Genomic DNA, 55,723 nt, shown 5'->3' with positions numbered 1-55,723 from the left:
GCGAGGCTTTGCTGACCGTCCTGGCCCTGGCCCGGCATGCCCTCGCCCTGCCCCTGCTGGCCCTCGCCCTGCTGGCCCTGCTGGCCGCCGGGGTTGAACTGGTCCTGCAGGTCGCGGAAGGCATCGTCGGACAGGCCCTGCTGATCGCGTAGGGTTTCGGCCAGCCCCTCCATCGCCTGCTGTCCCGGAGACGACCCGCCCGGCCCTTGCGTGACCTGCATGTTCTCCATCATCTGCTGAAGCATCTGCAAAAGCTGCTGGGCCTCGTCCATCCGGCCCTCTTCCATCAGCTGCTGCAACCGGTCCAGCATCTGCTGCAGCTGATCGCCGGTGATTTCCTGCGTCTCGCCGTTCTGGGCCTGCTCCTGGCCGTCCTGCTGCTGTTGCTGGGCCAGCTGGCGCATGTAGTCCTGCATCGCCTCGCGCAACTCGTCCATCAGCTGGGCGATTTCGGCATCGCTGGCACCGTTCTTCATCGCCTCGGCCAGCCGCTCCTGCGCCCGGCGCAGCCGTTCGGCGGCATCCGAAAGGTCGCCGTCCTCGATCAGCACGGCGATGTCCCAAAGCGCCTTGGCCAGTTCGGTCTGGGTCTCGGCGGTCAGCGCGGCGGCCGAAGCCTCAAGCCGCCGGATCGCCACGCGAAGCTGCAGATAGGCGCTTTCGTTGCGGAAGATCTCGTCGGGCCGGTAGCTGACCGCGCGCAGGATCTGCGCGACCTCGGGGGCGTTCGCCCGCGCCCAGAGCAGCGCCTGGCGTTGTTCGATCACCGCGCGCGCCAGCGGGTCGAAGAAGCGCCGCCCGGGCAGCACCATCGCGGCGGGGGCCGACACGCCCCGCTGGCCCAACGCATCTTCCGCGGCCAGCTCGATCCGGACCGGGAGCCCGGCCCAGGGGTGTTCGGACAGGTTCTCGACCAGGGTTTCGGTGAATTGCTGCCGGTCGCCGGAAATCGGCATCGGCAGGTCCAGCACCAGCGGCTCGCGCGGGTCGGGATCGACGGCCAGCCCGTAGCGGCGGTCGACCGCCGCAAGATCGAGCGTGATCGTCGCCTCGCCCCGGGTCACGCCGTAATCGTCGCTGGCCGAGAAGGGTTGCTTCATCTCGCCATCGGCCGAAACATCGAGCGCACCGGTCAGCCGGATTTCCGGACGAATGTCGGGGCTCAGCACGATCTGCCAGGCGCGGCCGCCGGGGCCCTCGATCTCGACGCGGCCGTCCTTCACCACCTCGAAGCTTTGCGCCATGGCGTCGGTGCCCTCGGGCGGCGGCGCCTCGGCCCCCTCCTCGCGGCCCGAGACGGTCTCGGTCACGCCAAGCGCGCCCACCGCGCCGTAAAGCCTTAGGGTGACGCGGCTGCCCTGGGGCACGGCCAGCGCGTCTTCGGCGATGTCGTTGAGATAAAGGCTGGGCTTGCCGGTATAGGCCGGGGGCTCGATCCAGCCCTCCCAGGTGGGTCCGGCGGCCAGCGCCGGGCCGCCCTGCCCCAGATCGGTGACGCTGGCAACGCGCAGGAAGGACCCGAAGACCAGCGCCACGGTAAAGGCGATCAACGCCACATGGCGCAGCCCGTAGGGGTCGCGCGAGGATAGCCTCAGATCGGGCGGCACCGCGCGCGCGTTCTGCACCCGAGCCGCCATGCGCGCGATATGGGCGCGCCAGACCGCCTCGGAGGCCGGATCGCCCGCGCCGATGGCCTGACTGTCGGAAAGCGCCGCGATGGGCCGACCCGGAAGCGTCCGGTCGAGCCGGTCGAGCGCCTCGGCCCGGCTTGGCCGCTGAAAGCCGCGGACCCCGTAGACGAGCGTCGCCAGAAGCGCGGCCAGAAGTGCTGCCCCCAGCCCCAGCGCGGCCCCGCGGGTCAGCAGGTCGTGAAGCCCGAAGGCAAGGGCCGCGGCGATCAGCAGAAGAAGGCTCGCCAGCGGCCAGAAGGCCCGGCACAGGCGCTCGGCCAAAAGGCCCGCCCAGGTCAGGCGCAGCGGCCAGCGCAGGTGGGTGAGGGCGTCGTCGGGGATCGGCGTGCTCTCGGTCATGCTCCCATCCGGCGGCGGACCCGGGCGGGGTGCCGGGTCACAACCATTCCGGGATGGTATCGCGGTTTATGATCTCGTCAAAGGACGGCCTCTGGCGAATGACGGCGAAGTGATCCCCGCTGACCAGAACCTCGGGCACCAGCGGGCGGGTGTTGTATTCCGACGCCATCACCGCGCCGTAGGCCCCGGCCGAGCGGAACGCGACCAGATCGCCCTCGGCCAGCGGCGGCAGATCGCGCGCCTTGGCGAAGGTGTCGCCGGTTTCGCAGACCGGACCCACGACGTCATGGGGAGCATAGCCGGTTCCGGCGGCGGGCTCGGTCAGCGGCACGATGTCGTGATAGGCGCCATACATCGAGGGCCGGACAAGATCGTTCATCGCCGCATCGAGAATGAGGAAGGTCCGCCCCTCGCCCTCTTTCACATAGATCACCCGGCTGACCAGCACGCCCGCATTCCCGGCAATGAGCCGCCCGGGCTCGATCTCGATCTCGACCTCCAGATCGCCCAGCACGCGCTTGACCATGGCGCCATATTCGACCGGCAGCGGCGGCGCGGCGTTCGAGCGTTCGTAGGGAATGCCAAGCCCCCCGCCCAGATCGAGACGGCGGATGTCGTGGCCCTCGGCGCGCAGGACCTTTGTCAGCTCGGCCACCTTGCCATAGGCCTGCTCGAAGGGCTCGAGCTGGGTCAACTGGCTGCCGATATGCACGTCGATCCCCATCACCTGAAGCCCCGGCATCGCGGCGGCGCGGGCATAGACGTCCTTCGCGCGGGCGATCGGGATGCCGAACTTGTTCTCGGACTTGCCGGTCGCGATCTTCTCATGGGTTTTCGCATCGACATCGGGGTTCACCCGGACGGCGATGGGCGCGACCCGCCCCATGGACCGCGCGACCTCGTCAAGCGCCGCCATCTCGGGTTCCGATTCGACGTTGAACTGGCGGATGCCGCCTTCCAGCGCCAGCCGCATTTCCTCGCGGGTCTTGCCAACGCCGGAAAAGACGATCCTGTCGCCCGGCACGCCGGCCGCGCGCGCCTTGCGGTATTCGCCGCCCGACACGACGTCGATCCCCGCGCCGAGATCGCCCATCAGCTTGAGCACGGCGAGGTTCGAATTGGCCTTCATCGCGTAGCAGACCAGATGGTCGGTGCCCGCCAGCGCCTCGTCGAACAGCCGGAAATGCCGGGTCAGCGTGGCCACGGAATAGCAGTAGAAGGGCGTGCCGACCGTTGCCGCGATGTCGGCCAGCGACACGTCCTCGGCATGGAGCACACCGCTCCGATACAGGAAATGGTCCATTCGGGTCTCCGGGAGGGCTCAGGCGGCTTTCGAGGGACGCGAGCGCAGGAAGATGTAAAGCGGCAGCCCGCAGGACAGGCCGATGCCGAAGGTCAGCGGGATGCAAACGAGCCCCAGCGCATCGCGGCGCCGGGCGCTGTCGATCAGGATCCACAGCGTCAGCGCAATGGCGCTGATCGTCAGGTCCCAGGTCAGGCCGGTGGCGCTGTCATTGACATACCAGGCGTCGATCATGCCGCCCCAGTCCCAGTCATTGGCGAGGATCCAGCGCATGAAATAGAACATCGGGTGGATCGAGCCCCAGATCGCAAGGGCGAGAAAGAGATAGCGCAGGTATTTCATGGCCGGTTGCCTCCGACGACGCCCATTTCCGCGGTGCCGCTGACCGAAAAGCCGGTCCCGGCTGCGGATTTGGGCGGCTCGGGCGGGCCGTCGAGCCCGCAGCCTGCAAGCGTCAGGGCCAGCACCGCCGCCAGGGCCGCACTGCGCCCCGGCCGAAACATCCGATCAGAAGCCAATTCCCACTCCTCCCGTCCCAAGGATCAGCCGCACCGGGGCGCCGCGCGGGCGCAGCCCGACCGAGGCGCCATCGGTGCCCACCGTAACAGCCGCGCTGCCGGTGTCCACGACCCGGGCCGAGGCACGGGCCCCATTCGGCCCCGCGCCGACCGCGACCCGGCCCGCCGACACCCCGCCGCTGACATCGCCCGCATTCGAGACCGCGACCCCGCCATGCGGCCGGGCGCAGCCCGCCAGCGCCACAAGCGCAAGGCCCGCCGCGAGGGTCGCGCCGCGTCTCATCCCAGCCGTTCCGTCCAGCGGGCGATCTGGGCGCGGACCTGTTCGGGTGCTGTGCCGCCATAACTCATCCGGCTCGCCACCGAATTATGCACGCCCAGCACCCCGGACACGTCCTCGCGGATGCCCTCATGCACCGACTGCATCTCGGCAAGGCTCAGATCCGGCAGATCGCAGCCCTTCTTCTCGGCCATCGCGACAAGCGTGCCGGTGACGTGATGGGCCTCGCGGAAGGGCAGGCCCAGCTCGCGCACCAGCCAGTCGGCCAGATCGGTCGCGGTCGAGAAGCCGCTGGCGGCAGCCGCTTCCAGCGCGGGCCGGTTCGCGGTCATGTCGCGCACCATGCCCTCCATCGCGGCCAGGGCCAGCATCAGGTTGTCGGCCGCATCGAAGACCTGTTCCTTGTCCTCCTGCATGTCCTTGGAATAGGCCAAGGGCAGGCCCTTCATCACCGTCATCAACGCGACATTGGCGCCGAAGATCCGGCCGATCTTGGCCCGGATCAGCTCGGCCGCGTCGGGGTTCTTCTTCTGCGGCATGATCGAGGAGCCGGTCGAGAACCGGTCCGACAATGCAACGAAACGGAACTGCGCCGAGGACCAGATCACCAGTTCTTCGGCGAAGCGCGACAGGTGCATTGCGCAGATCGAGGCCGCGCCCAGGAATTCCAGCGCGAAGTCGCGGTCGCTGACCGCATCGAGCGAATTGGCCATCGGCCGGTCGAAGCCCAGCGCCTGTGCGGTCATGTGCCGGTCGATCGGGAAAGAGGTGCCCGCCAGCGCCGCGGCCCCCAGCGGGCTTTCGTTCATCCGCGCGCGCGCATCGCCGAATCGCGACAGGTCGCGGGCGAACATCTCGACATAGGCCATCATGTGATGGCCCCAGGTCACCGGCTGGGCCGTCTGCAGATGGGTGAAGCCCGGCATCACCCAGTCCGCGCCCGCCTCGGCCTGCGCCAGCAGCGCCCGGATCAGCGCCCGAAGCCCGTCCATGGCGGCGTCGATCTGGTCGCGCACCCACAGCCGGAAATCGGTCGCCACCTGGTCGTTCCGGGACCGCGCGGTGTGCAGCCGCCCCGCCGGCTCGCCGATGATCTCTTTCAGCCGGGCCTCGACATTCATGTGAATGTCCTCGAGCGCGGTCGAGAACGCAAAGGACCCGGCCTCGATCTCTGACAAGACCGTGAGCAGGCCTTCCCGGATCGCCTCGGCATCCTTAACCGTGAGGATACCGGTTTCCGCCAGCATGGCGGCATGGGCGCGCGAGCCTGCGATATCCTGCGGGGCAAGGCGCTTGTCGAACGAGATCGAGGCGTTTATCGCCTCCATGATCGCGTCCGGCCCGGCGGCGAAACGCCCGCCCCACATGGCGTTGGAACGGGTCTGGGTCTGGTCTTTGGTCATCGGCTGGCCCCCTTCGGAGGGAAACATGGTCTTAAGGTCGCTCGTCCTCTACATCGCCCTCGGGCTCTGTGCAAACGCGGCTCCTGCCGCCGACATCGCCACGCTCGAGGCGATGCGCGAGGGCACCATGAAGAAGCTGGTGTTCCACGCCGAACCGCAAGCGGTGCCCGATGCGGTGCTGCTGGACGAGACCGATGCCGAACGCAGCCTCGGCGAGTATCGCGGCCGCTGGGTGGTGCTGAACTTCTGGGGCACCTGGTGCCCGCCCTGCCTGGCCGAGATGCCGACGCTCGAGGCGCTGGCCACGACGGCGGACAGCGACCGGCTTGCCGTGGTCACCGTGGCCACCGGGCGCAACCCGCCCAAGGCCATCGACCGGTGGTTTTCCGAGAAGCAGATCGCGCATCTGCCGAAATGGCGCGACCAGTCCTCCTGGCTGGCGCGCTCGATGGGCATCCTGGCCTTGCCGGTGACGGTGATCCTCGACCCCGAGGGCCACGAGATCGGCCGCCTGATGGGCGAGGCCGACTGGAACAGCCCCGAGGCCAGGGCGCTTCTGGACAGCCTGACCGAAGGGTCCTGATCGCTCACCCCAGCGCCGCCACCTCGGCATGGCGCGGGCAGGTCAGGACATGGTCGTTGACCATGCCCACCGCCTGCATGAACGCATAGGTGATGGTCGGCCCGCAGAACTTGAAGCCGTCCGCCTTCAGCGCCTTTGACATCGCCTGCGACCGCGGCGTCTGGGCCGGGACGTCGGCCATGCTGGCAAAGTCGTTCTGCAGCGGCGCACCGTCGACGAAGCGCCACAGATAGTCCGAAAACCCCTCGCGCGCCTCGATCTCGCACCAGGCGCGGGCATTGCCGATGGTGGCCTCGATCTTGCCGCGATGCCGCACGATCCCCGGATCGGCCAGCAGCCGGGCGACCTCGGCCTCGCCCCAGCCCGCGATGACCTCGGGATCGAAGCCCGCAAAGGCAGCCCGGAACCCCTCGCGCTTGCGCAGAATCGTCAGCCAGGACAGCCCGGCCTGGAACCCGTCGAGGATCAGCTTTTCGAACAGTGCGCGCGAGTCGCGCTCGGGCACGCCCCACTCCGTGTCATGATACGTCACGTAAATTGGCTCACTTCCACACCAACCGCACCTTTCCGCCATAGAATTTTCCTTTTCATGCCGAGAGTTGCCCAAAACTTCCCGGATTTCCTAAATTTGGAACCAAAAGCGAACCTTCACCTGACCTTAACCGTTCTCGCGCCATGAGAACAGGGAGCGAAGCGGAGGTCAGAATGCCGGACGGCAGCTATGAAAAAGGCGGCGCCGCGCCCCGAGGATCGGACAGTCCGCTGTCCGCGGCCGTCGCGGAACGGGACCGGAACGTCATCGCGATGGTGCAGGACGCGCTGGACCGGCGCGATGTGGTGCTGGCCTTTCAGCCCGTCGTCCAAAGCATGGAAAACGGCAGGATCGCCTTCTACGAAGGTCTGATCCGCGTCATCGACCGCAGCGGCCGGACCATTCCGGCGGGCGACTTCATCGAGACGGTGGAAACCACCGAACTCGGCCGGATGCTGGATTGCACCGCACTTGAACTGGGGCTGGCCGCGCTGGCCGATTGCCCCGACCTGCGGCTTGCGATCAACATGTCCGCCCGCTCGATCGGCTATCCGCGCTGGACGCGCACCCTCAACCGCGCGATCGAGGACGACGCCACCCTGGCCGAACGGCTGATCCTGGAAATCACCGAAAGCTCGGCCATGGTGATGCCCGACCTCGTCACCGTCTTCATGCGCGACCTGCAGGCCAAGGGCATCGCCTTCGCGCTGGACGATTTCGGCGCGGGCTATACCGCGATCCGCTATCTGCGCGATTTCTACTTCGACATCCTCAAGATCGACGGCCAGTTCATTCGCGGCATCGCCGACGACCCGGACAATCAGGTGCTGACCTCGGCGTTGATCGCCATCGCCCAGCATTTCGACATGTTCACCGTGGCCGAGAATGTCGAAACCGCGCGCGATGCCGCCTGGCTTGCCTCGGCGGGAATCGACTGCATGCAGGGCTATGCCTTCGGCGCCCCGACCATCGTTCCGCCCTGGCGCAGCGGCACCGGCGACCCCGGCGAACGCCGCAGCGCCTGACCGCCCGGGCAGATCCCTCGCCCGCCGCTCCGCGACCGGGGAACGCCGCCAACGATCAGGCCGACCGGCCCGCCCCTCGGGGGACGCACGCGGCGCACGGCCCGACAGCGCCGACCTTGTCCGGGCCAGCCGCTGCCGCCTCTGGCCAATCCACCCTCCTCGCTGACCCCCTGCCCTGCGCGGCACCCCGGAACCGATTCCAACGCCGGTTTTCCGCGATCCGCCCCCTTGACGCCTGCTGCCCCTCCGGCAGGGCCGATGCTGCGGCGCGGCGCCGCGCGGGTTCCCGCGTGAACGCGTGAGGCGAGCCGCTGGCGGGGGGTGCAATTCTGCGCGTGCATCCCCTATAGTCGCCCCGTCAGGCACCCAGGGGAGAAGGACCTACCCATGACCAATGTCGTCATCGTTTCTGCCGCCCGTACCGCGGTCGGCAGCTTCAACGGCGCGTTCGCTACCGTTCCGGCCCACGAGCTCGGCAAGACGATGCTCGAAGCGCTCGTCGCGCGGGCCGGCATCGACAAATCGGAGGTTTCCGAGACGATTCTCGGCCAGGTGCTGACCGCGGGTCAGGGCCAGAACCCCGCCCGTCAGGCCCATGTCAATGCGGGCTTCCCGGTCGAGGCGGCGGCCTGGTCGATCAACCAGGTCTGCGGCTCGGGCCTGCGCTCGGTGGCGCTGGCCGCGCAGCACATCCTGCTGGGCGATGCCGCCATCGTCGCCGCCGGCGGGCAGGAGAACATGACGCTCAGCCCCCACGTCGCGCATCTGCGCGCGGGCCACAAGATGGGCGACGTCAAGTTCATCGATTCGATGATCAAGGACGGGCTGTGGGACGCCTTCAACGGCTATCACATGGGCCAGACCGCCGAGAACGTGGCCGAACAATGGCAGATCAGCCGCGACATGCAGGACGAATTCGCCCTGGCCAGCCAGAACAAGGCCGAGGCCGCGCAGAAGGACGGCAAGTTCGCGGACGAGATCGTGCCGGTCACGGTCAAGGGCCGCAAGGGTGACACCATCGTCGAGGCCGACGAATACATCCGCTACGGCGCCACGCTCGAGTCGATGCAGAAGCTGCGCCCGGCCTTCGCCAAGGACGGCTCGGTCACCGCGGGCAATGCCAGCGGCATCAACGACGGCGCCGCGGGCGTGCTGTTGATGTCGGCCGACGAGGCCGAGAAGCGCGGGCTGGAACCGTTGGCACGGATCGCCTCGTATGCGACCGCCGGTCTCGATCCCTCGATCATGGGCACCGGCCCGATCCCGGCCTCGCGCAAGGCGCTGGAGAAAGCCGGCTGGAAGGTCGAGGATCTCGACCTGGTCGAGGCCAACGAGGCCTTCGCCGCCCAGGCCTGCGCTGTCAACAAGGACATGGGCTGGGACCCGGCCATCGTCAACGTGAACGGCGGTGCCATCGCCATCGGCCACCCGATCGGCGCCTCGGGCGCGCGGATCCTCAACACCCTGCTCTTCGAAATGAAGCGCCGGGACGCCAAGAAGGGCCTTGCGACCCTCTGCATCGGCGGCGGCATGGGCGTCGCAATGTGCCTGGAACGCGCCTGATCGCGGCGAAATGACAAGGGGCGCGCAACATTCTTGCGCGCCCTTCATTCATTTCGTAACAGGATTACAAGAACAAAACCCCATCTGGAGGAATCATGGCACGAGTTGCATTGGTCACGGGCGGCACGCGCGGGATCGGCGAGGCGATCAGCAAGGCTCTCAAGGCCGCGGGCTATACCGTGGCGGCCACCTATGGCGGCAATGACGAGGCGGCGAAGAAATTCACCGACGAGACCGGCATCGCCACCTACAAATGGTCGGTGGCCGATTACGCGGCCTCGAAGGACGGGCTGGCAAAGGTCGAGGCCGATCTTGGGCCGATCGACGTGCTGGTCGCCAATGCCGGCATCACCCGCGATGCGCCCTTCCACAAGATGACACCCGAACAATGGCAGGAGGTGATCGACACCAACCTGACCGGCGTCTTCAACACCGTGCATCCGGTCTGGCCCGGCATGCGCGAACGCAAGTTCGGCCGGGTGATCGTGATCAGCTCGATCAACGGGCAGAAGGGGCAGTTCGGTCAGGTGAACTATGCCGCGACCAAGGCGGGCGATCTCGGCATCGTCAAGTCGCTGGCCCAGGAAGGCGCGCGGTTCGGCATCACCGCCAACGCGATCTGCCCGGGCTACATCGCCACCGAAATGGTGATGGCGGTGCCGGAAAAGGTGCGCGAGGCGATCATCTCGCAGATCCCCACCGGCCGCTTGGGCGAGCCCGAGGAAATCGCGCGCTGCGTGGTCTTCCTTGCCTCCGACGATGCGACCTTCGTCAACGGCTCGACGATCTCGGCCAACGGCGCGCAGTTCTTCGTCTGATCCAGTCCGCCCGCGGGCGATCCGGGGCGGCCCTGATGGGCCGCCCCTTTCCGTTTCCGGGTCCGCTGTCGCGGACGCGCTACGCGCCGGGTATTTTTGCCAAGAAGAAACGGACGGCGTCTTCTTCTTGGCAGAAATACCCATGACGCAACGTCGGCCCCCGGCGCAATGCTCTGGCCGGAGCGCGCCGGCGCGGATAAGCCTTCGGTCATGACCCGCACCCGTGCCACTGCTACCGGATTCGTCGCCGTCCTGCTCTGGGCGTTGCTTGCGCTTTTCACCGTCGGCTCGGCCCCGGTGCCGCCGCTTCAACTGAACGCGCTCTGCTTTGCCATCGGGGGAACGCTCGGCCTGATCTGGGTGATCGCGCGGGGCGAGGCGGGCACCCTGCTGCGGATTTCCTGGAAGGTCTATGCCTTCGGCACGGCGGGGCTTTTCGGCTATCACGCGCTTTACTTCTCGGCGCTGCGGCTGGCCCCCGCGGCCGAGGCCGGGCTGATCGCCTATCTCTGGCCGCTCCTGATCGTGCTGATGTCGGGCCTGCTGCCCGGCGAGCGGCTGCGCGCGACCCATGTGCTGGGCGCGCTGGCCGCCTTCGCGGGCGCGGCGCTGATCGTGGCCAAGGGTGCGATCGGCGGGTTCGACGCCGCAGCCCTGCCCGGCTACGGGCTTGCGCTGCTTTGTGCGCTGACCTGGTCAAGCTATTCGGTGCTGTCGCGGCGGCTGGGCACCGTCCCGACCGCCAGCGTCGCCGTGTTCTGCCTGGCCACCGCCGCCCTGTCGCTGCCGCTGCATCTGGCGCTGGAACCGACCGTCTGGCCCGAGAGCGCACTCGGCTGGAGCAGCGTGCTGGCGCTGGGGCTGGGCCCGGTGGGGCTGGCCTTCTATGTCTGGGATATCGGGGTGAAGAAGGGAGACATCCAGCTTCTGGGAGTGGCGAGCTATGCCGCGCCCCTGCTGTCTACCCTGGTCCTGGTCGGCGCCGGGGTTGCGGTCCCGACGCCCACCCTGTTCGCGGCGGCCATCCTCATCACCGGCGGCGCGGCCCTGGCCGCGCGCGCCAGCCGCCGGGCGACCGATCAGGCCTGAGACAGGCGTTCGATCTGTTCCTTGAGCTTCAGCTTCTGTTTCTTGAGTTCCGCGACCTGAAGAGTGTCCGAGGCCGGGGTCTGCTGGGCCCGTTCGACCTGGTCAGAGAGAGCCTTGTGTTTCTTGCGCAGTTCTTGCAGATGCGAACTCAGATTCATGGCCGGTGCTCCTCTCTAGCTGTCATGAAACGCTTACAGTGCAGCACGAAATCCGAGTCGTGTCACCTCCTTGAAATAAAAGAGTTCGTGCATAACTGGCGGCGTCAACCGGGCCAGGACAATGCCGCGCCATCCCGCAGAATGGCCGCGACTTCCGGGGTATAACTGTCGCCGTCTTTCGGATGCGCCACGCCCTCATGCAGGGTCCGCGGAGCATGCAACCGGAACGGTCCCTGCCGCCCCTTCCGCGCCCGCAGAAGGATAAGCTTGGCGGCGCGCCCATCCCTAGGGGAAAGCGGCAGAACCTCTACAGATCCTAGCAGCGGCGAAAGCGTCGCCAGCATCTCGGGCAGGCGCTCGGCGCGCTGGATGGCGGTCAGCCGCCCGCCGGGCCGCAGCCGCCGCGCAGCCGCCGCGAGCCAGTCCGCCAGCGGCGTGGCCTCGCCCATCGCCCTCTCGCGCCCGGGATCGGGGGCGGCGCTGCCGCGGTCGCGCCGGAAATACGGGGGATTCAAGATCGCGTGATCGTAGCTTTGCGCCTTCACCTCGGCCGGAAGGGCAGTCAGATCGGCCTCGACCACCTCCAGCGGCAGGCCGGTCTCGGCGGCGTTTCGCCGGGCCAGCGCGGCATAGGCGGGCTGCAGTTCCACCCCGGTCAGCGCAAGCCCCGGCACCCGCGCCGCAAGGCACAGGCTGGCCACACCCGCGCCACAGCCGAGTTCTAGAACGCTTTGGCCCGCCTCTGCGGGCGTCGCGGCCGCGAGCAGCACCGCGTCGATCCCGGCACGGTAGCCCGCGGCCGGCTGCCACAGATGCAACCGTCCGCCCAGAAATCCGTCCTGCCGAAGCGCCGTCACCGGATCAGCTTTCGTCGCCGCAGGGGATGCCGTTGTCGCGCAGCACCGCGCGGGCACGAAACAGATCGCGGTCGGCCACCATGATCCGGCGCGGCAAAACGCCTAGCGATCCCTCAAGCACGCTCATGTGGACATCCATATGAAAGCAGTCTATCTCCTCGCCCTGAAGAAGCGCCGAGACAAAGGCCACGAGTGTCGGGTCGTTGGTGCGAACGAGTTCTTTCATGACAGCGAATTAAGGGCACAGCCGCCCCGTTGTCGAGCAAGAGACGAGGCCGCCATGGGCTTGGACAACGCCGTTACCAAACCGCACGAACGTCTGGCCGCAGTGCTGTCCGAAGAGATGGCCGCCGTCGACCGTCTGATCCGCGAGCGGATGACCTCGGAATACGCGCCCCGCATCGACGAGGTCGCGGCGCATCTGGTGGGCGCGGGCGGCAAGCGGCTGCGGCCGATGCTGACCATCGCGGCGGCCCGGATGTGCGGCTATGACGGGCCCTATCACATCTATCTGGCCAGCACGGTCGAGTTCATCCATACCGCGACGCTTCTGCATGACGACGTGGTGGACGAAAGCGGCCAGCGCCGCGGGCGGCCGACGGCCAACCTGCTGTGGGACAACAAGTCCTCGGTTCTGGTCGGCGATTATCTTTTCGCCCGCTCGTTCCAGCTTATGGTGGCGCCGGGCAATCTGCAGGTGCTCGACATCCTGTCGAACGCGGCCGCGGTGATCGCCGAAGGCGAGGTGCTGCAGCTGACCGCCGCGCGGGATCTGTCGACCACCGAGGAGATCTATCTGAAGGTCGTGCGCGGCAAGACCGCAGCACTGTTCGCGGCGGCGACCGAGGTCGGCGGCGTGATCGCGGGGATGCCCGAGGAACAGGTCAAGGCGCTTTACACCTATGGCGACGCGCTGGGCGTGGGCTTCCAGATCGTCGACGACCTGCTGGATGTGGCGGGCGACGCGGCCTCGACCGGCAAGAATGTCGGCGACGATTTCCGCGAACGGAAGCTGACGCTGCCGATCATCAAGACCATCGCCGCCGCCGATGCCGAAGAGCGCGCCTTCTGGGCGCGCACCATCGAGAAGGGCGACCAGCGCGAGGGCGATCTGGAGCATGCGCTGGGGCTGATGGCGAAACACGGCGCCATCGAGGCGACCCGGCAGGAGGCGCTGGCCTGGACCGCGCGCGCCAAGGAGGCGCTGAGCCTGCTACCCGAACACGAGATCCGCGACATGCTGTCGGATCTGGCCGATTACGTGGTGGCCCGGATCAGCTGACCGGGCCCGACAGGGCTTGACGATACGGCGCGCGCTGGTCCGGCCCGCGCCGTTTTGCTTTTCGGCGCCCCGTCAGTCTGGATCGCCCCGTCAGTCCGGATCGACAAGCGAGGCGCCCGCCCTGGGGGCGCGCCGGGAGCTTTCGCGGGAAACCCGCCGCTACAGCGTATAGGGCGCTCCGGCCTCGACCCACCAGCCGGGCCGGGACTCGCGCAGCAGGATGGCGGCGTGCTCGGCGGCGGCGCGGCCGGGGTAGATCCCGAAGCAGGTCGCACCCGACCCCGACATCCGCGCCAGAAGGCATCCCGGGCTCGCCGCGATCGCCGCCAGCACCTCGCCGATCACCGGCGCCTCGGCCCGGGCGGGCGGCTCCAGATCGTTGCGCTGGCCTGCAAGCCATTCGGCAAGCACGGCGGCCGAGGTCCAGTTGGGCAGGTCGGGCATCGGCGCGTTGTCCTTGCGGACGAGGCCCTTGAAGACGGCGGGCGTTGGCACCTCGACGCCGGGATTGACCAGCATCAGACCGAAATCGGGCAAGGCGGGCGCGGGCAGGATCTCTTCGCCGACCCCACGCATCCGGACCGGCCCCGGCGCCAGACAGACCGGCACATCGGCGCCCAGCGACAGAACCGCCTCGGGCCCGGGCAGATCCCGGCCCCAGAGCGCGGCCAGACCGCGCAGCGCCGCCGCCGCGTCGGAGGACCCGCCGCCGATGCCCGCCGCCGCCGGCAGCCGCTTGTCGAGCCGGATCGCAGCGCCCGGCCCGGGACCAAACAGCGCCGCCGCCTTCAGCACCAGATTGCGCCCGTCCACCGGCACGCCGCCGGCGCGCGGGCCGCTGACCGAAAGGCTGAGGTCTTCGGCCCGCTCCAGCGTCAGCCGGTCGCCGATATCGGCGAAGACCACCAGACTGTCGAGCAGGTGATAGCCGTCGGCCCGCTGTCCGGTGACATGCAGGGTCAGGTTGATCTTGGCGGGCGCGAAGGCCTCAACCGTCATTGGCAGCCCGAAGCGGCGGCGCGCCCTCGTCCTTCAGGACCTTGTCGAGCCCGACCTCGAGCTTCTTGCGGATGCGCTCGGCCTCCGCCTCATCGGGGCCGAAAGAGAGCGCCCGGTGCCACTGGAACTGCGCCTCGACCTTCCGGCCCACCGCCCAGTAGACATCGCCCAGATGGTCGTTGACGACGGGATCGACCGGCATCAGCGCGGCCGCACGCTCCATATGCGGGACGGCCTCCTGATACCGGCCCAGCTTGTAAAGCCCCCAGCCCAGACTGTCGGTGATATAGCCGTCATCGGGCCGGGCCGCGACCGCGCGCTCGATCATCGACATGGCCTCGTCGAGATTGGTGTTCATCTCGACATAGGAATAGCCCAGATAGTTCAGCACCTGCGGCTGGTCGGGTTCCAACTCCAGCGCCTTGCGGAAATCGGCCTCGGCCTCGGGCCACTGATCCAGCCGCTCATGCGAGATGCCCCGGGCGTAATAGACGATCCACTGCCCGCGTGCCGGTTCGTCGAACAGCGCGATGGCCGCGTCATAGGCCTTGAGCGCGTCGGCAAAGCGTTCTTGGCTGCGCAGCGCGTCGCCCAGCGTGACATGGACGATGGCCACATCCGGATAGGTCGCCGCCAGACCGCGCAGGGTCTCGATGGCGCCGTCGACATCGCCCGCATGGCGCATCGCCTCGGCGCGCCCCAGTTCGGCGGCATAGAAGGCCGGGTCGTCCTTCGGCACGGCGGCATAAGCCTCGGTCGCCAGCTCGTAGCGCTCCTGCGCCTCGAGCAGCCCCGCCGACAGCAGGATCGCATCGGCATTCTTCGGCGCGAGAAACTGGGCCAGCCGCGCGTAAAGCAGGGTATAGCCGTCCAGCGCATCGCCGTTCAGCGCGCTGGCGACGGTGAAGAACACCTCGGCCGCGCCCTGGGCCGCGCCGTCGATCACGTCGAAGGGCAGTGCATCGCCCTCGGCCAGACGGGCGCGCAGCGCGGCGACGCCCGGATCGACCTCGGTGCCGAAGGCCGCGTCGATCAGCTCGATGGCGTCGTCGTTGCGTTCAAGCTGGCTCAGCACCTCGGCATGGGCCAGCACGCCCCGCCGCGTGGCCCGGAGCGGCCCCTCGGCCTCGCCCGAAAAGATGGTGTCGGCGCCTTCGAAATCGCCGACAGCGGCCAGCGCCAGCGCCTTGTGATACAGCCCGAAGGCCTTGATGCCCGACTGCGCCGAGGCCGCGTCGAAGGCCGCCAGCGCGTCGGTCATGCGGCCCTGCCCGAACTCGGCCCAGGCGCGGATCAGCCCGTCGACCAGCGGCGCGGTCTGCCGCCCGGCATCGAGATCGGCGATCACCCGGTCGAACTGGCCCTGCTTCATCTGATCGGCCATCAGCACCAGATTGGCCAGCTGGTCGGGATTGCCCAGCGTCTCGATCCGGCGGGCGATGGGCACCGCCTTCTCGACCTCGCCAAGTCCCACAAGCGCTGTCATGGCGTTTTCCAGCAGCCGCGGATTCGACGGATCGCTGACCAGCGCCTCGGTGTAATAGGCCGCCGCAGCACGGTAGTCGCTGAGGAAGCTCGCCTGGCGGGCGGCCAGATACGGACCGGACACCCCCAGATCGGCCCGGGCGGGGGCCGCCGTGTTCAGCGCGGCAAGCCCCAGAATGGCCAGGGCGGCAAGGCGCGGCAGCGATTTGGCCAAGAATGCACTCCTGTTCGTTTGGACGGCAGGGTAGAGCCGCGAACCGTCCAAGGCAATGGACCGGCGCCAGGGCGAGGCGCAAAGGCCCCTGCCGTCGCGCGGATGTGACAGTCGCGGCCCCCTGCGGGCGCCCGGCCCGAAAGACCGGCGGCGCAGAAGCCATCCGACCCCTGCGCCGCGCGTCGATGCCGGGGCCGCGTCGGGCCCCGGTAAAATTCTCACATGTTGGGGTAGTTCGGCCCGTCGCCGCCCTGCGGCGTGACCCAGGTGATGTTCTGGTTCGGGTCCTTGATGTCGCAGGTCTTGCAATGCACGCAGTTCTGGAAATTGATCACGAAGCGCGGGTCCTGCCCCTCGTCGACCACCTCGTAGACCCCGGCCGGGCAATAGCGCTGCGCGGGTTCGGCGAATTGCGGCAGGTTGACCTGCACCGGGATCGCGGGATCGGCCAGCCGCAGGTGGCAAGGCTGGCTTTCCTCGTGATTGGTGAAGGAGAAGGCCACGTTGGTCAGCCGGTCGAAGCTGATCTTGCCGTCGGGTTTCGGGTAGTCGATCTTCGGGAAATCGGCGGCCTTGCCGGTCGCCTCGGCATCGGTCTTGTCGTGATGGATGGTGCCAAGCGGGTTCCAACCGGTCAGATGCGCGACCCACATGTCGAACCCGCCCAGCATCGTCGCGAGGAAGCCGCCATATCTCGACCAGAGCGGCTTGACGTTGCGCACCTTCTTCAGGTCCCTGGCGATGTCGCCCGCATGCAGCGCGTCGTCATAATCGGCAAGCACATCGCCCGCGCGCCCCGCCTTGATCGCGGCGACCGCGGCCTTGGCGGCCTCGATCCCCGACATCATGGCATTGTGGTTGCCCTTGATCCGCGGCACGTTCACCAGCCCGGCCGAACAGCCCAGCAGAACCCCGCCCGGGAAGGCCGCCTGCGGGATCGACTGATAGCCGCCCTCCGAGATCGCCCGCGCGCCATAGGCCACGCGCTTGCCGCCCTCCAGCAGCTCGGCCACCATCGGGTGATGCTTGAAGCGCTGGAATTCCATGTAGGGGAAAAGATGCGGGTTCCGGTAGTTCAGGTGCACCACGAAGCCGATGAAGATCTGGTTGTTCTCGGCGTGGTAGATGAAAGACCCGCCGCCGCCATTGCCGTTCAGCGGCCAGCCCATGGTATGGGTGACGGTGCCTTCCCTGTGCTTCTTGGGGTCGATTTCCCAGACCTCTTTCATGCCGAGCCCGTATTTCTGCGGGTCGCGGCCCTTCGAGAGGTCGTATTTCGCGATGATCTGCTTGGCGAGCGAACCGCGCACGCCCTCGGCGATGAAGACATACTTGCCGTGCAGTTCCATCCCCGGCTCGTAATTCGGCCCCGGCGTACCGTCGGCCTGCCGCCCGAATTCGCCCGCGACGACGCCCTTGACCGCGCCGTCCTCGCCCCAGACCAGTTCCGAACAGGCCATGCCGGGGAAGATCTCGACCCCCAGCGCCTCGGCCTGTTCGGCCAGCCAGCGGCAGACATTGCCCATCGAGACGATGTACTTGCCGTGGTTCGACATCAAGGGCGGCATCAGCCAGTTGGGAAAGCGCAGGCTGCCGCTTTTGCCGAGAAAGACGAAATTGTCCTCCTTGACCGGCACCGAGACCGGCGCGCCGCGCTCCTTCCAGTCGGGAAACAGCGCCTTCAGCCCGATCGGGTCGAGCACCGCGCCCGACAGGATATGCGCGCCGACCTCCGACCCCTTCTCGAGCACGACGACCGACAGATCGGGATCGAGTTCCTTCAGGCGGATCGCCGCCGAAAGCCCCGAGGGCCCGGCTCCCACGATCACCACGTCGTATTCCATCGATTCCCGTTCGATCTCGGCCATGCGATTACCCTTCTCGGCCGGCGCACCGGCCGCCCTGGCTGAATGCAGTCCGCAAACCGTTAACTCAGCCGGGCCGTCAATTCAATTGTTCGGCAACATCATTTCGCGGCGGCGCGGCACAAGAAAATGAATAGTCGCCCCGGCGCCCCCATTGAGGCCTCCATCGGCGGCCCGATGCCTGCGCAGGGCTCTGCGCAACCGCAGATCTTTCGCCTATTGCAATTGCTCCCGCACTCCGGTCAGGGTAGACCGACCTACTCGTGAAAGCGGACCCGCGGGGTCTGCATTCCGTTCCGTGAACTGTCCGAAGAGTCCTATGGAAAAGATACCCATGACCCGCGCGGGCTACACCGCGCTCGACGAAGAACTCAAGGCGCTGAAAAGCGTCGAGCGTCCCGCCGTGATCCGGGCCATCGCCGAAGCACGCGAGCATGGCGACCTGTCGGAGAACGCCGAATACCACGCCGCGCGCGAAAAGCAGAGCTTCATCGAGGGCCGCATCAAGGAGCTCGAGGGCCTGCTGTCGCGGGCCGATGTGATCGACCCGGCCAAGCTGTCGGGCGCGATCAAGTTCGGCGCGACTGTGACGCTGGTCGACGAGGATACCGACGAAGAGAAGACCTACCAGATCGTCGGCGAGGCCGAGGCCGATATCGAGCGGGGCCTGCTGAACATCAAGTCGCCTCTGGCCCGCGCGCTGATCGGCAAGGAGGAAGGCGACAGCGTCGAGGTGCGCACGCCGGGCGGCGAGCGCAGCTACGAAGTTCTGAGCATCCGCTACATCTGACATCACCGGACGGGACCGCTGGCATGGCGGAAAGGGACAAGGACAAGCCGTTCGATCTGGCCGCCTTCGCGGGACACCGCCGCGAGGGCGGCCTGTCGCGGATCGAGATCGCCGCCGGCGTGCTGAGCGTCACCTGGCTGGGGCTTTCGGGCGCGCTGCTGGCCAGTGCGGACGGGGTTCCCGGCACCGGGGGTGGCGCGCTTGGCACGGCGGTCACGGTGCTGGCGCTGACGCTGCCGGTCGGGCTGATCTGGGTGGTGGCGCAGGGCGCGCGCTCGGCACGGGTGCTGCGCCAGGAATCGGCGCGGCTGCAGGCGACGGTCGACTCGCTTCGCCAGGCCTATCTGGCGCAACAGCAGGGCGCGGGCATGGATGTCCGCCCCTCGATGGAAAAACGGATCGACGATCTGGCCCGCGCCCAGCGCGAAACCCAGGACGCGATCGCGACCTTCGCAACCCGGCGCGACCGGGCCGTCGAGATCGCCGAGGTCCAGGTGCCGCAGAGCCTGTCGACCAAGGCCCTGCCCCGCGCGTCCGCCCCCCGCACAGCTCCCCCCGCCCCTCCGTCGAAGACGCCGCCCGACGATCAGCCGCGGCTGGCCCTCGGCACGGTACCCGAGGATTCGGTCCGCCCGCTGAGCACCGAGGAATTCGTCCGGGCGCTGAACTTCCCCGAGGACACCTCGGACCGCGCCGGGTTCCGCGCGCTGCGCCGGGCGCTCGAGGATCGCACCGCGTCCAAGCTGGTGCGCTCGGCCCAGGACATCCTGACCCTTCTCAGCGAAGAGGGGATCTACATGGACGATCTGCATCCCGACCGGGCGCGTCCCGAGATCTGGCGCCGATTCGCGCAGGGCGAGCGCGGGCTGCCGGTCTCGGCGCTGGGCGGCGTGCGCGACCGGTCCTGTCTGGCGCTGACCGCCGCGCGCATGAAGAAGGACCCGATCTTCCGCGACGTGGCGCACCATTTCCTGCGCCAGTTCGACCGGGTTCTGGTCGAATTCGAGGCCGCGGCCAGCGATCAGGAGCTCAACGACCTGGCCGAAACCCGCACCGCGCGCGCCTTCATGCTGCTGGGCCGGGTCACCGGCATGTTCGGCTGAGGGACGCCTTCGCCCCGGCGCGCAAGGCCTCGGGGGCGCTCGCCCCGAGAATCCAGGCCTCTTCCGCCAGATCGGCGCCGGCCGGCACGTCCAGCAGCGCCTCGAGCGTGCCCACGCTGCTGGCCGCCAGCACCGCCTCGGCCATCAGTCGCATCTGCAGCTCGTCGAGGATCTGTCCGGGCCGGGCCGCCAGCGCCTCGGCCACCTCCGGGCCGATCATCGCGGGATAGATCTCGGCGAGGGTCAGGGGCGCCTCCGTCGCTCCGGTCGGCTCGAACGGCCAGACCGCCAGATCGGCCCCGAACCGCCCGGCCAGCCGGTGCAGCATGGGCAGCCCGACCAGCACCTGCGAACCGACCGCCCCCGCACCGTAAAGCTGCCAGACGCTCTTGACGGCCCGCCCCGGCCCGCCACGATCACGCAGCAGCCGCTCGACCCGGCGATGCGGTGCGAAGACGATGTCAGCCGGACGCGTGGTCGTGAGATCCGTCAGCCGCGTGCCGAGGGCCGCCGGACAGCCCCAGAAGGGGCCACCTCCGGGCAGGGCGGCATTGATCGCATCGGCCAGCTCGAAACGGCTGTTGCAGTTGTCCGGACGGTCCTCCAGCCGGTCCGCGACCCAGGCCCAGACCGCGCGGGCCGAAGCGGTGCCGGTCAGCGCCGGGGCAAAGCCCGCCGGATAGCCGAAGGCGAAATCGGCCCCCAGAAGCGCCCGGCGCCCCGCGTGGAGCTCGCCGTCCAGAAGGTCGGCCAGCGCCGCCTCGGCGGTGGCGCGGGTGCGGAAATAGGCCGTGGCGGTCGTCGAGCCTCGGCGCGCGACCGCGATCCAGATCGCATCGGCCGAGGGACGGGCCGGCGAGGGGCCGGACCGGGCCGACCAGTCGGCCATGATGACCGTATCCAAAACGCTCATGCCAGTGCCGCCTCGGCCGTCGCCAGATCCTCGGGCGTGTTGACGTTGAAGAACGGGTCGGGGCCGGGCACGGTCGCGAAATCGGCCAGGGCCGCGCCGCGCGCCGCACCGAAGACGCCAAGCTTGCGCAGCCCGCCCGCGACCTCGGCGGCAAGCTCGTCGCGAAGCCCCACGGGCCAGAGCGATGCGGTCGGATGGCGCCGCCCGCCGCTGGCCGCCATCGCAAGCCCAGTGCCCGCGGTCTCGGCCGCCAGCAGCAGGCGCGGCACCAGATCGCAGGGCAGGAACGGCGTGTCGATGGCCGCGGTCACCAGCCAGTCGGCCCCATGCGCCGCGGCCCAGTCGAGCCCGGCCAGCACCCCCGCAAGCGGCCCCAGATCGCCCGGCGGCGGATCGGGCAGCACCGCCGCGCCCGGGCCCAGCCCGGCCGTCCGGTAGGCCCCGGCCGGGCCGTTTGCGCTGAGCGCCAGCCGTTCGACCTGAGGCTCCAGCCGCTCGGCCACCCGCGCCAACAGCGTCTGCCCGCCAAGTTCGACCAGCGCCTTGTCGCGGCCCCCGAGCCGCCGCCCCTGCCCGCCCGCGAGGATCGTTCCGAAGATCCGCATGCCGCCTCCGGTTTTGCGATTGCATCCGGTTCCGGCGGGCCTTACGCCCATCGGACCTGCCGCAAACCTAGCCCCCCGCCATGCCAGCCTCCACCCGGAAATCCGCCTATCTGACCGGCCTGCGCCAGGGCGCGCCGTTCCTTCTGATCCTGGTGCCCTTCGCGCTTCTCTTCGGGGTGGTGGCAACCGAGGCCGGGTTCTCGCTGCTTGAGGTGATGGGCTTCTCGATGGTGGTGCTGGCGGGGGCCGCGCAATTCTCGGCGGTGCAGCTGATGGCCGAGAACGCGCATACGCTGGTGGTGATCGCCACGGCGCTGGCGGTCAACATGCGGATGGCGATGTATTCGGCCTCGCTGACGCCCTATCTGGGCGCGGCCCCGCTCTGGCAGCGGGCGCTGGTGGCCTACGGGCTTTTCGACCAGACCTATGCGGTCGCGCATGCCCGCTTCGAGGCGCGCCCCGAGATGACCGTGCCCGAGCGGATCGCCTTCTTCGCAGGCGCGGTCACGCCGATGCTGCCCGCCTGGTACGGCATGACCCTGGTCGGCGCGGTCGCGGGCCGCAGCATACCGCCGGAATTTGCGCTCGACTTCGCGCTGCCCATCACCTTTCTGGCGATGGTCGCGCCCGCGCTTCGGACCCCGGCCCATGTCGCGGCGGCCGGCACTTCGGTCGCGCTGGCGCTGGTCTTTGCCGGGCTGCCCTTCAATCTGGGGCTTATGATCGCGGCGGTCGCGGCGATGGTCGTGGGCGCCGAGATCGAGCGCCGGATGGGAGCGCGCTAGATGAGCTGGAGCACGGCAGGGATCTGGGCAATCATCGTCACGCTCGGGATCGGCACCTTCCTGATGCGGTTTTCCTTCCTCGGCGCAATGGGCGGGCGGCGGCTGCCCGACTGGCTGCAGCGGCACCTGCGCTATACGCCGGTGGCGGTGCTGCCCGCGCTGGTCGCGCCCGCCGTGGTCTGGCCGCCCGCAACCGGCGGCGACCCCGACCCGGCCCGGCTGGCCGCGGCCATTGTCACCGTGGCCGTCGGCTGGTGGCGCAAATCGGTGCTGGCCGCCATCGGCGCGGGCGCAGTCACGCTTTACACGCTTTTGTTCTTGCTGGGCTGAGGCGGCGGGCCTGCCGCCGCCCCTTTCCGGAGGCCAGGCCTACTGGCCCTCGACGATGCCCTGGACCAGTTCGTTGAACCGGGCGCGCTGCTGTTCGCGCAGCAGGTCCTCGTGTTCATCAGGATCGTCGTCGTAATATTCCCGGGTGGTGACGCCCTGCAGCTTGCCAAAGGCCGACATCACCGCTTTCGGACGGACGCTGCGGGGGATGCTCTCGAAGCCCGGAAGCTGGTGCAGCACATCGCTGGTCGACCGGGCGCACATCGCCTTCGGCACCGCGCCATAGCCCTCGACCAGCCGCAGCGCGCGCTCGGCCACCTCGGGCGAGACCTGCACCGTCTGGGCGACGACGTGATAGGTCACGCGGGCATGGTAGTCGATGTAGAAGTCCAGCATTTTCGGGGTGATGCCGTAGATCACGTCGTTGCGTTCGGGGGCGGCACGGTGCCACCAGCTTCCGGCCGGATCGAAGATCACCCGTTCGCTGCCATTGATCATCAGCGCCGAATGCGCGCCCGAACCCGAGCGGTTGTTGATCATGGTGTAAAGCGTGATCGAGGGCGGCGCGGCGTCCCGGTACTTCGCCCTGGCGACGGCTTCGTCGGGGGCCCAGACGGATTCGGCGCCGCAGCCCAGCAGGAACAGCGGCAGAAGGCAGGCAATCAGGAAACGGAACATTTGGCAGACCGGAAATGGGCGGCGGCGGGCCGGAACGGCCGGACGGCGCGGCAGGAGGACGGAAAGAGGGCGGGGGCATGCGCGCGGCGCGGCGGCACGGACAGGCGCATCGCGCCGGTGCGGAAAGCTGCCATGCCTGCGGTATCCCCTGCCTGTTCGCTGGCGGTACCCTAGTCGAAGCCCCGGGGGCTGTCACCTCGCCAGCGCCCGCGATGCCGCGATGCAGCGCGGGGCGTGGCATTCCGCCCACGCTTGCGCATCCCGGCGCGGGGTCAGGCTGCGCCGACCCTGCGAAACAGCCAGGCGCCGTCCGACCGGCGGCGCCGGGTCGCGCGACCGGTGAGGTACAGGTGGTTCAGATGGCCGACCGCCTCGGCCAGCGCCAGCCCGTATTCGCCCGAACCGATCTCGCGGCGGTACAGCACCGGAAAGCAGTCGCAGGCGGTGCGTTCCTCGCCCAGCGCCTCGATCAGCCGGTTTAGCGCGCTGTGATGGTTCTCGATCAGCTGCACCAGCCGGGTCGGCAGGCCGGTGAAGGGCAGCTTGTGACCCGGCAGGACCAGATGATCCTCGCGCGCATGGGTGGCGAAACGGGTGCAGCTTTCCAGCCAGCCCGCGACCGGATCGTTCAGCGGCTCGGTCGCATAGACCCCGAGATTGGGCGAGATCGAGGGCAGCAGCTGGTCGCCCCCGATCACCAGCGCGTCGTCGCGGCTCCAGAGCGTGACGTGATCGGGCGCGTGCCCGTCGCCCAGCCGCACATCCCAGTCGCGCCCGCCCGTGGCGATCCGGTCGCCCTCGGCCAGCGCGCGGAACCCCAGCGGCATCGGAGCCACCACATCGGCGAAGTTGAACGGCCGTTCGGCTGCGCGCTCGGCCAGAAGCGCTGCGTCCATCCCGGCCCCGCGGTAGAAATCGAGCGTCTCGGGCCGGGGCAGCGGCTGTTCGTCAAGCGTCAGCATCCGCGCGAACAGCCAGGCGGTGCGGCTGGTCCAGAGTTCGGCGCCATGGGTGGACTGGAACCAGCCCGCCAGCCCCACATGGTCAGGGTGGTGATGGGTCAGGATCACCCGGCGGACCGGGCGCCCGCCGAGCGGCCCGGCCAGAAGCGCCTGCCAGATCTCGCGGCTTTTCCCGGTGGCAAGGCCGGTATCGACCAGCGTCCATCCCGGGCCATCGTCCAGCGCGAAGACGTTGACATGCTTGAGCGGCGGCGGCAGCGGCAGGCGCAGCCACAGCACACCCTCGGCGATCTCGACCGCCTCGCCCTCGGCGGGCGGAACTTCGAAAGGGGTGCGGATCGGGGCCAGGCTACCGTCCATCATGCGCCGAGATCGGCGTCGGACAGGGCGTACAGATCGTCCGCCCCGGCCCGCGCCGCCGCCAGCGCCGAGACATGTTCGGGCAGGAGCCGCCGGATGAAGACGCGGGCCAGCGCGCTGCGCGGCCCCGAGCCCCCCTCGGCCAGCGCCGCCGCCAGGTGCAGCTGCGCGCCCAGCACCCGCGCCCAAGCGCGCAGGAACGGCACCGCCCCGGCAAAGCGGTCGGTCATCTCGCGGGTCAGCATCCATTCGGTGGCGTCGCGCAGCGCCTCGGCCGCGGTCCAGACCTCGACCGCGAGATCGGGAAAGGCGCCGCGCGCCGCCTCGGCGGTCTGTTCGACCTCTTCGAGAAGCCGCCAGGCGACATCGCCGCCATCGGCCAGCTTGCGCCCCACCAGATCCATCGCCTGGATGCCGTTGGTGCCCTCGTAGATCGCGGTCACCCGCACGTCGCGCAGGTATTGCGCGGCGCCGGTCTCCTCGATGAAGCCCATGCCGCCATGGACCTGCACGCCCTGCTGGGCGACCTCCATGCCGACCTCGGTGCCCCAGGCCTTGGCGATCGGGGTCAGGAAGGCCGCGCGCGCCGTCCAGTCGGCCTCGCCCGTCGCGGTGCCCATGTCGGCCGCGACCGCGCAGGACAGCGCGATGGCGCGCGCAGCAAAGATCTCGGCCTTCATCCCGGCCAGCATCCGCCGCACATCGGCATGGCCGACGATACCGCCATCGCCCAAGGGCGTCGGGCCCTGCCGCCGCTCGGCCGCATAGGCCAGCGCCTGCTGGAACGCGGCCTCGGCCACGCCCACGCCCTGCACGCCGACGCCAAGGCGCGCGTTGTTCATCATCGTGAACATCGCCGCCATCCCCTTGTTGGGCTCGCCCACCATCCAGCCGGTCGCGCCGTCGAAATCCATCACCGCGGTCGGGCTGCCATGCAGCCCCAGCTTGTGCTCGAGGCTGACCACCTTGACGCGGTTCGCCACACCCGGCCGGCCTTCGGCATCGGGCAGGTTGCGCGGCACCAGGAAAAGGCTGATGCCCCGGGTGCCGGCGGGCGCATCGGGCAGACGCGCCAGCACCAGATGCACGACGTTCTCCATGAAATCGGCATCGCCCCAGGTGATGTAGATCTTCTGGCCGGTCACCGCATAGGTGCCGTCATCGTTGGGCACCGCCCGGGTCTTCAAGGCACCCACATCCGACCCCGCTTGCGGCTCGGTCAGGTTCATCGTGCCCGACCAGTCGCCCGCGATCAGCTTCGGAAGGTAAAGCGCCCGGATCTCGTCGCTGGCATGATGGCTGAGCGCCTCGATCTGGCCCTGGGTCAGCAACGGGTTCAGCTGCAGCGACAGGCAGGCGCCGCTCATCATGTCGTTGACGGCAGTCGACAACGTCGTGGGCAGGCCCATCCCGCCATGCTCGGCGGGCGCCGACAGCGCCACCCAGCCCCCCTCGGCAATGGCGCGATAGCCTTCGGCATAGCCCGGCGAGGTGCGCACCACGCCGTTTTCCAGCCGCGCCGGATGCAGGTCGCCCGGCCGTTGCAGCGGCGCCAGCACCTCGTCGCAAAGCCGCCCCGCGCCGTCGAGGATCGCCCCGGTTACATCGGGCGTGGCCTCGGAAAAACGGTCGGTCGCCACGACGTCGCCCAGTCTGACCACATGGTCGAGAATGAACTGGAATTCCGCCACAGGAGCACGATATGCCATGCAAGCCTCCATTGCCGCCGCTTGTCGGGGTCGTCCGGCAGATTTATCTGACCGCTCGTTTCGCGGGCAGAAGGTAACGGAACGCCCCGCCCCATCAAGCGCAAACGCAACGTAAGGGAACGTCCCATGAGCGCCGAATCGCTGACACCCGATGCCGACGGGCTGGCCCGCGCCGCCGCATTGCTGGCCGCAGGCAAGCTGGTGGCGCTGCCCACCGAGACGGTCTACGGGCTGGGCGCGGATGCCCGCGACGACCGCGCGGTGGCGCGGATCTTCGAGGCCAAGGGGCGGCCGCGCTTCAACCCGCTGATCGTGCATCTGCCCGATCTTGCCTCGGCCGAACGGCTGGCCAGTTTCCCGGACCCGGCGCTGCGGCTGGCCGAGGCGTTCTGGCCCGGCGCGCTGACGCTTGTGCTGCCGCTTCTGCCCGGGGCCGGGCTGTCGCCGCTGGTCAGCGCGGGCCTGCCCACCGTGGCGCTGCGCGTGCCCGATCATCCGGTCGCGCAGGGCGTGCTGGCGGCCTTCGGCGGGCCGGTCGCGGCGCCCTCGGCCAATCCCTCGGGCGCGGTCAGCCCGACCCGGCCCGAGCATGTGATCGAGGGGCTCGGGTCGCGGATCGCGGCCGTCGTCGATGGCGGCGCCTGCCCGGTGGGGGTGGAATCGACCATCCTCGGCTTCGACGCGGGCGGCGGGCCGGTTCTTCTGCGGCCGGGCGGGCTGCCCGCCGAGGCACTGGAAGACTGCCTTGGCATGGCGATCGCCGCGCGGGCCGAAGGGGCCGCGATCACCGCGCCGGGTCAGTTGGGGTCGCATTACGCGCCCGGAGCGCGGGTCGTGCTGGAGGCCGAGGCGCCGCCGCCGGGGGCGCTTTGGCTGGGCTTCGGGCCGGGCTGTGCGGGGGCCGCGCTGAACCTGTCGGCCTCGGGCGATCTGGTCGAGGCGGCGGCCGCGCTGTTCCATGCGCTGCGCCAGCTCGACGCGCAGGCCGCGCCCGGACAAGTCATCGCCGTGGCGCCGGTCCCCGACCACGGGCTCGGACGGGCGATCAATGACCGGCTGCGCCGCGCGGCCGCACCCCGGCCCTGACCCGGACCAGTCTGGCGGCGGGTATTTTTCAGGCGCGCCCGGCGGCGGGTCGTTTTCAGGCGCGCCCGGCGGCGGGCGACAAAAGCAACGGATCGATGCCCATCAGCCGCATGGCGCGTTCCCATTTGCTGCCATCGGCCCCGTCGAAGACCAGCGCCGGGTCGGCATCGCAGGTCAGCCAGCCGTTCTGCAGGATCTCGTCCTCGAGCTGCCCCGGCCCCCAGCCCGCATAGCCCAGCGCCAGAAGCGAGCTGGACGGGCCGCCGCCCTGGGCGATGTCCTCGAGGATATCGAGCGTCGCGGTCATCCCGAACCGGGCATCGACCCGAAGCGTGTTGTCGCGGTCGGTGCGATACTCGCCCGAATGCAGCACGAAGCCCCGGGAATGTTCGACCGGCCCCCCGAAATGCACCCGGATGTCACGCGCGCCGGGGCTGCGGGTGATGTCGAGCTGGTCGAGAAGGTCGGAAAACGAAATCTCGCTGAGCGGCTTGTTGACGATCAGACCCATCGCGCCCTCGTCGGAATGGGCGCACAGATAGACCACGCTTCTTTCGAAACGGGGATCGCCCATGCCGGGCATCGCGATCAGAAGCTTGCCTCCAAGCTGCATTCTGCCCTGTCCTGTCGCCTGCTGGGTTCAAGCATGTGCCCGAGCCGGGCAGGACGCAAGGGCACGGTTCCGTAATTGTGGCGTTCTCTCGCCGCTTTGTGATTCCGCGCGGCCGTCCGAGCGCCTATCTTGGGCGCCATGGCAAGAAATCTGTTCGTTCCGATCACCGCCGCCCTGATCCTTGCGGCCCAGGCCCTGACCTCCCCCGCCCCGGCAGAGACCGCCCTGCCCCCGGACAGCGTGGTCAGCGGCGAGATCCTGCCCGGCTGGCAGACCGAGCGCGGCACCTACATGGCAGCGCTGCATCTGACCCTCGCGCCGGGCTGGAAGACCTACTGGCGCGCGCCGGGCGATGCGGGTATCCCGCCCCGGTTCGACTGGCACGGGTCGAAGAATGTCGCGGCGGTGCGCCTGCACTGGCCGCGGCCCACCGTGTTCTCGTCGAACGGGATGCGCACCATAGGCTATGTCGACGATCTGGTCCTGCCGATCGAGCTGACCGCCCGCGAGCCCGGGCGCCCGATGGAGATCCGGGCGCGGATCGACCTGGGGGTCTGTCACGACATCTGCATGCCGATGGAACTGAGGCTGGATGAACGGCTTCCGGGCGAAAGCCGCGCCGCGCCGATCCGGGCCGCGCTGGAGGCCCAGCCGCTGGATGCGCGCGCGGCCCGCGTCGGACAGGTGGCCTGCGAGGTCGAGCCGATCTCGGACGGGCTGCGGCTGACCGCGCGGATCGAGGTGCCGCCGCTGGGCGGCGACGAAACCGCGGTCTTCGAACTGCCCGACCCCTCGATCTGGGTGGCCGAGACCGACATGGACCGCGAGGGCGGGATGCTGGTCGCGCGCTCGGACATCGTGCCCGCGGACGGGACGCCCTTCGCGCTCGACCGCTCGTCGGTGCGGATCACCCTTCTGGGTCAGGACCGCGCGGTCGACATTCGGGGCTGCGGCGGAGCGCGCTAGGCGCCCTCAGGAGCGGCGGCGCTCGAACAGTGCAGCGGCGATGGCCAGCGCCAGGATCAGGGCGCTCCCCCCGAGGAAGAGCAGAAACGCCGCAAGCGGCGCCGGAAGGGCGGCCAGCGGCGGCATCAGCACCAACCAGATCCCCGGCAACCCGCCCCCCAGCAGTTCGGGCAAAAGCGTCCCCGAGAATACCCCCGCCACCCCGAACGCGGCCCGCGCCGGGACCGGCATCGCCCGCCGCCCGCGCCCCCGCAGCGCCCGGCGCAGGGCGCCGAGCTGCCGCCCCAGATCCTGCTGCATCGCCAGCAGGGACGGCACGACCAGCAGCACCAGCCCGACCCCGAAGCCGAGCCCGTAGACCAGCGTGATGACCGTGGGCTTGAGGAATTGCGCCTGCTGCGAGGTTTCGAACAGCAGCGGCGCGAGCCCCAGAACCGTCGTCAGCGTGGTCAGCAACACCGGCCGCAGCCGGTCGGCGGTCGCATCGACGATGGCGGGCACCAGCCCGCGCCGGTCGGCATATTCGTCAACCGTGCTGACCAGCACGATGGAATCGTTGATGATGATGCCGGTCATGCCGATCAGCCCGACCACGGTGAACATCGACAGCGGCACGTCCCATTGCGCATGGCCCCAGATCGCGCCGACCAGCCCGAAGGGGATGATCGCCATCACCACGACCGGCCGGGTCCAGCTGGAGAAGATCCAGGCGAGCACCAGATAGATCCCGACCAGGCACAGCCCGAAGCCCAGCCGCGCATCGGCAAGAAAGTCCTTTTCCTGTTCCGACAGCCCGCCCAGCCGCCAGGACACGCCCAGATCGCGCTCGATCCCCGGAAGGATCGTCCCTTTCAGCTCGGCCGAGATCTCGGCAGCACGCGCCGGGTCGTCCTCGGACAGATCGCCGGTGACCGTGACCACCCGCAGCCCGTTTTCGCGCCGGACCGAGGAAAAGCCGGTGCGGCGTTCGACCGTGACCAGATCGGCCAGCGGCAGATAGACGCCCTCGGGGCTGCGCACCTGCATCCGGTCGAGAAAATCGGCGGTCAGTTCGGCCTCGGGCAGCTCGACCCGGATCGTGGCCGAGCGCGGACCCTCGGGATAGGTCGCGGCCTCGATCCCGTTGATGCGGTGGCGCAGCACCCGGCCCAGATCCTCGATGGTGAAGCCCAGCGCCGCGCCTTGCGGGGTCAGCTCAAGCACCGCCTCTTCCTTGTCATAAGCGAGGCTGTCCTCCAGCGCCGAGACCTCGCCAAAGCGCGCAAGCTCGGTCTTCAGCCGCTCGGCCGCGGCCTTCAGCACCCGCGCCTCGGCACCGAAGAACTGGACATCGAGCGCGTCGCCCCCCGGCCCGGCCCGCCAGCTGCGAAAGCTGAGGGTTTCGACCTTGGGATGGGGGCGCACCTCGTCCTGCAGCGCGCGCACCAAGTCGAAGGAGGAATAGGGCCGGGCATCGGCGTCGATCAGTTCCAGCGAGATCGCCCCCAGAAGGTCCGCATCCTTGATCTCGGCCCCGGCCAGCCCGCGCCCGGCATTGCCGCCCATCTCGGCCAACGCATAGGTCACGGGGTTGATGCCATGTTCCGCCGCATAGCGGGCGCCGACCGCCTCGGCCGCGCGCTGCAGTTCGGCCATCATCGCGGCGGTATCGGCCCGGTCCGCGCCGGAGAGCATCATGAAGTTGCCGGTGACCGACCGCTCTTCGGGGGCATTGAAGAAGCGCCAGGGCACGTCGCCCCGGATCACCGCCGCCACTTGCAGTGCCAGCAGCAGCAGGCAGCCCGCCATCACCGGATAGCGGCCCCGGATCACCAACCGCATCAGCCGCCGGAACGGGCCTTCGCGGAACCGCCGGAAACCCCGGTTGAACTGGCGCGACGGCCAGTCGTACCAATGCTCTTTCGCCGAATGGGCCAGCGCATGGACCATGTGATTGGGCAGGATCAGGAAGCATTCCAGCAGCGAGGCGGTCAGCACCGCGATCACGGTGAAGGGAATGTCGGCGATCATGTGCCCCATGCGCCCGCCGATCACCACCAGCGCATAGAAGGCGACGATGGTGGTCAGCGTCGCCGAAAAGACCGGCGCGGCCATCCGGCGGGCGGCATTCTCGGCGGCCAGCACCGGCGGCTCGCCCAGATGGCGGGCGCGGAAATCGGCATGTTCGCCCACCACGATGGCATCGTCGACCACGATCCCGAGGGTGATGATCAGCGCGAAAAGCGAGATCATGTTGATCGTCAGCCCGGCCGCGAACATCAGCGCGGCGGTGGCCAGCATCGCGACCGGAATGCCCGCCGCCACCCAGAAGGCGGTGCGCGCGTTCAGGAAGAGAAACAGCAGCCCCAGCACCAGCCCGAGCCCCATCAGCCCGTTGCCAAGCAGGATGTCGAGCCGTCCCGCGATGTAGTCGGCCTGGGTCTGGATCAGATCGATATGCACGCCCGCTGGCAGCGAGGGCGTCATCCCGGCCACGACGGCGCGGACCTTGGCCTCCATCTCGATGGCGTCGCCCCGGTCGGACCGGTCGATCCGCAGCGAAATCGCCGGGTCGGGACCGACGAAATAGGCGCGCTCGCGGTCGGCGCCCTCGACCCGGATCTCGGCCAGATCGCCCACGGTCAGCTTGGACCCGTCCGGGTAGGACCGCAGCACGATGGCGGCGATGCTGGCCGCGCTGCGCTTTTCGACCCCGGTCCGGACCCTAGTATTGCCGCCCGAGACATCGCCCGCGGGCGCGGTCTCGGCCTCGGCGGCCAGCACGGCCGCGATCTCGGCCATGGTGATGTCGTGGCGCATCAACTCGATCGAGGGCACCTCGACCAGCGTCTCGGGCGCAGCGAGCCCACGGATCGTGGCGCGGGTGACGCCTGCGGCGAACAGCCGGTCGACCAGCTCGTCGGCAAGCCGCCCAAGTTGGCCCACCGCGACCGGGCCGGTGATCACCACATCGGTCACCCGGTCGCGCCAGGCGCCGCGCGTGACCTCGGGCTCTTCGGCCTCCTCGGGCAGGTCGGTTTCGGCATCGACCGCGGCCTGCACATCGTTGGTGGCGCGGGCCATGTCCCAGCCCGGTTCGAAATCGAGGGTGATGGTGGCCAAGCCCTCGACCGATTGCGAGGTGGTCTCTTCCACCCCCTCGACCGCGCGGAGTTCCGGTTCCAGCAGTTGCACGATCCCGGCATCGACCTCTTCGGGCCCCGCGCCCTCCCAGATCACCGAGACCGAGACCGTCTCGACGATCACGTCGGGAAAGAACTGCGCCCGCATCCGCGGCGCGGCAAAGAGCCCGGCCACGATCAGCAGCAGCAACAGCAGGTTAGCCGCCGTCCGGTGGCGGGTGAAATAGGACAGAAGCCCGCCCGCGGCGCTTGCGACCCGCCCCGGCACCCGCCTAGCCCCCCATCCGGGTTTCGAGCCGTTCGACCAGTTGCGCGGGCACGCGCGGCTGGTCGAGCTGGACGCGGATCCGGGCGCGCGCCTCTTGGGGCAGGGCCGGGCTGGTCTCGACGAAGGCGATCAGCGCGGCGCGGCGTTCGGGGCTGAGTTCGACCGTCGCCTCCGTCTTGTCCTCCGGTTCGGCGGCGGCGCCGGGACGCAGCGGCAGCACCCTGATCCCCGCCCCTAGAAGCGGCGAACGCTCGGCCACCGCCTCGCGGCCCGCAAGCCCGGGCGCGCGCAGGATCACCCGGTCGCCCTGACGGCGCAGAAGCGTGACCGGCACCGCCTCCAGCCGATCCTCGGCGTCCAGCACCAGAATCTCGTTCGACGCGTCCAGCGCGGTGGCTGGCAGGACCGCGACATCCTCCAGCGCGGGTTCTTCGATCCGGAGCGTCACGAAATCGCCCGGCCGGAAGCCCGGGGCGTCGTCGAGACGGGCATAGACCAGCCGACCCACCTGCCCCTCGGGCACCGCCCCGCTTTCGCGCGACAGCACCCCCCGCGCGGTCAGGTTCGACCCGTAGACATCGAGCGCGACCGTCACCGGCAGCGGCCGCAACGCGCCCTTGTCGTCCAGCAGCCGGCTGAACTCGGCGGTCGAGATCCGCACCCCGGCCTCGAGCGCCGAGACGTCGATCAGGTCGGCTACCCGTTCGTTGGCGGCGACCAGCCCGCCCTCGACCAGGCTGACGTCAATCAGCGTGCCGGAAAAGGCCGCGACAAGTTCGGTATCGGCCAGCGCCCGTTCGGCGTCGCCCAACGCGATCCGCGCGCGGGCAAGCGACGTGGTCGCGGTTTCAAGCCCGATCTCGGCCTGGGCCAGCGCCTGGCGCCGGGACACCACCGCCTGATCGGCGGCGGCGGCCGTCAACTCGGCCTCTTCGACAGCGGCATCGGTGCCGACGCCGCGCCCGCGCAGGTCCTTCTGGCGCCCCAGCGCCTTTTGCCGCAATTCGGCCTGCAGCTCGGTCGCGGCCAGCTCGTCATGGGCCAGATCGAGACGCCGCCTGGCGTCGCGCAGATCGGCCTCGGACTGGGTCAGGTCGGCCCGCGCCAGATCCCGGGCCGAGGTCGCGTCGGCCGGATCGACCCGCAACAGCACCTCGCCCGCCGCGACCCGCCCGCCCTCCTCGAAGGCGGAATGCAGATAGACCACGCGGCCGCTGGCCTCGGCCCGAAGCTCGAGGCTGCGGCGCGAGCGGATCTCGCCGAAGGCGGTCAGCTCGGGCGTCACGGTCTGCGGGCGAATCGGGGTCACGTTGACGGAAAAGACCCGCTCGGCGGCGGGCGGCGCCTTGGGCCGGTCGGCCCGGCGCGCGTCGATGGCAGACCGCAGCGTCGCCGCCGCATAGGCCAGAAGCCCAAGCGTCAGGGCCAGCAGGAACAGCCCCGTGAGGCTGCGGCGGAGGAAACGCATCGAACCGTCCTTTCCCGTCGCATCGGGTCGCAAGGCCGCCTGTCGCAGTGCCCGGCAGAGACGCCCGGGCGGCCGCGACGGGCCACACATTCATTACGGTGAATATACCTATTTCCGTCGGCGATGTTCGTCGAGTCGCGGAAAGATCTCGACGAAATTGCAGGGCGGGTGGCGATAGTCGAGCTGATGCACCAGAATGTCGTCCCAGGCATCCTTGCAGGCACCGGTGCTGCCCGGCAGCGCGAACAGGTAGGTGCCCTGCGCGACGCCCCCGGTGGCCCGGCTTTGCACCGCCGAGGTGCCGATCTTGCCGAAGGAGACGAGGGTGAAGAGCGTCGCAAAGGCCTCGATCTCTTTTTCATAGACATCGCGATGGGCCTCGACGGTGACGTCGCGCCCGGTCAGCCCGGTGCCCCCGGTCGAGATCACCACGTCAATCTCGGGATCGGCGCACCAGGCGCGCAGCTGGTCCGCGATCTCGGCGCGCTCGTCCCTCAGGATCTTGCGGTCGGCCAGGATATGACCCGCCGCCGCGATCCGGTCGGCCAGCGTCTGGCCAGAACGGTCCTCGGCCAGCCCGCGCGTGTCCGACACGGTCAGGACCGCGATCCTGACCGAGACGAACTCTCTGGTCCCGTCGATGCCCCCGTCGATACCTGCCATGCCTACCCCTTTTGCAGAACCGCCAGCCGCACCGCCAGCGCCGTGAAGATCGCCGCCGAAACGACGCCAAGCCCACGCTCGACCGCGCGCGAGCCGCTCAGGACCTGCCGCGCGCGCCCGGCGAAGACCCCGACCGCCCCGTTGACGATGAAGCCCCCCAGCGACAGCACCGCCCCCAGGATCAGGAATTGCGCCAGCACCGCGCCGCGCTCGGCCACCACGAATTGCGGCAGAAAGGCCAGCACGAAGAGGATCACCTTGGGATTGGTGAGGTTCACGGCCAGCGCCTCGCGGAAGGCCCGGCGGGGGGTGACGGCGGGCAGGCCCGGCGCCAGCGCCCCGTGCCGGAGCGCGCCCCAGGCCAGCCAGAGCAGATAGGCGACGCCCGCCCAGCGGATCGCCTCGAACGCGCCCGGGACCGCAGCCACCACCGCGCCGAGCCCGAGCCCGGCCAGCGTCACATGAACGAAACAGCCCAGCGCGATGCCGAGATCGGCCGCCAGCGCCGCGCGCGGGCCGCCGCGCAGCCCCTGCCCCAGACAGAACATCATGTCGGCGCCGGGCGTCAGGTTCAGCGCCAGCGCCGCCGGCACGAAGGCCGCCAGCGTCAGGGGATCGACCGGCCCGATCATCCGCCCCTCAGCCGCGCCTGCAGCATCAGCAGATCGTGCCAGGCATCGCGCTTGGCATGGGGATTGCGCAACAGATAGGCCGGATGGAACATCGGCAGCGCGGGCCGACCCAGCGCCTCGACCCAGTGGCCGCGCAGCCGGGTGATGCCCTTCCGCCCCAGAAGCGCGCCGCAGGAATGGTTGCCCATCAGGACCAGTATGTCGGGATCGGCCAGCTCGACATGGCGTTCGAGGAAGGGCAGCATCATCGCCACCTCCTGCGCCTCGGGGTCGCGATTCTGCGGAGGGCGCCAGGGCAGGACATTGGTGATGTAAAGCGCGCGCTCGGCCGCCGGGTCGGCGCGCCCCAACCCGATATGGAAAAACATCCGGTCGAGAAGCTGCCCGGCGCGGCCGACGAAGGGCTTGCCCTGCAGGTCCTCGTCCCGGCCCGGGGCCTCGCCAATCACCATCACGCGGGCCTTCGGATTGCCGTCGGAAAAGACGAGGTTCCGCGCGCCCTTCTTCAGATCGCACTGCTCGTAGGCGGCCATCGCCGCGGCGAGCCCTTCCAGATCCTGCGCCGCCGCCGCCGCCGCGCGCGCCAGCGCCACCGGATCGACCGCCGCGGGCCGGGCCGCTGGCGCGGCCGCGGCTGCCACGGGCCTGGGCGCCGGGGCGGGCCGGACTTCCTCATAGCGGTTCACCGGGCTCTCGCCGATGGCCTCGGTCGCGCCGAGTTCCACCTGCCAGGCCAGAAGCGCCAGAGCGTCCTGCGGGGTCAATGCGGGTTCCATGGCGCCTAGGCTATGCCGCCGCAGGGGGCTTCGGCAATGCCTCCCTTGCCCGCGCGCCCCCCCGTTTCTATAAGCGGGCCACTCAGGTCGGAGGCCCCATGGAATTTCGCGCGCGTCACCTGCTTGGCATCGAACATCTCAGCCCCTGGGATGTTCGCATCATCCTCGATCTGGCCGAAACCTATGTCGACCTCAGCCGCGGCGCGACCAAGCACGCCGATGTGCTGGCGGGGCTGACCCAGATCAACATGTTCTTCGAGGCCTCGACCCGGACCCAGTCGAGCTTCGAGATCGCGGGCAAGCGGCTTGGCGCCGATGTGATGAACATGGCGATGCAGGCCAGTTCGATCAAAAAGGGCGAGACGCTGATCGACACCGCCCTCACGCTGAACGCGATGCATCCCGATCTGCTGGTGGTGCGCCATCCGCATTCGGGCGCGGTCGACCTGCTGGCGCAGAAAGTCAATTGCGCGGTGCTGAACGCGGGCGACGGGCGGCACGAACACCCGACCCAGGCGCTGCTGGACGGGCTGACGATCCGCCGTGCCAAGGGCCGGCTGCAGCGGCTGACGGTCGCGATCTGCGGCGACATCGCCCATAGCCGGGTGGCGCGCTCGAACATCCTGCTGCTGGGCAAGATGGAAAACCGGGTGCGGCTGATCGGGCCGCCGACGCTGATCCCGTCCGGGGCCGCCGAGATGGGGGTCGAGGTCTATGACGACATGAAAGAGGGCCTCGACGGCGCCGATGTCGTGATGATGCTGCGGCTTCAGAAAGAGCGGATGGATGGCGGCTTCATCCCCTCGGAACGCGAATATTACCACCGCTTCGGGCTTGATGCCGAAAAGCTGGCCTATGCGAAGGACGACGCCATCGTGATGCATCCCGGACCGATGAACCGGGGCGTAGAGATCGACGGGACGCTGGCCGACGACATCAACCGGTCGGTCATCCAGGACCAGGTCGAGATGGGCGTCGCGGTCCGGATGGCCTGCATGGATCTGCTGGCGCGGAACCTGCGCGCGGCCCGCGCCGCCGGGGAGGGCACTTATGTTTGATCCGAAGGCCGAGACGCCGCTGGAAGAGGGCGAGACCGTGCGGCTGCGCTTTCAGGGCGACCGTGCCGCCTATGTCAAGGCGCATGTGGTGATCGCGGTCCTGGCCGGGATCGGCGCGACGGGGCTGCTGGCGCTGACCGGCAACCCCTACCCCTGGGCCGGGATCGTGGCCGCGCTGCTGGCCATCGGGCTGCGCGGCGCCTTCCTGATGGGCGACGAGCTGGGCGCAAGCTGGACCCTGACCGACCGCGCCCTTCTGGGTCCGGGCGGGCGGCGCGTGCGGTTGTCGAGCATCGCCAGGGTCCGGGTGATCGGCGCGGCGACCCAGGTGATCACGCTGAGCGGCGACAAGCATCTGATCAAGTTCCTCGCCGATCCGGCCGGGGTGAAGGCCCGGATCGACGCGGCAAGAACCGCCCCCGGAGGGGCCGAGGCATGAGAACCGTCTTTTCCAACGCCCGCCTGATCGACCCCGAGGCGGGCACCGACGCCCCCGGCTGGATGCTGACGGGCGGCGGCACGATCCTCGATCAGGGACACGACGCGCCGCCCGATTGCGACCGGGTGATCGACTGCAAGGGCGCCTGTCTTGCGCCGGGCATCGTCGATATCGGCGTGAAGATCTGCGAGCCGGGCGAGCGCCACAAGGAAAGCTTCCGCAGCGCGGGGCTTGCCGCAGCCGCGGGCGGCGTGACCACCATGGTCACCCGGCCCGATACTTTGCCCGCCATCGACACGCCCGAGGTGCTGGAATTCGTCACCCGCCGCGCGCGCGAGGCAAGCCCCGTGCGGATCAAGCCGATGGCCGCCCTGACCAAGGGCCGCGAGGGCCGCGAGATGGTCGAGATCGGCTTTCTGCTGGATGCGGGCGCCGTGGCCTTCACCGATGGCGACCATGTAGTCACCGACACCAAGGTGCTGAGCCGGGCGATGACCTATGCCCGGTCGCTGGGCGCGCTGGTGATGGCGCATCCGCAGGACCCGGGGCTGTCGGGCGGCGCCGCCGCGACCTCGGGCAAGTTCGCCTCGCTGCGCGGGCTGCCCTCGGTGCCGGCGCTCGCCGAACGGATGGGGTTCGACCGCGACATGGGCCTCGTCGAGCTGACCGGCGTGCGCTACCACGCCGACCAGATCACCACCGCCCGCGCCCTGCCCGCGCTGGAGCGCGCCAAGGCCAATGGCCGCGACGTGACCGCGGGCGTCTCGATCCATCACCTGACGCTGAACGAGTTCGACGTCGGCGATTACCGCACCTTCTTCAAGGTCAAGCCGCCGCTTCGGGCCGAGACCGACCGCGTGGCGCTGGTCGAGGCCGTGGCCTCGGGACTGATCGACGTGATCTCGTCGATGCACACGCCACAGGACGAGGAATCGAAGCGCCTGCCCTATGAAGAGGCCGCCTCGGGCGCGGTCGGGCTGGAAACCATCCTGCCGGCCGCGATGCGGCTGGTGCATGCGGGCGCGATCTCCCTGCCCCAGCTCTGGCGCGCGCTGGCGCTGAACCCGTCGCGGCGGCTTGGCCTCTCGACCGGACGGCTCGCCAAGGGCGCCCCGGCCGATCTGGTGCTGTTCGATCCCGACGCGCCCTTCGTGCTGGACCGCTTCGCGCTGAAATCGAAATCGAAGAACACGCCCTTCGACGGCGCCCGGATGCAGGGCCGTGTGCTGGGCACCTGGGTCGCAGGGACCCGCGTCTACGACGGAGACTGACCCGATGCCGATGCTCGACACTTCCGTTCTTCTGCTGGCGCTGTTCGGGGTCGGCGGCTACCTGCTGGGGGCGGTGCCCTTCGGCCTCGTCATGGCCCGGCTTTTCGGGCTGGGCGATCTGCGCAAGATCGGATCGGGCAATATCGGCGCGACCAACGTGCTGAGGACCGGCAACAAGCTGGCCGCCTTCCTGACGCTGGTGCTGGATGCGGGCAAGGGCGGGATCGCGGTGCTGATCGCGCGGGCGCTGGCGGGCGAGGATGCGGCCCAGATCGCGGGCGGCGCGGCGTTTCTTGGCCACCTCTTCCCGGTCTATCTGGGCTTCAAGGGCGGCAAAGGGGTCGCGACCTTCCTCGGCACGCTGCTGGCGCTGGCCTGGCCGGTCGGGATCGCGGCCTGCGCCACCTGGGCCGCGGTCGCGGCGGCGCTGCGCTATTCCTCGCTCTCGGCGCTGGCCGCGGCAGCACTGGCGCCGATCTGGGCCATCGTGCTGAACCGGGCCGAGGTCGCTCTGCTGACGGCGGTGCTGGCGGTGCTGATCTTCATCCGCCATCACGCGAACATTCGCCGCCTTCTGGCCGGGACCGAACCGAGGATCGGCCGCAAGACCGGCTGAGGCCCGCGCCCGGGCGCAGGCCTCTCGGTGTCCGGACTTTGGGCTCAGACCTGTTCCAGCTCGATCAGCGTACCGTTGAAGTCCTTGGGATGCAGGAACAGCACGGGCTTGCCATGGGCGCCGATCTTCGGCTCGCCCGAGCCGAGGACCCGCGCGCCCTGCGCCTTCAGCCGGTCGCGCGCGGCCAGGATATCCTCGACCTCGTAGCAGATATGATGGATCCCGCCCGACGGGTTCTTGTCGAGGAAGCCCTGGATCGGGCTCGCCTCGCCCAGCGGGTACAGCAACTCGATCTTGGTGTTGGGCAGTTCGATGAAGACCACGGTCACGCCGTGATCGGGCTCGTTCTGCGGCGCGCCGACCTTGGCCCCCAGGGTATCGGCATATTGCGCCGAGGCGGCCTCGAGATCGGGCACGGCGATGGCGACATGATTGAGACGGCCGATCATCCTTTGTCCTCCTGATGATGTGCGGCCGGTTTATCCGCCCTGCTGCAGCGCGGCGCAAGCCCCTGCCGAACCGGCAAGCCCTTGGCGTGGCAGCGCCGCCGCCATGTCCGGCAGGGCCGAGTTGCACGCGAAGACGCCTTGGGCGGAGGCAAGGTCCGGCCTCGTTCCGGGGCCGAAGACCTTTAGCGGCACGGTTCTGTCTTGACCCCTCTCGCCGGGATGCTAGGGAAACCACAGGTTCGGGCCTGTAGCTCAATGGTCAGAGCAGGGCGCTCATAACGCCTTGGTTGGGGGTTCGAGTCCCTCCGGGCCTACCACCCCAAACTTATCCATCTGATTTTAAACGCGAAATCAGGAGCCCACCCCACAGCGAAACGGGCGTGGGCCACCTTGCCCTTTTACGACGGCGATTCCGGGCAGGGAATGCCGCCACTTCTCAGATGCCCCCGAGCCACGGCCCCCCGTCCCATAGCAGCAGGTTTCCTCCGCAAATGAAGGACCGCGCTATCCATGCGGCCCGTCCCCAAGCCGCCAAGCGGCACCCGAGCGCGAGGGCCGCCTGGCACCTCTCCAATTCCGACCTGCGATTCACTGCGGCCATTCTGTCAGCCTCCTGCCGATTGCGGCCGTTGAGCGCCCAAGCCTCCACCGCCTGCGGAACCACGAAAGCGGCCGTGCATTGCGGTTGCAGCACGCCCTGGAGCCGCCAAGGTCCGGAGGGCGGCCGAAACGGACACCGATCGCCTTGGAGAAACCAATGAAATACCTGATGCTGCTTCCCCCGGCCATCTTCTGCGCAATCGGTCTGATGATGGCGTTGCAGATGGTTCCCCCCAACTCAACGACCGCTTCCCGCACTGGCAGAACCTTGAGCAATGAAGCGGTGTGGTATGCTGTGAATGCGAATGTGGGGTGGAGTTTGGTTCTGTCAGGACTCGTATCCACAGCGGTCATCTGGCGCGTGTTTGCCCTCGACCTCAATCTCTCTGTAAAGTGTTTGGTCGCCACTGTAACGCTGGTCGGCTCCGCTATTCTGGCCGTGATCGTTGGGACCATGAGCTAAGGAACGGGGCTAAGGGCCCGGAGCGGGCCTGCGGCGGCGCAGCATGGCGCCGGAGCCCCTCGGGCCGCCCGCTCGGGCGCTCGCTGCCGATAGCCGACGTTGAGCGCCCTGCGCCTGCCGCCTCCTGAATCAAGAAAGTGGCCATTCATCGTGGGTTGCAGCGCGCCCTGAAGGGGCCAAGGTCCCGCCATCGATACCGTTACGTCATTCGCAAGCCAAATAGATTAAATGGACATATCACACTCTGACGTCCAGCGGATTGGTGATTGCAATGTGGATCATCTGGAAATCCGAGCTTTCAAATTCAATCCCAAGATCCAAGTTAATTTTGTCCTCGGGTATTGTCAGAATCGTCCCCTCGGCAGTTTCGACAAAATTCCGGAGATCAGCCGTTTCTCTTTCCCGCTGCGCTAGTAGCTCTGTCGTGTTGTATCCCGCGCCGGAGCCAGCAACCGCAATGGCGGCAGCGTTTTCATAATCCTCAATTCGAACCGAGCCTCCCGAATGGCGCACGATCAAATCGTTGCCATCCTTTTCAAAACTGAAGTCAGTATCGTCGGTCTGGATCACCAGTTCCGCGCCTTGGGACACACGAACCACATCGTTCCCCGAGCCGGCCCCGACACGCAATCCAACCGTGCCACTTCCAATCGAGATAACATCATCGCCCGCACCCCCGTCTATTGAGATGACCTCTTGAACGGAGACGGAAATGGTGTCATTGCCGGACCCGCCGAGGACATCGGAAGAATAGCTCGTCGTGGCCATTCTCATCCTGTCCTCGAGGTTCTGGGGCCGAATGTATTCAATTCCGCCCAGCATGAGTGATCCACTGACAAGGTTGTGTAGGACCGACATGCCGATGGCCGCATCGACAGCAATCACATCATTGCCGTCTTCTGCATAAATGCCCGAGACGACACCGCCCTGTAGCGAAATGGCGTCTGCGCCTTTACCCGCGTAAACATTTTGGATAGAAGCGGCCTGAATGGCTATGGCATCGTTGCCGCCGCCTGTATAAATACTGGCAGCGCGCCGCGCCTGTATGGCCACGGCATCGTTGCTTTCGCTCGCCGCAACGTACCGTGGATAGCTGGAGCCGTCCGATCTCACAGAGAATTCGTAACCTGCGCCTCGCTCTGTATAGACGCTGTAAACGGAGTCCGCCTTGATCGCGATTGCGTCATGACCACCGCCAGTGGAAATACTCTCGGCTGTGTTGGCCTGAATTGACAGGACGTTGCCGCCGCCTCCAAGGTAGATGGATTCCGCCTTTCCGGTTGTGAAGATGCTGACGGCATTGCTTTCGCCACTGGAAAACAGAAAAATGATCCGCTGCCCCTCCGACAAGGGCCCTGACCCCAGCCTTTGCAGGGCTATGGACATTTTTTCGGCGCGGGCGTTCAGCCGAATGACCTCGCGTTGCGTGGCTTCCCGTCGGCTTTGGTCGGCGGCTGTCCCAGGCCGGGATTCTGACAACTCTGCCACGGCGTCGAGCTTTGATCTTCGCAAACTGCTTTCAGCATTGAAGATAGCGTTGATGTCATAGCGGCTTGTTCCACCTGACTGGTCTACAGTTGCCCCGTCAGATTGCTCGGTGGCCTCCCATGCGGCAGCCTGTGCGCCCGACGATCCGGCCTGAGCGGTCAACAAGGAAAGTGCCATTTGCGTACTAGATGTGTTGTTGGAAATCATCGACATAGCAAAATCCCCCCGGGAAATGGTCAAATCCTCTTCGGCGACAATTTTGGAAAGTCGTGAATTTTTCCTTAACACTGTCGGCCTGAATTATTCGCCTTTTAGGCTTTTCGGCGTTCCTTCACGACATCTGATTGATCGAGGTGGCTGTGAGTCAGCCAAATTCCAAAATCGGGACCTTGCGGAACTATTCCTGGGAGATGAGGCCGCCACGGCACTTGAACCTGCGCGCAGCGTTATAGGACCGGACGGAGCAGGCGACAGTCCGGGGGAGTGTTATCCCTGAAGCAAGCAGAAACCCCCGGCATGGCAGAGAAACTGGTCGCGGCCTTCGCTGTGGAAGCGTTGGGCGGTCAGCGCGGATTGGATGTGATCAGGCCGTTGGAGAGCCCATTCGCTTCACGGATCATTCAGAAACGCATCTGCATGGAATAAGTGGTGTTCTTGTTCCCTGACCGCTCGGCAAAACGCGCGACTTCCGGTCCTATCGCCCCAAGCCTCTGCGGCGCCGCGAAGGTCCGCTCTTCGGATTCTGGGGCGATACACGGCGTCAGTCCCGAACGTCCGATGTCCGCCCTAGGTGTTCAGTCCCGGCATCTGGTGGATCGGGTCAACGATGAATCTGTCCGGCTCTGAAGTCCAGATCTTGCAGATGTATTCGCAAGGCGTGGGGTTGTCCCCTTCGACATCCGGTAGCCGTGAGATGCCATGCCGCTGAAGACACCGATGCAGTGCTGATCGGGTCAGATGCGGGATCGTCGGCTGGAGGGCATAGAGGCAATCATCGAGCGGCAGCAGCGTGTGCCGCCGGAACGCGACAACCATTGCTTCCTCGGCTTCGCCGAGAACGCTGGAGCGCGGCTCTTTCGGCCTTGTCTTGCGACCTTCCACCGTCTCGCGCTTGCGCCACTTGGCCACCGTCTTCGGATTGATCCCGAGCTCCCGGCTCAGCGCCGCGGTCGAAGCTTGTGATCGCTGTATTGCTGCTCTGACGGCGGGCGTGGTCGTGGCGCTGGGCGTCGTCGTCGCCTTCTTGTGAAGAGAGATCAGCATCTCCGCCCTCCATCCCGGACCTCGCGCAGAAGCGATCTTGCCATGAACAGGGAAGACCGCCGCGGGTCTATGTGATCATCCGGGATGGAACACTTAAGGGGTGGGCAGCGGAGCAACGCTGCGCCGCCTGACCGCAGCCTACGCCGGATGCTTGCACTTCATCGGTCTGGATTTCGACCGATATGTGAGCAATCCTTTGCATGTCGCATCGACCGTCGCTCTGCAGTCTGGCCTCCACGAAAGCTCCACGAAACCTCGGCGCTACGTCCACCAAGCGATGCCATTTGGCTGCGGTGTGAAACTGTCGGGGCGTCCTATGACACGCAGCAAGTTCCTCATCCTCTCCGTCCTCAGCCTGGTGGCCGTGGCGGTCGTCTCGGTCCAGTGGGGTCCGCGTTCGGACGCTGCTGCTCCGGAAGATGCCGAAGCCGAAGCCGCGGTGCAACTGACCGTGGCGATGGTCGAGCCCGAGCGGATCGTGCTCGCCTCCGAGTATTCGGGGCGCGTTGCGGCCGGGCGCCGGGTGGAGATCCGTCCTCAGGTCGGTGGCCTGATCCTCGAGCGCCACGTCGAGGAAGGCACGCGGGTCTCGGCCGGTGACGTTCTCTTCCGCATCGATCCAGCGCCCCTGAAGGCGGACCTAGCCGTCGCGGAAGCGGCGCTGGCGCGCGCGCTGACCGCTGAGGCCCATGCCCGGCGCGCCGCCGAACGCTCGGATTCCCTGCTGGCGACGAACACTGTCAGCCTCCAGGCCAACGAGGCCGCGCACAACGAACTTGAGCTCGCGAAGGCCGGCGTTGCTGAAGCGCGCACTGCGGTGGAGCGCAAGCGCCTCGATCTGGATTTCGCGACCCTGCGCACGCCGATCGACGGCTACGTCGCCGCCGGTCTGGCCGAGATCGGCGGGCTGGTTTCGGTCGGCGGGGACACGGCGCTGGCAGTGGTGCAGGATCTAGAGACCGTCAATGTCGATCTGAGACTGCCGGAGGGCGACCTCGACGCGGTCCTGACGGCGGCCGAGGACGGGCTGGGGGCGGTCACGATCCACAAGCACCGCGGCGCCTCCGACCCTTTGACCGGGACGCTGAAATCGTCAGATGTCATCGTCGACCAGGGAACGGGCTATGTCAGCGTCCGCATCGAGGCGGCGAACCCGGGCCTTGCCCTCCTGCCGGGCATGTTCGTCCGCGCGAGCCTCCCCTACGGGGTGATCGAGGACGCCCTTCTCGTGCCCGAGGACGCCGTGCTGCGCACTTCGACGGGAGGCGCGCAGCTTGCCATCGTCTCGGTCGGCGGCGAGGCCGCGCGCCGCGATGTGGAGCTGGGCGCGCGCGTCGGCAATCGCGTCGTGGTCGCCTCGGGCCTCAAGCCCGGAGAGATCGTGGCGATACGCGGCCAGAACCGCGTGCCCGCCGGCGCGAGCGTCACGGCCGAGACGCGCAGCCCCGATGCCACCCCCACCGATACCCAGTCCTGAGAAACGTGCGACATGGCCCAGTTCTTCATCCGACGCCCGGTCTTTGCCTGGGTCATCGCGATTTTCATCGCGCTTGCCGGGATCGTCGCGATCCCGAAACTGCCCGTCGCGCGCTTTCCCGACATCGCGCCGCCGAGCGTCAGCATCTTCACGAGCTATTCAGGCGCCGACGCGGAGACCGTTTCCAACAGCGTGATCCGGCCGATCGAAAAGGAACTCTCGAGCGTCAAGAATGTGCTCTATTACGAATCGACCGTCGATGCGACGGGCGGGGCGAACATCATGCTGACCTTCAAGCCCGGCACCAATGCCGATCTGGCGCAGGTCGAGGTGCAAAACCGTCTCAAGAACGCCGAGGCGCTGCTGCCCGAGCCGGTGCGCCGCTCGGGCGTGAGCGTGGAGGCAGCGGAATCGGGCTTTCTCATGGTGATCACGCTGCGGTCGAAGACCGGGGCCACGGACGAACTCGGCCTCGGCGAGTACCTCAACCGCACGCTTGGCGAAGAGCTCAAGCGCGTGCCCGGTGTCGGACGGGTGCAGTCCTTCGGATCCGACCGCGCGCTTCGGGTCTGGGTCGATCCGGCGAAGCTTGCCGGCTACGAGCTGTCCATGAGCGACGTCACAGCGGCGATCTCGCGCGAGAACGCACAGGCTGCGCCGGGCCGTGTTGGCGACGATCCGACCGTGCCCGGGACCCGCATCTCGACCCCGCTGACCATCGAGGGCAAGCTAACCTCGCCCGAGGCCTTCGCCGCGATCTCCCTGCGCGCCACCCCCGATGGCGGTCGGCTCGTGCTCGGCGATGTCGCGCGGATCGAGATGGGCGCGCAGACCACTGCCTTCAGCGTCAGCAGCAATGGCAAGGCCGCCGCCGCCGCGGCGGTCCAGATGACGCCTGGCGCCAACGCCGTCCGCACCTCCGCCGCCATCGAGGAACGGCTGGAAGAGCTGCGCCTCGCCATGCCGGGCGATATGGAGGTGTCGATCTCCTACAACACCGCGCCCTTCGTGAAGGTGTCGATCTCGAAGGTGATCCACACGCTGATCGAGGCGATGGTGCTGGTCTTCGCGGTGATGCTGCTCTTTCTGCAGAAGATGCGCTACACCCTGATCCCGGGCATCGTCGCGCCGATCGCGCTCCTTGGCACTTTCGCGGCGATGTGGGCGGCCGGCTTTTCGATCAACGTGCTGACCATGTTCGGCATGGTGCTGGCCATCGGCATCATCGTCGACGACGCCATTGTCGTGGTCGAGGCAGTCGAGCGGATCATGGCGCGGCAGGGGCTTTCGCCCAGGGCCGCAACACAGCAGGCGATGCGCGAGATCACCGGGGCCATCGTCGGCACGACGCTCGTCCTCGTCGCGGTCTTCATCCCGATGGGCCTGGCGAGCGGATCGGTCGGGGCGATCTACAAGCAGTTCACGTTGTCGATGGCCGTGTCGATCCTGCTGTCGTCGGTCCTCGCGCTGACCCTCACACCGGCGCTCTGCGCCACGCTCCTGCGCCCGGTGACGGATCATGGCAAGGCAAGCGGGTTCTTCGGCTGGTTCAACCGCAGGTTCGACGCGTTGACGCGGTCCTATACCGGCTGGGTCGGCTGGACCTTGCGCCGCGGCGGACGGATGTTCGTACTCTACATCGCGCTCTGCGCAGTGCTGGCCGTCGCCTACACGCGGCTCCCGACCTCATTCGTTCCCGAAGAGGACCAAGGCAGCTTCATGGCGATGTTCGAGCTTCCGGCGGGCGCCACGGCCGAGCGCACGCGCGACGTGATCGCCGCCTACGAGGCGCATACCGCGACCCGTCGCGACATCGCCGAGAACACCGTGATCCTCGGCTTCGGTTTCTCGGGTTCGGGGCCGAACGCGGCGCAGGCATTCACCAGCCTCAAGGACTGGGATAAGCGCACGAGCAGCGTGGACGAGGAGATTGCCGCCGCCGAAGCCGCGATGGCCGACATACCCGAGGGGATTGCCATGATCATGAAACCGCCCGCCATCGAGTCGCTCGGCACGACCTCGGGCTTCTCCCTGCGTCTGGAAGACCGCGCCAACGCCGGTCCCGAGGCGCTGAAGGCGGCCGAGGAGAGGCTGGTCGCCCTCGCGTCCCGGAGCCCGATGCTCTCGGACGTGATGAGCGAGGGCCTGCCCGACGGCATGGCCATCGCGCTCAAGATCGACCGGGAAAAGGCGCAGACGCTCGGGCTCGGTTTCGATGCGATCACCGACACGATCGGCACCGCCATCGGCTCGACCTACGTCAACGACTTTCCCTACCAGGGGCAGATGCGGCAGGTCATCGTGCAGGCCGAGGCCGAGGCCCGGATGCATGCCGAGGACGTGCTGCGGCTCGAGGTGCGCAGCGATAGCGGCGCCATGGTTCCGCTCTCCGAAGTTGTGACGCCCGTCTGGGAGCCAAGCCCCTCGCAGCTCGAGCGCTACAACGGCTATCCTGCCGCGCGCATCTCGGGCGAGGCGGCAGGCGGCGTGTCGAGCGGCGCCGCCATGGCCGAGATGGAACGTCTGGCCAAGGAACTGCCGCAAGGCTTCGCCGTGGAATGGACCGGGCAGTCGCTGCAGGAAAAGCAATCCGCCAGCCAGGCGCCCATGCTCTTCGCCGCCTCGATGCTGATCGTGTTCCTCGTGCTGGCGGCGCTCTACGAAAGCTGGTCAATCCCCTTCGCGGTGATGCTGGTGGTGCCGCTTGGGGTCCTCGGCGCCGTGACGGCGGTGCTGCTGCGCGGCGCGGACAACGACGTCTTCTTCAAGGTCGGGCTCGTCACCATCATCGGCCTCTCGGCCAAGAACGCGATCCTCGTCGTCGAATACGCCCGTCACCTGCGCGAGGGCGGCATGGGGCTCAACCGCGCCACCATGCAGGCCGCGCGCCTGCGCCTGAGGCCCATCGTCATGACCTCGCTCGCCTTCATCCTCGGCGTCGTCCCCCTCGTGGTGGCCAAGGGCGCGGCGTCCGAGGTCCAGAACGCCATCGGCACGGGCGTCTTCGGCGGTATGCTCTCGGCCACGGTCCTTGCCGTATTCTTTGTGCCGCTCCTCTACGTCGCAGTGAGCCGTATCGTACCCGGCGCTTTGCAGGCCGAACCTGATCCGCAGGGGGCCACCGCATGACCGACGCCCTTATCCTGATCGTCGAGGACGAGCCCGAGATCGCCGAGATCCTCGAAGGCTACTTCGTGCGCGAGGGCTTCCGCGTGATCTGCGCCCGCGACGGCACCACCGGCCTTGCCCATCACCAGACCCTGCGGCCCGACCTCGTCGTGCTCGACATCAAGCTGCCGGGGAAGGACGGCTTCGAGGTACTGGCCGCGATCCGGCGGCGCGGCGAGACGCCGGTCATCATGGCCACGGCTTTGGCCGAGGATCTCGACAAGCTGCAGGCGCTGCGGATCGGGGCCGACGATTACGTGGTCAAGCCGTTCAACCCCCACGAGGTGGTTGCCCGCGCCCGTGCCGTACTGCGCCGCACGATGGGCCAGGCGGGGAAGAGCCTCGTGCGGGTGGGCTCGCTCACGGTCGATCCCGAGGCCCGTCGCGCGATGCTGGAATGCGACCGCGGGGCGGTCTCGCTCGACCTGACGCCGACGGAGTTCCGCATCCTGTCGCACATGGCGCGCGCGCCGGGGCGGGCCTTCAGCCGCGCCGACCTCGTCGATGCCTGCCTTCCCGAGGGCGCCGCGCTTGACCGCACCGTCGACAGCCATGTCAGCAACCTGCGCCGCAAGCTCGCAGCCGCCGGCGCGGGCGACATGCTGACCGGCGTGCGCGGCTTCGGCTACCGTCTGGATGCACCCCATGGCCGCTAACCTCAACGCGCGCATCTCGCGCACCATAGTGGCGCTGACGCTTATCGCGGCGCTGATCGTCTGGCTCGGCCTGATGGCCTACTTCTTCGTGATCTACGAGTGGCTCTATCCCGCAGAGCCCGATGGGTTCGTGGGCTGGCGGACGGCCGACACCGTCATGGTGCTGACCGTGCTCGCTTTCGGCCTGCTGACGGCATCTTGGATCGGGTGGCGCCTTGCGCGGCGGATCACCGAGCCTCTGAAGTCGGTCGGCGGCGCCGCGCGCCGGATCGCCGAGGGCGATTTCTCCGCCCGGGCCGAGGGTCCGCATGGCAGCTTCCGGGAAGCCGCGGACCTGCTCGCCGACTTCAATACCATGGCTGAGCGCCTCGAGCGTGCCGAGGCGGAGCTTGCCTATTCCAACTCGGCCATCGCCCACGAATTGCGCACGCCGCTGACTATCCTGCGCGGCCGGTTGCAGGGTCTCTCTGATGGGGTTTTCGATGCGACGCCCGAGGCCTACGGACGGCTCATCGCGCATGTCGACCATCTCGCGGCGATCGTGGAGGAGCTGCGCACGCTCGCCCTTGGCAATGCCGGTCGGCTGGACCTCACGGGCGTGCGGCTCGACCTGGCCGAAGAGGCCGGTGCGGCCCTGAGCGGCCTCGAGGCGGAACTCGCCGCTTCAGGCATCGAAGTCACCCGTGCGCTCGGTTCGGCTTGGGTCATGGCGGACCGGACCCGACTGCGGCAGGCCTTCGTCGCGGTGCTGGAGAACTGCCGCCGCTACGCCCCCCACAGCCGCGTTCACGTCGAGACCATTGTGGAGGGCGATCACGTCGTCTTCCGCTGCTCCGACACCGGACCAGGATTGGCGGAGGAGGAGCGGGCCCGCGCCTTCGACCGGTTCTGGCGGGCGGACGCCTCGCGCGGGCGCAGCCACGGCGGATCGGGCCTCGGGCTCTCCATCGTGCGGGCCATCGCCCGCGCCCATGGCGGCGAGGCGCGGATCCTGCCACACACCCCCACGGGCCTGACCGTCGAGATCCGGCTTCCAAGCAAAACCCATTCCTGAGGAAAGACCGATGACGTTTGATCCCGACGCCTATGACGCGCTCGCCGCGCGGCATGTGTCGATGCGCCGTGTCCTGAACCTTTTTGCCCCGTACCGGGCGCGGATCGCTGGCGTCATGGCGCTGATGGTGCTCGCCTCGGCCCTCGGACTGGCCGGACCGTTCCTGTTGCGCGCGATCATCGACACCGCCCTCCCCCAGCAGGACCTGCCGCTGCTAGCCTGGCTCGCGGGCGGTATGATCGCGGCGGCGCTGGCCTCGGCCGGAATCGGCGCGCTGCAGGTCGTTCTCAGCACCCGCATCGGCCAGGAGATCCTGCACGATCTTCGCGTGCGCCTCTACGCGCACCTGCAAACGCTGTCGCTTCGGTTCTTCACCGACACCCGCACCGGCGAGGTGCAATCGCGGATCGCCGGAGACATCGCCGGGCTGCAGGCACTGGTGACCGACACCGCGAACGAACTTGGCCGCTCGCTGAGCGCGGTGGCGATGACGGCGGTGGCCATTGTCATCCTCGACTGGCGGCTGGCGCTTTTCGTTCTCGTCGTCGTGCCGCTGACCGTGCTGATCAGCGCCCGGGTCGCCCGGCTGCGCGAGGCGCTGACCTACAGGCAGCAGGCGCGGGCCGCCGACATGTCGGCGGCGGTGGAGGAGACGCTGTCCGCCCCCGGCATCATTCTCTCCCGCACCATGGGGCGAGGCCCGTGGCTCACCCAGCGCTTCGCGCGCCTCTCGCGCGATCTGTCGCGGGTCGAGGTCGGCGCGCACACCGCAGGCGAATGGCAATGGTCGCTGATCGGCTTCGCGCTCGCAACCCTGCCCGCGCTGACGCTTCTGGCGGGGGGCCTGCTGATGCAGTCCGCCAACCCGGCCAGCATCGGCACGCTGGTCGCCATGATCGCGCTTCAGGAACAGCTTCTCTGGCCCTTCGAGCAACTGCTCGAGATCGGACGCGAGACGCGCAAGACCCGCGCGCTCTTCGCCCGCGTCTTCGAGTATCTCGACAAGCCCGTCGAGATCACAGAGCGCGCCGATCCCGTCACCATCCCCCGCTCCGAGATGCGCGGCGAGGTGCAGCTCGACCACGTCCGCTTCGCCTATGCCGAGGGAGACGGCCCCGCCGTGGAGGACGTGAGCCTCACTGTCGCGGCCGGAAGCCATGTGGCCATCGTCGGCCCGACGGGCTCGGGCAAGACGACGCTCGGCTACCTGCTGGCGCGTCTCTTCGATGTGGACGGCGGCGCGATCAGCTTCGACGGGGTGGACCTGCGGGATCTGAGCTTCGAGACGCTCTCGCAGATGCTGGGCGTCGTCTCCCAGGAGCCCTACCTGCTGCACGCCTCGGTCGCCGACAACCTGCGCTTCGCCCGGCCCGACGCCACCGAGGCAGAGCTGATCGCGGCCGCCAGGGTGGCGCAGATCCACGACCACATCGCGGCGCTGCCCGCGGGCTACGACACCCTTGTCGGCGAAGGCGGCTTCCGGTTCTCCGGCGGCGAGAAGCAGCGCTTGGCCCTGGCCCGCACCATCCTGCGCGACCCGCCGATCCTGCTGCTGGACGAGGCGACCAGCGCGCTCGATACAAAAACAGAGCGGGCGATGTCAGACGCGCTCGGCGCGATGTCGGAGGGCCGGACGACGATCACCATCGCGCACCGCCTCTCGACTGTCCGCGAGGCCGACCTGATCGTGGTCATGCAGCGCGGACGCGTGGTGGAGTCCGGCACCCACGCCGCGCTTGAGGCACAAGGCGGCGTCTATGCCGGGCTTCTGGCAGGCACATGAGGCCGCGCGGGAAGCCGGGGAAAAAGCAGCGCGGGAATATCTGGAGACACCGGATGACGCCGCTTTCGGAGCGGCATCACCGGTCCAGCCGAAGTTCGTCGCCAAGTCGGACCCAGCGGCACAATGGACCCGCGCCGAGGAAAGCCGCCTTTATTTTGCCTATGCCACCAATTACCTGATCGACACCAAGAGCTCGGTGATCATGGATGTCGAGGCGACAAGGGCGATCCGCCACGCCGAGGTCGGGGCCTCGCGCACCATGCTCGACAGGACGGAAAAGCGGTTTGGGATCCGGCCGGATTGGCTGGCCGCCGACACGGCCTATGGCAATGCCGAGAACCTGGGATGGGCCAGGAGGAGATCAAGTTCACGGCCTTCAGCCGAACCGCTCTCAAAGGCTGCCCGCAATGCCTGCAAGACGCTTCAAACGAAAGCGATGCAGGGCATTTCGGGCTGTGGCAGCTGCCTTCAATCCGCACCTGCGGCTTGCACGGCTGTTACCTCGTGCCGTTGCCCACGTCGTCTGGGACACGAGAGCGGTTTGATGTCACCAGACTGACCTCTGGCTTTTCGCTCCCGGAAGGCGTTGTTTCAGAACGTCGGCCTGAGGTGTGAGTGGCCCTTTCCCGTCGGTGCTCAGGCCACGCGGACGACGTCGGCGATGCCGAGCGCGTTGAAGCGATTGATAAGGGCGGCCCGGATGTGGATTTCGGCGGTTTGGCGATCGGGATCCCGCGCGGCGATGCGCTCACCGAAAGCCGTCAGGCATCGCATCTTGGCTTCCACGCGGCTGCGAGTGTGATATCCGGTCCACCGCTTCCGGAATGCCCGACCGTAATAACGCGTGGCGCGCAGAGTTTCGTTGCGCGCCTTTGCAGCCGGGCAGTCCTCTTTCCAAGCCCGACCGTTCCTGCGGATCGGTATGATTGCCGTGCCGCCGCGCGCGATGACGGCGCTGTGGCAGCGGCGGGTATCGCAGGCACCATCTGCGGTCACGGGGCCAATGTCCTCGCCTCAGGGATCTGGCCAAGCAGGTCCGGCAGGACGGGGCTGTCACCTTCCCGGCTCGGGGTGAACTCAACCGCGCGGATGTCAGATGTGGCAGTGTCCATCGCCAGATGCACCTTGCGCCATTGGCGACGACCCTGAACGCCCTGCTTGCGGGCCTGCCATTCGCCGTCGCCAAGAAACGTGATGCCATTCGGCATTGTCCTCGGACCAATGGCGGTCAATGCCTCATTGTCCACCAGCAGGTTCAGTGGCCCGCCAGCACGGCGATAGGGGGTCTGAACCTTCAGGGTCTTCTGCCTGCGGCATAGGGTCGAGTAGTCCGGAACAGGCCAATCCAGCCCAGCAAGGCGCAGGAGGCTCGCGACCATCCCGGCTGTCTGTCTGAGCGGCAGCCTGAACAGCACCTTGATCGACAGGCAGAACTGGATCGCGGCATTCGAAAATACCGGCGGGCGCCCCGGGCGTCCCTCATGCGGCGCGTGCCAGGTCATCTCCTTGTCCAGCCAGATCAGCAGTGACCCGCGCTTCCTGAGCGCATCGTTGTAGGCGGACCAGTTCGTCGTGCGGTAGCGGGCGGGCTTGGGCTTGCTCATGCCGCTCGTCTAACCGCATGGATTCCCGATGTGAATCCTTCACCGGCCAAGTTCTGCAACAACACCCTTAGGCGGACAAACCGCGCAGCTCCCTCCGGCCTCCTACTACCTGAAGCTGACGGCCCTCTCCGGGCATTCACGAGGCTGGCCTGCGCTGCGCCGCAGCTTCCCCAAACTGGCCTTTCGTAGCATCTTGGGCGAATGAAACGGCGGACGATATACGGGAAGGCTGGAATGTCCTGCAAAACAGGGCAGCGAAAGCGGTTCCCAAAGGATGGTTCTGATGTCGGTGCTGCGTAGTCTCTGGTCGGTGCGCCTGGTACTGGGATCTGCACCGGAATGCTGGGACGGAAAACTGCGCAGCGCGGCTCTTCTGGGCGCGGTCCTGTTCGGGGTTTTCTACTTTGCCGCGCTGCTTCAGCTCAACGACCCGCTCGACCTGTTCCGGCCCGAGGCCGTTTCCTGGCGCGCCTGGGTCAGTTGGGCCGCGATCTGTCTGCCCGCTACGATTTTCCTTTCCAGCTGGCTGCTTGTCGTCTTGCGTCGCGCTGTCGGCTACATCGTCTTTTCCGCCTCGATGATCTATCTCGGCCCCATGATAACCGCAGTCGCGATTTCGCTGGTGGCCTTCGAGACGATGCGGGTGGCACTGGGAACGGCGGCCTTGATCTGCATCTCGCTGGCCGCCCTTTCGCTTGCGGTCAGGAATGCCAGACATGATCGCATGGTGGTCCTGGCGCAGGAACGAATAGGAACCGCGGAAGGTGTGCCGTATTTGCGGCCGGTCTCTTTGGCCGCCGAACCGGTCGACCTGCTGCCGCCGCCCAATCTTGCCGTGACCTTTCTGGAATACGGCATGGTCGTCCTGATTCTGGTCTTCGGCCCCGGCTTCTGGATCGCCGCGATCACCGACGACCTGTCCGAGCGAGGGCTGGCCTCGTCGCTGATCTGGTTTGCTATGGTCGCGCTCTTCCTTGCCTCGCGGCGATCAGTTGCGCGCACCCTGCTGTTGGCCAGGGCAATGGCGCTTTACACGCCTGCGGCCGGCAGGCCTGCTGCCGGTTGCCTGGACACGAGGATAAGATCGTGACCACGGCACCGGAGGCAGCAGATGAAGAGCCGGACCTTCGCAAGATCGAGGTCGTGCGGCTGGTGCAGGCTTGCGGCTAGGCTGCGCTTCGCTGCCGTTCGTTCAGGACGCAGCGAAGGTCGGCTCTCCTTCCCAGAATTCCGAATCTCAGGCCCGCGCGCTCTGTGGTGTGGTGAAGGTCCAGTTCGGGGAAGCTCGGCCGATGCCGCAGAACGGCCCCGAACGTCCGCTCCCCGCCCAGACTTCCGAGATCCGGCCGACTCGGCGTCGAAGCGCGGTGAAGGTCCGCTTTGGGGAAGCCCGACCGATGCCTCGGAACGGGGCCGAACGGCCGCTCCACGCCCCTAGCGACGGCGATGAACTGATTGACGCGCTCGGCCGAGGCTGTGTGAAAACGCCAATTTCGAGAATCTGGCGGGAACAGTTTTCTCAGCGGCCTGTGTGGCGGCCGGAGCCAGAACGAAATACTTCCGTTGTTCCTTTGGGAAAACCTCGTTTCGGCATCGACGATGCCTGTCCGAGTTTTCACACAGCCTCGACCCACACAGGTCATTCATGCCAGGCGCAGCGGATGAGCGGTGTCATTCCAATCGGTGTTTCGGGAAGCCCGAAGGCCGTAGGTCCGAAACTCTCGCTGATCACTGCGGTTGCGCAGTCCATCATCAAAGCGCCTGATCATGACACAGGCTGCAAAGCAGCGTTAAACTACATGGCAGGGCGCCGGGGCGTTGTTGCGCAAATCCAGGGGATTCATCTCGTGAATCCAGCATGCTAGCCGGGCAGCATGAGCAGACCTCCGAAGCCGACCTGCAAGACGATCAACTGGCAAGCGTATAACCAGGCGCTGAGGCAGCGCGGCTCGCTGGCCGTCTGGTTCGATCCCGAGATGCAGTGGGACGCGGTCCCTTCCGGACGGCGCGGCCGCCAGCAGGCCCACAGCGACGTCGCGATCCAGGCCTGCCTGACCCTCAAGGTCCTCCTCGGGCTGCCGCTTCGGCAGGCGACCGGTTTCGTGGCGAGCTTGCTGGAACTGTCCGGGCTTGGCTGGTCGGTGCCGGACTTCAGCACCCTGTCGCGCCGCCAGAAGACCCTGGACGTGACCATCCCGTATCGCGGATCCAAGGGGCCGCTGCACCTGCTCGTGGATAGCACCGGCATCAAGGTGGAAGGCGAAGGCGAGTGGCTCAGACGCAAACACGGCGCCTCGAAGCGCCGTGTCTGGCGCAAGATCCACATCGGCATAGACGAGGAAACGCTGGAGATCCGGGCCGTCGAGGTCACCTCCGGCAATGCAGGCGACGCGCCGATGCTGCCTGAGCTCCTGAAGCAGAACGGCCTAGATCAGCAAATCGCCACGGTCACTGCCGACGGCGCCTACGACACGCGCGCCTGCCACGACGCCATCGCCGAC

The 55,723-nt window shown here is 68.0% G+C and carries 49 protein-coding genes, 1 tRNA gene and 4 pseudogenes (1 of these 54 cut by a window edge); 26 read left to right on the top strand and 28 right to left on the bottom strand.

The genetic code is table 11. From position 1 onward, the window contains the following. The 6 genes in view from C8N38_RS08350 to argH are tightly spaced (at most 37 nt apart) and all read right to left on the bottom strand, a layout consistent with a single transcriptional unit that may run on beyond the window. On the bottom strand, positions 1 to 2,030 hold the 5' portion of the coding sequence (locus C8N38_RS08350) for a TIGR02302 family protein (protein ID WP_108026054.1). Its footprint begins 487 nt before the window's first position; the window shows 2,030 of its 2,517 coding nt (coding positions 1-2,030); it begins with the start codon at positions 2,028 to 2,030; the stop codon falls past the left edge of the window. 37 nt (positions 2,031 to 2,067) lie between these two features. Then, positions 2,068 to 3,333 (bottom strand): diaminopimelate decarboxylase, encoded by a 1,266-nt coding sequence (gene lysA / locus C8N38_RS08345; protein WP_108026052.1) that lies wholly within the window; start codon positions 3,331 to 3,333, stop codon positions 2,068 to 2,070. 18 nt (positions 3,334 to 3,351) lie between these two features. Then, positions 3,352 to 3,675 carry a DUF2834 domain-containing protein gene (locus C8N38_RS08340; RefSeq protein WP_108026050.1) on the bottom strand — a complete coding sequence of 108 codons (324 nt, stop codon included), beginning with the start codon at positions 3,673 to 3,675 and terminating at the stop codon, positions 3,352 to 3,354. Continuing rightward, a complete protein-coding gene (locus tag C8N38_RS08335; protein WP_245895618.1) occupies positions 3,672 to 3,851 on the bottom strand; it encodes an argininosuccinate lyase in 180 nt (59 codons plus the stop codon). Before C8N38_RS08335 ends, C8N38_RS08340 begins: the two co-directional genes overlap by 4 nt. Next, positions 3,841 to 4,134 carry a hypothetical protein gene (locus C8N38_RS08330; RefSeq protein ID WP_108026047.1) on the bottom strand — a complete coding sequence of 98 codons (294 nt, stop codon included), beginning with the start codon at positions 4,132 to 4,134 and terminating at the stop codon, positions 3,841 to 3,843. Before C8N38_RS08330 ends, C8N38_RS08335 begins: the two co-directional genes overlap by 11 nt. After that, positions 4,131 to 5,534, bottom strand: a complete 1,404-nt coding sequence (gene argH / locus C8N38_RS08325) for an argininosuccinate lyase (protein WP_245895616.1) — start codon at positions 5,532 to 5,534, stop codon at positions 4,131 to 4,133. Before argH ends, C8N38_RS08330 begins: the two co-directional genes overlap by 4 nt. A gap of 25 nt (positions 5,535 to 5,559) precedes the next feature. Here argH and C8N38_RS08320 point away from each other — a divergent pair, with 25 nt between their 5' ends. After that, the gene (locus C8N38_RS08320; protein ID WP_245895614.1) at positions 5,560 to 6,117 is read left to right on the top strand and encodes a TlpA family protein disulfide reductase; all 558 of its coding nucleotides are present in this window, start codon (positions 5,560 to 5,562) and stop codon (positions 6,115 to 6,117) included. A gap of 4 nt (positions 6,118 to 6,121) precedes the next feature. Here C8N38_RS08320 and C8N38_RS08315 read toward each other — a convergent pair whose 3' ends face one another. Continuing rightward, the gene (locus C8N38_RS08315) at positions 6,122 to 6,691 is read right to left on the bottom strand and encodes a DNA-3-methyladenine glycosylase I (protein WP_108026041.1); all 570 of its coding nucleotides are present in this window, start codon (positions 6,689 to 6,691) and stop codon (positions 6,122 to 6,124) included. A gap of 131 nt (positions 6,692 to 6,822) precedes the next feature. Here C8N38_RS08315 and C8N38_RS08310 point away from each other — a divergent pair, with 131 nt between their 5' ends. The 4 genes from C8N38_RS08310 (at position 6,823) to yddG (ending at position 11,144) form a co-directional block, all read left to right on the top strand. Continuing rightward, positions 6,823 to 7,674 (top strand): EAL domain-containing protein, encoded by an 852-nt coding sequence (locus tag C8N38_RS08310; RefSeq protein WP_108026039.1) that lies wholly within the window; start codon positions 6,823 to 6,825, stop codon positions 7,672 to 7,674. 387 nt (positions 7,675 to 8,061) lie between these two features. After that, positions 8,062 to 9,237, top strand: coding sequence for an acetyl-CoA C-acetyltransferase (locus C8N38_RS08305; RefSeq protein WP_108026036.1), 1,176 nt, complete (start codon positions 8,062 to 8,064; stop codon positions 9,235 to 9,237). Positions 9,238 to 9,332: 95 nt separating this feature from the next. After that, entirely contained in the window at positions 9,333 to 10,055 is a 723-nt protein-coding gene (phbB, locus tag C8N38_RS08300) for an acetoacetyl-CoA reductase (protein WP_108026034.1), read from the top strand. Positions 10,056 to 10,265: 210 nt separating this feature from the next. Then, positions 10,266 to 11,144: an aromatic amino acid exporter YddG gene (gene yddG / locus C8N38_RS08295; protein ID WP_108026446.1), complete on the top strand. Its 879-nt coding sequence runs from the start codon at positions 10,266 to 10,268 to the stop codon at positions 11,142 to 11,144. Here yddG and C8N38_RS08290 read toward each other — a convergent pair. The 3 genes from C8N38_RS08290 to C8N38_RS08280 form a co-directional block, all read right to left on the bottom strand. Further along, positions 11,135 to 11,302, bottom strand: a complete 168-nt coding sequence (locus C8N38_RS08290; protein WP_075785329.1) for a YdcH family protein — start codon at positions 11,300 to 11,302, stop codon at positions 11,135 to 11,137. The genes yddG and C8N38_RS08290 overlap by 10 nt on opposite strands. 104 nt (positions 11,303 to 11,406) lie before the next feature. After that, on the bottom strand, positions 11,407 to 12,159 hold the full coding sequence (locus C8N38_RS08285) for a tRNA1(Val) (adenine(37)-N6)-methyltransferase (protein ID WP_215731121.1): 753 nt from the start codon (positions 12,157 to 12,159) through the stop codon (positions 11,407 to 11,409). Between the two features lie 4 nt (positions 12,160 to 12,163). Continuing rightward, positions 12,164 to 12,385, bottom strand: coding sequence for a putative signal transducing protein (locus C8N38_RS08280; RefSeq protein ID WP_075785327.1), 222 nt, complete (start codon positions 12,383 to 12,385; stop codon positions 12,164 to 12,166). A 54-nt stretch (positions 12,386 to 12,439) separates the two neighbouring features. Here C8N38_RS08280 and C8N38_RS08275 point away from each other — a divergent pair, with 54 nt between their 5' ends. Further along, the gene (locus C8N38_RS08275) at positions 12,440 to 13,441 is read left to right on the top strand and encodes a polyprenyl synthetase family protein (protein ID WP_108026030.1); all 1,002 of its coding nucleotides are present in this window, start codon (positions 12,440 to 12,442) and stop codon (positions 13,439 to 13,441) included. Between the two features lie 159 nt (positions 13,442 to 13,600). On the opposite strand, the gene C8N38_RS08270 is transcribed toward C8N38_RS08275, so the two are convergent. The 3 genes from C8N38_RS08270 to C8N38_RS08260 all read right to left on the bottom strand — a co-directional run bounded on the left by C8N38_RS08270 (position 13,601) and on the right by C8N38_RS08260 (position 18,007). Next, entirely contained in the window at positions 13,601 to 14,440 is an 840-nt protein-coding gene (locus C8N38_RS08270; RefSeq protein WP_108026028.1) for a 4-(cytidine 5'-diphospho)-2-C-methyl-D-erythritol kinase, read from the bottom strand. Continuing rightward, positions 14,430 to 16,139, bottom strand: a complete 1,710-nt coding sequence (locus tag C8N38_RS08265) for a tetratricopeptide repeat protein (protein ID WP_245895613.1) — start codon at positions 16,137 to 16,139, stop codon at positions 14,430 to 14,432. Before C8N38_RS08265 ends, C8N38_RS08270 begins: the two co-directional genes overlap by 11 nt. A 218-nt stretch (positions 16,140 to 16,357) precedes the next feature. Next, entirely contained in the window at positions 16,358 to 18,007 is a 1,650-nt protein-coding gene (locus C8N38_RS08260) for an electron transfer flavoprotein-ubiquinone oxidoreductase (RefSeq protein WP_108026026.1), read from the bottom strand. Positions 18,008 to 18,323: 316 nt separating this feature from the next. Between C8N38_RS08260 and greA the strand changes: the two genes are divergently transcribed. Both greA and C8N38_RS08250 read left to right on the top strand, forming a co-directional pair. Beyond that, positions 18,324 to 18,794, top strand: coding sequence for a transcription elongation factor GreA (gene greA / locus C8N38_RS08255; RefSeq protein ID WP_108026024.1), 471 nt, complete (start codon positions 18,324 to 18,326; stop codon positions 18,792 to 18,794). Between the two features lie 23 nt (positions 18,795 to 18,817). Continuing rightward, entirely contained in the window at positions 18,818 to 19,897 is a 1,080-nt protein-coding gene (locus C8N38_RS08250) for a hypothetical protein (RefSeq protein ID WP_108026022.1), read from the top strand. Here C8N38_RS08250 and C8N38_RS08245 read toward each other — a convergent pair. Then, complete coding sequence (locus C8N38_RS08245; protein ID WP_108026021.1) at positions 19,878 to 20,810, bottom strand: molybdopterin guanine dinucleotide synthesis; 933 nt, start codon at positions 20,808 to 20,810, stop codon at positions 19,878 to 19,880. The two genes, C8N38_RS08250 and C8N38_RS08245, sit on opposite strands and share 20 nt — an antisense overlap. Continuing rightward, a complete protein-coding gene (gene mobA, locus C8N38_RS08240; RefSeq protein WP_108026019.1) occupies positions 20,807 to 21,415 on the bottom strand; it encodes a molybdenum cofactor guanylyltransferase MobA in 609 nt (202 codons plus the stop codon). The genes C8N38_RS08245 and mobA overlap by 4 nt, the downstream gene beginning before the upstream one ends. 80 nt (positions 21,416 to 21,495) lie before the next feature. Between mobA and C8N38_RS08235 the strand changes: the two genes are divergently transcribed. Together C8N38_RS08235 and C8N38_RS08230 are read left to right on the top strand one after the other, a co-directional pair. Then, positions 21,496 to 22,200, top strand: a complete 705-nt coding sequence (locus C8N38_RS08235; protein WP_108026017.1) for an AzlC family ABC transporter permease — start codon at positions 21,496 to 21,498, stop codon at positions 22,198 to 22,200. Next, a complete protein-coding gene (locus C8N38_RS08230; protein ID WP_108026015.1) occupies positions 22,201 to 22,530 on the top strand; it encodes an AzlD domain-containing protein in 330 nt (109 codons plus the stop codon). It abuts the gene before it with no gap. Positions 22,531 to 22,569: 39 nt separating this feature from the next. Here the strand turns inward: C8N38_RS08230 and C8N38_RS08225 are convergent, their stop codons facing one another. From C8N38_RS08225 to C8N38_RS08215, 3 genes are all read right to left on the bottom strand, one after another. Continuing rightward, positions 22,570 to 23,208 carry a hypothetical protein gene (locus C8N38_RS08225; RefSeq protein WP_108026013.1) on the bottom strand — a complete coding sequence of 213 codons (639 nt, stop codon included), beginning with the start codon at positions 23,206 to 23,208 and terminating at the stop codon, positions 22,570 to 22,572. Positions 23,209 to 23,480: 272 nt separating this feature from the next. Then, positions 23,481 to 24,530, bottom strand: a complete 1,050-nt coding sequence (locus C8N38_RS08220) for an MBL fold metallo-hydrolase (RefSeq protein WP_108026440.1) — start codon at positions 24,528 to 24,530, stop codon at positions 23,481 to 23,483. Further along, positions 24,530 to 26,239 carry an acyl-CoA dehydrogenase gene (locus tag C8N38_RS08215; RefSeq protein WP_108026011.1) on the bottom strand — a complete coding sequence of 570 codons (1,710 nt, stop codon included), beginning with the start codon at positions 26,237 to 26,239 and terminating at the stop codon, positions 24,530 to 24,532. Before C8N38_RS08215 ends, C8N38_RS08220 begins: the two co-directional genes overlap by 1 nt. A gap of 126 nt (positions 26,240 to 26,365) precedes the next feature. Between C8N38_RS08215 and C8N38_RS08210 the strand changes: the two genes are divergently transcribed. Continuing rightward, positions 26,366 to 27,325: an L-threonylcarbamoyladenylate synthase gene (locus C8N38_RS08210; RefSeq protein ID WP_108026010.1), complete on the top strand. Its 960-nt coding sequence runs from the start codon at positions 26,366 to 26,368 to the stop codon at positions 27,323 to 27,325. 55 nt (positions 27,326 to 27,380) lie between these two features. Here the strand turns inward: C8N38_RS08210 and C8N38_RS08205 are convergent. Next, positions 27,381 to 27,947: pseudogene (locus C8N38_RS08205) on the bottom strand (YqgE/AlgH family protein); the annotation flags it as partial. Positions 27,948 to 28,076: 129 nt separating this feature from the next. Here C8N38_RS08205 and C8N38_RS08200 point away from each other — a divergent pair. Next, positions 28,077 to 28,904 (top strand): protein-disulfide reductase DsbD domain-containing protein, encoded by an 828-nt coding sequence (locus C8N38_RS08200; RefSeq protein ID WP_108026006.1) that lies wholly within the window; start codon positions 28,077 to 28,079, stop codon positions 28,902 to 28,904. A gap of 6 nt (positions 28,905 to 28,910) precedes the next feature. On the opposite strand, the gene C8N38_RS08195 is transcribed toward C8N38_RS08200, so the two are convergent. From C8N38_RS08195 to C8N38_RS08175, 5 genes are all read right to left on the bottom strand, one after another. Continuing rightward, positions 28,911 to 32,294, bottom strand: coding sequence for an efflux RND transporter permease subunit (locus C8N38_RS08195; RefSeq protein ID WP_108026004.1), 3,384 nt, complete (start codon positions 32,292 to 32,294; stop codon positions 28,911 to 28,913). A gap of 4 nt (positions 32,295 to 32,298) precedes the next feature. Beyond that, on the bottom strand, positions 32,299 to 33,762 hold the full coding sequence (locus C8N38_RS08190) for an efflux RND transporter periplasmic adaptor subunit (protein ID WP_108026002.1): 1,464 nt from the start codon (positions 33,760 to 33,762) through the stop codon (positions 32,299 to 32,301). Positions 33,763 to 33,870: 108 nt separating this feature from the next. Then, complete coding sequence (gene moaB / locus C8N38_RS08185; RefSeq protein ID WP_108026000.1) at positions 33,871 to 34,425, bottom strand: molybdenum cofactor biosynthesis protein B; 555 nt, start codon at positions 34,423 to 34,425, stop codon at positions 33,871 to 33,873. A 2-nt stretch (positions 34,426 to 34,427) separates the two neighbouring features. Then, complete coding sequence (locus C8N38_RS08180; RefSeq protein WP_108025998.1) at positions 34,428 to 35,057, bottom strand: LysE family translocator; 630 nt, start codon at positions 35,055 to 35,057, stop codon at positions 34,428 to 34,430. After that, the gene (locus tag C8N38_RS08175) at positions 35,054 to 35,833 is read right to left on the bottom strand and encodes a uracil-DNA glycosylase (RefSeq protein ID WP_108025996.1); all 780 of its coding nucleotides are present in this window, start codon (positions 35,831 to 35,833) and stop codon (positions 35,054 to 35,056) included. Before C8N38_RS08175 ends, C8N38_RS08180 begins: the two co-directional genes overlap by 4 nt. 98 nt (positions 35,834 to 35,931) lie before the next feature. On the opposite strand from C8N38_RS08175, the gene C8N38_RS08170 reads away from it, so the two are divergent. Genes C8N38_RS08170 through plsY form a run of 4 tightly spaced genes read left to right on the top strand, consistent with a single transcriptional unit; the run spans position 35,932 to position 39,217 of the window. Beyond that, positions 35,932 to 36,891, top strand: coding sequence for an aspartate carbamoyltransferase catalytic subunit (locus C8N38_RS08170; protein WP_108025994.1), 960 nt, complete (start codon positions 35,932 to 35,934; stop codon positions 36,889 to 36,891). Beyond that, positions 36,884 to 37,330, top strand: coding sequence for a hypothetical protein (locus C8N38_RS08165; protein ID WP_108025992.1), 447 nt, complete (start codon positions 36,884 to 36,886; stop codon positions 37,328 to 37,330). The genes C8N38_RS08170 and C8N38_RS08165 overlap by 8 nt, the downstream gene beginning before the upstream one ends. Continuing rightward, positions 37,327 to 38,601: a dihydroorotase gene (gene pyrC, locus C8N38_RS08160; protein ID WP_108025990.1), complete on the top strand. Its 1,275-nt coding sequence runs from the start codon at positions 37,327 to 37,329 to the stop codon at positions 38,599 to 38,601. Before C8N38_RS08165 ends, pyrC begins: the two co-directional genes overlap by 4 nt. Positions 38,602 to 38,605: 4 nt before the next feature. Beyond that, positions 38,606 to 39,217: a glycerol-3-phosphate 1-O-acyltransferase PlsY gene (gene plsY / locus C8N38_RS08155; RefSeq protein WP_108025988.1), complete on the top strand. Its 612-nt coding sequence runs from the start codon at positions 38,606 to 38,608 to the stop codon at positions 39,215 to 39,217. A 44-nt stretch (positions 39,218 to 39,261) separates the two neighbouring features. Here the strand turns inward: plsY and mce are convergent, their stop codons facing one another. Next, positions 39,262 to 39,666 (bottom strand): methylmalonyl-CoA epimerase, encoded by a 405-nt coding sequence (gene mce / locus C8N38_RS08150; protein WP_108025986.1) that lies wholly within the window; start codon positions 39,664 to 39,666, stop codon positions 39,262 to 39,264. 241 nt (positions 39,667 to 39,907) lie between these two features. Between mce and C8N38_RS08145 the strand changes: the two genes are divergently transcribed. Together C8N38_RS08145 and C8N38_RS08140 are read left to right on the top strand one after the other, a co-directional pair. Next, positions 39,908 to 39,983, top strand: a tRNA-Ile gene (locus tag C8N38_RS08145). A 440-nt stretch (positions 39,984 to 40,423) separates the two neighbouring features. Then, complete coding sequence (locus C8N38_RS08140; protein ID WP_108025984.1) at positions 40,424 to 40,729, top strand: SdpI family protein; 306 nt, start codon at positions 40,424 to 40,426, stop codon at positions 40,727 to 40,729. A 237-nt stretch (positions 40,730 to 40,966) separates the two neighbouring features. Here the strand turns inward: C8N38_RS08140 and C8N38_RS08135 are convergent, their stop codons facing one another. Together C8N38_RS08135 and C8N38_RS08130 are read right to left on the bottom strand one after the other, a co-directional pair. Continuing rightward, entirely contained in the window at positions 40,967 to 42,430 is a 1,464-nt protein-coding gene (locus C8N38_RS08135) for a calcium-binding protein (RefSeq protein WP_146176246.1), read from the bottom strand. A gap of 666 nt (positions 42,431 to 43,096) precedes the next feature. Further along, positions 43,097 to 43,480, bottom strand: a pseudogene (locus C8N38_RS08130) (transposase family protein); the annotation flags it as partial. Between the two features lie 316 nt (positions 43,481 to 43,796). On the opposite strand from C8N38_RS08130, the gene C8N38_RS08125 reads away from it, so the two are divergent. From C8N38_RS08125 to C8N38_RS08100, 6 genes and pseudogenes are all read left to right on the top strand, one after another. After that, positions 43,797 to 44,957 carry an efflux RND transporter periplasmic adaptor subunit gene (locus tag C8N38_RS08125; protein ID WP_108025979.1) on the top strand — a complete coding sequence of 387 codons (1,161 nt, stop codon included), beginning with the start codon at positions 43,797 to 43,799 and terminating at the stop codon, positions 44,955 to 44,957. 12 nt (positions 44,958 to 44,969) lie between these two features. Next, positions 44,970 to 48,086 (top strand): multidrug efflux RND transporter permease subunit, encoded by a 3,117-nt coding sequence (locus C8N38_RS08120; protein ID WP_108025977.1) that lies wholly within the window; start codon positions 44,970 to 44,972, stop codon positions 48,084 to 48,086. After that, positions 48,083 to 48,781, top strand: coding sequence for a response regulator (locus C8N38_RS08115; protein ID WP_108025975.1), 699 nt, complete (start codon positions 48,083 to 48,085; stop codon positions 48,779 to 48,781). The genes C8N38_RS08120 and C8N38_RS08115 overlap by 4 nt, the downstream gene beginning before the upstream one ends. Continuing rightward, positions 48,771 to 49,835, top strand: coding sequence for an ATP-binding protein (locus C8N38_RS08110; protein WP_108025973.1), 1,065 nt, complete (start codon positions 48,771 to 48,773; stop codon positions 49,833 to 49,835). Before C8N38_RS08115 ends, C8N38_RS08110 begins: the two co-directional genes overlap by 11 nt. A 10-nt stretch (positions 49,836 to 49,845) precedes the next feature. Then, complete coding sequence (locus C8N38_RS08105) at positions 49,846 to 51,618, top strand: ABC transporter ATP-binding protein (RefSeq protein ID WP_108025971.1); 1,773 nt, start codon at positions 49,846 to 49,848, stop codon at positions 51,616 to 51,618. Next, positions 51,617 to 52,024 (top strand): annotated as a pseudogene (locus C8N38_RS08100) (IS5/IS1182 family transposase); the annotation flags it as partial. The gene C8N38_RS08105 and the pseudogene C8N38_RS08100, both read left to right, overlap by 2 nt. A 230-nt stretch (positions 52,025 to 52,254) precedes the next feature. On the opposite strand, the pseudogene C8N38_RS08095 reads toward C8N38_RS08100, so the two are convergent. Then, positions 52,255 to 53,222 (bottom strand): annotated as a pseudogene (locus C8N38_RS08095) (IS5 family transposase). Between the two features lie 283 nt (positions 53,223 to 53,505). Here C8N38_RS08095 and C8N38_RS08090 point away from each other — a divergent pair. Beyond that, positions 53,506 to 54,312: a hypothetical protein gene (locus C8N38_RS08090; protein WP_108025968.1), complete on the top strand. Its 807-nt coding sequence runs from the start codon at positions 53,506 to 53,508 to the stop codon at positions 54,310 to 54,312. Between the two features lie 784 nt (positions 54,313 to 55,096). Continuing rightward, a partial coding sequence (locus C8N38_RS08085) for an IS5 family transposase (RefSeq protein WP_108025966.1) occupies positions 55,097 to 55,723 on the top strand: 627 nt, incomplete at its 3' end.

Origin of the sequence: Rhodovulum kholense (assembly GCF_003053725.1) — a bacterium.
GTDB classification, from domain to species: Bacteria; Pseudomonadota; Alphaproteobacteria; order Rhodobacterales; family Rhodobacteraceae; genus Rhodovulum; species Rhodovulum kholense.
The sequence above is the reverse complement of the archived record's forward strand: the minus strand, read 5'-3'. Positions and strand labels throughout refer to the sequence as shown.

Bases quoted from the DNA above. Each gene is read 5' to 3' on its own strand.
- C8N38_RS08310 (WP_108026039.1), top strand. From the start codon at position 6,823: ATGCCGGACGGCAGCTATGAAAAAGGCGGCGCCGCGCCCCGAGGATCG.
- C8N38_RS08340 (WP_108026050.1), bottom strand. From the start codon at position 3,675: ATGAAATACCTGCGCTATCTCTTTCTCGCCCTTGCGATCTGGGGCTCG.
- C8N38_RS08110 (WP_108025973.1), top strand. From the start codon at position 48,771: ATGGCCGCTAACCTCAACGCGCGCATCTCGCGCACCATAGTGGCGCTG.
- C8N38_RS08180 (WP_108025998.1), bottom strand. From the start codon at position 35,057: ATGATCGGGCCGGTCGATCCCCTGACGCTGGCGGCCTTCGTGCCGGCG.
- C8N38_RS08260 (WP_108026026.1), bottom strand. From the start codon at position 18,007: ATGGCCGAGATCGAACGGGAATCGATGGAATACGACGTGGTGATCGTG.
- C8N38_RS08135 (WP_146176246.1), bottom strand. From the start codon at position 42,430: ATGTCGATGATTTCCAACAACACATCTAGTACGCAAATGGCACTTTCC.
- C8N38_RS08170 (WP_108025994.1), top strand. From the start codon at position 35,932: ATGGAATTTCGCGCGCGTCACCTGCTTGGCATCGAACATCTCAGCCCC.
- C8N38_RS08120 (WP_108025977.1), top strand. From the start codon at position 44,970: ATGGCCCAGTTCTTCATCCGACGCCCGGTCTTTGCCTGGGTCATCGCG.
- plsY (WP_108025988.1), top strand. From the start codon at position 38,606: ATGCCGATGCTCGACACTTCCGTTCTTCTGCTGGCGCTGTTCGGGGTC.
- C8N38_RS08200 (WP_108026006.1), top strand. From the start codon at position 28,077: ATGGCAAGAAATCTGTTCGTTCCGATCACCGCCGCCCTGATCCTTGCG.
- yddG (WP_108026446.1), top strand. From the start codon at position 10,266: ATGACCCGCACCCGTGCCACTGCTACCGGATTCGTCGCCGTCCTGCTC.
- C8N38_RS08105 (WP_108025971.1), top strand. From the start codon at position 49,846: ATGACGTTTGATCCCGACGCCTATGACGCGCTCGCCGCGCGGCATGTG.
- C8N38_RS08230 (WP_108026015.1), top strand. From the start codon at position 22,201: ATGAGCTGGAGCACGGCAGGGATCTGGGCAATCATCGTCACGCTCGGG.
- C8N38_RS08220 (WP_108026440.1), bottom strand. From the start codon at position 24,530: ATGGACGGTAGCCTGGCCCCGATCCGCACCCCTTTCGAAGTTCCGCCC.
- greA (WP_108026024.1), top strand. From the start codon at position 18,324: ATGGAAAAGATACCCATGACCCGCGCGGGCTACACCGCGCTCGACGAA.
- C8N38_RS08315 (WP_108026041.1), bottom strand. From the start codon at position 6,691: ATGGCGGAAAGGTGCGGTTGGTGTGGAAGTGAGCCAATTTACGTGACG.
- C8N38_RS08275 (WP_108026030.1), top strand. From the start codon at position 12,440: ATGGGCTTGGACAACGCCGTTACCAAACCGCACGAACGTCTGGCCGCA.
- C8N38_RS08250 (WP_108026022.1), top strand. From the start codon at position 18,818: ATGGCGGAAAGGGACAAGGACAAGCCGTTCGATCTGGCCGCCTTCGCG.
- lysA (WP_108026052.1), bottom strand. From the start codon at position 3,333: ATGGACCATTTCCTGTATCGGAGCGGTGTGCTCCATGCCGAGGACGTG.
- C8N38_RS08175 (WP_108025996.1), bottom strand. From the start codon at position 35,833: ATGGAACCCGCATTGACCCCGCAGGACGCTCTGGCGCTTCTGGCCTGG.
- C8N38_RS08290 (WP_075785329.1), bottom strand. From the start codon at position 11,302: ATGAATCTGAGTTCGCATCTGCAAGAACTGCGCAAGAAACACAAGGCT.
- C8N38_RS08140 (WP_108025984.1), top strand. From the start codon at position 40,424: ATGAAATACCTGATGCTGCTTCCCCCGGCCATCTTCTGCGCAATCGGT.
- C8N38_RS08190 (WP_108026002.1), bottom strand. From the start codon at position 33,762: ATGCGTTTCCTCCGCCGCAGCCTCACGGGGCTGTTCCTGCTGGCCCTG.
- C8N38_RS08270 (WP_108026028.1), bottom strand. From the start codon at position 14,440: ATGACGGTTGAGGCCTTCGCGCCCGCCAAGATCAACCTGACCCTGCAT.
- C8N38_RS08225 (WP_108026013.1), bottom strand. From the start codon at position 23,208: ATGTTCCGTTTCCTGATTGCCTGCCTTCTGCCGCTGTTCCTGCTGGGC.
- phbB (WP_108026034.1), top strand. From the start codon at position 9,333: ATGGCACGAGTTGCATTGGTCACGGGCGGCACGCGCGGGATCGGCGAG.
- C8N38_RS08245 (WP_108026021.1), bottom strand. From the start codon at position 20,810: ATGAGCGTTTTGGATACGGTCATCATGGCCGACTGGTCGGCCCGGTCC.
- pyrC (WP_108025990.1), top strand. From the start codon at position 37,327: ATGAGAACCGTCTTTTCCAACGCCCGCCTGATCGACCCCGAGGCGGGC.
- C8N38_RS08320 (WP_245895614.1), top strand. From the start codon at position 5,560: ATGGTCTTAAGGTCGCTCGTCCTCTACATCGCCCTCGGGCTCTGTGCA.
- C8N38_RS08090 (WP_108025968.1), top strand. From the start codon at position 53,506: ATGTCGGTGCTGCGTAGTCTCTGGTCGGTGCGCCTGGTACTGGGATCT.
- C8N38_RS08210 (WP_108026010.1), top strand. From the start codon at position 26,366: ATGAGCGCCGAATCGCTGACACCCGATGCCGACGGGCTGGCCCGCGCC.
- C8N38_RS08280 (WP_075785327.1), bottom strand. From the start codon at position 12,385: ATGAAAGAACTCGTTCGCACCAACGACCCGACACTCGTGGCCTTTGTC.
- C8N38_RS08235 (WP_108026017.1), top strand. From the start codon at position 21,496: ATGCCAGCCTCCACCCGGAAATCCGCCTATCTGACCGGCCTGCGCCAG.
- C8N38_RS08125 (WP_108025979.1), top strand. From the start codon at position 43,797: ATGACACGCAGCAAGTTCCTCATCCTCTCCGTCCTCAGCCTGGTGGCC.
- moaB (WP_108026000.1), bottom strand. From the start codon at position 34,425: ATGGCAGGTATCGACGGGGGCATCGACGGGACCAGAGAGTTCGTCTCG.
- C8N38_RS08215 (WP_108026011.1), bottom strand. From the start codon at position 26,239: ATGGCATATCGTGCTCCTGTGGCGGAATTCCAGTTCATTCTCGACCAT.
- C8N38_RS08330 (WP_108026047.1), bottom strand. From the start codon at position 4,134: ATGAGACGCGGCGCGACCCTCGCGGCGGGCCTTGCGCTTGTGGCGCTG.
- mobA (WP_108026019.1), bottom strand. From the start codon at position 21,415: ATGCGGATCTTCGGAACGATCCTCGCGGGCGGGCAGGGGCGGCGGCTC.
- C8N38_RS08115 (WP_108025975.1), top strand. From the start codon at position 48,083: ATGACCGACGCCCTTATCCTGATCGTCGAGGACGAGCCCGAGATCGCC.
- argH (WP_245895616.1), bottom strand. From the start codon at position 5,534: ATGACCAAAGACCAGACCCAGACCCGTTCCAACGCCATGTGGGGCGGG.
- C8N38_RS08165 (WP_108025992.1), top strand. From the start codon at position 36,884: ATGTTTGATCCGAAGGCCGAGACGCCGCTGGAAGAGGGCGAGACCGTG.
- C8N38_RS08305 (WP_108026036.1), top strand. From the start codon at position 8,062: ATGACCAATGTCGTCATCGTTTCTGCCGCCCGTACCGCGGTCGGCAGC.
- mce (WP_108025986.1), bottom strand. From the start codon at position 39,666: ATGATCGGCCGTCTCAATCATGTCGCCATCGCCGTGCCCGATCTCGAG.